55 protein-coding genes and 1 tRNA gene (1 of these 56 only partly in view) are annotated in these 56592 nt (G+C 71.9%); 28 read left to right on the forward strand and 28 right to left on the reverse strand.

The features are described 5' to 3' along the window. Positions 1–201: 201 nt before the first annotated feature. The 3 genes from ABZ193_RS08200 to metG form a co-directional block, all read right to left on the reverse strand. The gene (locus ABZ193_RS08200) at positions 202–1602 is read right to left on the reverse strand and encodes a resuscitation-promoting factor (protein ID WP_020419443.1); all 1401 of its coding nucleotides are present in this window, start codon (positions 1600–1602) and stop codon (positions 202–204) included. Between the two features lie 273 nt (positions 1603–1875). Next, the gene (locus ABZ193_RS08205) at positions 1876–2706 is read right to left on the reverse strand and encodes a TatD family hydrolase (RefSeq protein ID WP_237339168.1); all 831 of its coding nucleotides are present in this window, start codon (positions 2704–2706) and stop codon (positions 1876–1878) included. Next, a complete protein-coding gene (gene metG / locus ABZ193_RS08210; RefSeq protein WP_237339169.1) occupies positions 2703–4496 on the reverse strand; it encodes a methionine--tRNA ligase in 1794 nt (597 codons plus the stop codon). Before metG ends, ABZ193_RS08205 begins: the two co-directional genes overlap by 4 nt. Before the next feature lie 62 nt (positions 4497–4558). Here metG and ABZ193_RS08215 point away from each other — a divergent pair, with 62 nt between their 5' ends. The 5 genes from ABZ193_RS08215 (at position 4559) to ABZ193_RS08235 (ending at position 9572) form a co-directional block, all read left to right on the forward strand. Continuing rightward, complete coding sequence (locus ABZ193_RS08215) at positions 4559–5164, forward strand: PadR family transcriptional regulator (RefSeq protein ID WP_020419446.1); 606 nt, start codon at positions 4559–4561, stop codon at positions 5162–5164. An 85-nt stretch (positions 5165–5249) separates the two neighbouring features. After that, positions 5250–6236, forward strand: a complete 987-nt coding sequence (locus tag ABZ193_RS08220; RefSeq protein WP_237339170.1) for an ATP-binding cassette domain-containing protein — start codon at positions 5250–5252, stop codon at positions 6234–6236. Continuing rightward, positions 6226–6993, forward strand: coding sequence for an ABC transporter permease (locus ABZ193_RS08225; protein WP_020419448.1), 768 nt, complete (start codon positions 6226–6228; stop codon positions 6991–6993). Before ABZ193_RS08220 ends, ABZ193_RS08225 begins: the two co-directional genes overlap by 11 nt. Positions 6994–7248: 255 nt before the next feature. Next, a complete protein-coding gene (locus ABZ193_RS08230; RefSeq protein ID WP_237339171.1) occupies positions 7249–8727 on the forward strand; it encodes an alpha/beta hydrolase domain-containing protein in 1479 nt (492 codons plus the stop codon). A gap of 230 nt (positions 8728–8957) precedes the next feature. Then, complete coding sequence (locus ABZ193_RS08235; protein WP_020419450.1) at positions 8958–9572, forward strand: GH25 family lysozyme; 615 nt, start codon at positions 8958–8960, stop codon at positions 9570–9572. On the opposite strand, the gene ABZ193_RS08240 is transcribed toward ABZ193_RS08235, so the two are convergent. Further along, the gene (locus tag ABZ193_RS08240) at positions 9561–10544 is read right to left on the reverse strand and encodes a DUF4185 domain-containing protein (protein WP_237339172.1); all 984 of its coding nucleotides are present in this window, start codon (positions 10542–10544) and stop codon (positions 9561–9563) included. The genes ABZ193_RS08235 and ABZ193_RS08240 overlap by 12 nt on opposite strands. 76 nt (positions 10545–10620) lie before the next feature. Here ABZ193_RS08240 and ABZ193_RS08245 point away from each other — a divergent pair, with 76 nt between their 5' ends. Together ABZ193_RS08245 and ABZ193_RS08250 are read left to right on the forward strand one after the other, a co-directional pair. Beyond that, positions 10621–11814, forward strand: a complete 1194-nt coding sequence (locus tag ABZ193_RS08245; protein ID WP_237339173.1) for an aminodeoxychorismate synthase component I — start codon at positions 10621–10623, stop codon at positions 11812–11814. Next, positions 11772–12386, forward strand: coding sequence for a GNAT family N-acetyltransferase (locus tag ABZ193_RS08250; protein WP_237339174.1), 615 nt, complete (start codon positions 11772–11774; stop codon positions 12384–12386). Before ABZ193_RS08245 ends, ABZ193_RS08250 begins: the two co-directional genes overlap by 43 nt. A 3-nt stretch (positions 12387–12389) precedes the next feature. Here ABZ193_RS08250 and rsmI read toward each other — a convergent pair whose 3' ends face one another. Next, positions 12390–13217, reverse strand: a complete 828-nt coding sequence (gene rsmI / locus ABZ193_RS08255; RefSeq protein WP_237339175.1) for a 16S rRNA (cytidine(1402)-2'-O)-methyltransferase — start codon at positions 13215–13217, stop codon at positions 12390–12392. A 64-nt stretch (positions 13218–13281) separates the two neighbouring features. Here rsmI and ABZ193_RS08260 point away from each other — a divergent pair, with 64 nt between their 5' ends. Both ABZ193_RS08260 and ABZ193_RS08265 read left to right on the forward strand, forming a co-directional pair. Beyond that, positions 13282–14829: a phospholipid carrier-dependent glycosyltransferase gene (locus tag ABZ193_RS08260; protein ID WP_354709363.1), complete on the forward strand. Its 1548-nt coding sequence runs from the start codon at positions 13282–13284 to the stop codon at positions 14827–14829. Then, on the forward strand, positions 14826–15473 hold the full coding sequence (locus ABZ193_RS08265; protein WP_237339177.1) for a class I SAM-dependent methyltransferase: 648 nt from the start codon (positions 14826–14828) through the stop codon (positions 15471–15473). Before ABZ193_RS08260 ends, ABZ193_RS08265 begins: the two co-directional genes overlap by 4 nt. Positions 15474–15673: 200 nt before the next feature. On the opposite strand, the gene ABZ193_RS08270 is transcribed toward ABZ193_RS08265, so the two are convergent. After that, complete coding sequence (locus ABZ193_RS08270; RefSeq protein WP_237339178.1) at positions 15674–17398, reverse strand: serine/threonine-protein kinase; 1725 nt, start codon at positions 17396–17398, stop codon at positions 15674–15676. 109 nt (positions 17399–17507) lie between these two features. Further along, a complete protein-coding gene (locus ABZ193_RS08275) occupies positions 17508–18014 on the reverse strand; it encodes a hypothetical protein (protein WP_354709364.1) in 507 nt (168 codons plus the stop codon). Between the two features lie 90 nt (positions 18015–18104). Here ABZ193_RS08275 and ABZ193_RS08280 point away from each other — a divergent pair, with 90 nt between their 5' ends. From ABZ193_RS08280 to ABZ193_RS08300, 5 genes are all read left to right on the forward strand, one after another. Then, on the forward strand, positions 18105–18773 hold the full coding sequence (locus tag ABZ193_RS08280; protein WP_354709365.1) for a hypothetical protein: 669 nt from the start codon (positions 18105–18107) through the stop codon (positions 18771–18773). Further along, positions 18770–20479 carry a hypothetical protein gene (locus ABZ193_RS08285; RefSeq protein ID WP_354709366.1) on the forward strand — a complete coding sequence of 570 codons (1710 nt, stop codon included), beginning with the start codon at positions 18770–18772 and terminating at the stop codon, positions 20477–20479. The genes ABZ193_RS08280 and ABZ193_RS08285 overlap by 4 nt, the downstream gene beginning before the upstream one ends. 4 nt (positions 20480–20483) lie before the next feature. Continuing rightward, positions 20484–20846, forward strand: a complete 363-nt coding sequence (locus ABZ193_RS08290; protein WP_237339182.1) for a hypothetical protein — start codon at positions 20484–20486, stop codon at positions 20844–20846. Between the two features lie 1147 nt (positions 20847–21993). Next, the gene (locus tag ABZ193_RS08295) at positions 21994–23871 is read left to right on the forward strand and encodes a propionyl-CoA synthetase (protein ID WP_237339202.1); all 1878 of its coding nucleotides are present in this window, start codon (positions 21994–21996) and stop codon (positions 23869–23871) included. A gap of 242 nt (positions 23872–24113) precedes the next feature. Then, positions 24114–25682, forward strand: a complete 1569-nt coding sequence (locus ABZ193_RS08300; RefSeq protein ID WP_237339183.1) for a beta-N-acetylhexosaminidase — start codon at positions 24114–24116, stop codon at positions 25680–25682. A 43-nt stretch (positions 25683–25725) separates the two neighbouring features. On the opposite strand, the gene ABZ193_RS08305 is transcribed toward ABZ193_RS08300, so the two are convergent. Beyond that, positions 25726–26649 carry an RNA polymerase sigma-70 factor gene (locus tag ABZ193_RS08305; protein WP_354709367.1) on the reverse strand — a complete coding sequence of 308 codons (924 nt, stop codon included), beginning with the start codon at positions 26647–26649 and terminating at the stop codon, positions 25726–25728. Beyond that, complete coding sequence (locus tag ABZ193_RS08310; protein ID WP_354709442.1) at positions 26643–27386, reverse strand: SDR family NAD(P)-dependent oxidoreductase; 744 nt, start codon at positions 27384–27386, stop codon at positions 26643–26645. Before ABZ193_RS08310 ends, ABZ193_RS08305 begins: the two co-directional genes overlap by 7 nt. Before the next feature lie 141 nt (positions 27387–27527). On the opposite strand from ABZ193_RS08310, the gene ABZ193_RS08315 reads away from it, so the two are divergent. Both ABZ193_RS08315 and ABZ193_RS08320 read left to right on the forward strand, forming a co-directional pair. After that, complete coding sequence (locus tag ABZ193_RS08315) at positions 27528–28337, forward strand: SGNH/GDSL hydrolase family protein (protein WP_237339186.1); 810 nt, start codon at positions 27528–27530, stop codon at positions 28335–28337. Continuing rightward, entirely contained in the window at positions 28310–28876 is a 567-nt protein-coding gene (locus ABZ193_RS08320) for a TetR/AcrR family transcriptional regulator (protein ID WP_237339187.1), read from the forward strand. The genes ABZ193_RS08315 and ABZ193_RS08320 overlap by 28 nt, the downstream gene beginning before the upstream one ends. Here the strand turns inward: ABZ193_RS08320 and ABZ193_RS08325 are convergent. Next, on the reverse strand, positions 28861–30297 hold the full coding sequence (locus ABZ193_RS08325) for an aminotransferase class V-fold PLP-dependent enzyme (RefSeq protein WP_354709443.1): 1437 nt from the start codon (positions 30295–30297) through the stop codon (positions 28861–28863). The genes ABZ193_RS08320 and ABZ193_RS08325 overlap by 16 nt on opposite strands. A 21-nt stretch (positions 30298–30318) precedes the next feature. Then, on the reverse strand, positions 30319–32118 hold the full coding sequence (locus tag ABZ193_RS08330; RefSeq protein ID WP_354709444.1) for a heavy metal translocating P-type ATPase: 1800 nt from the start codon (positions 32116–32118) through the stop codon (positions 30319–30321). Between the two features lie 71 nt (positions 32119–32189). On the opposite strand from ABZ193_RS08330, the gene ABZ193_RS08335 reads away from it, so the two are divergent. From ABZ193_RS08335 to ABZ193_RS08350, 4 genes are all read left to right on the forward strand, one after another. Next, on the forward strand, positions 32190–32546 hold the full coding sequence (locus tag ABZ193_RS08335; protein ID WP_020421587.1) for a metalloregulator ArsR/SmtB family transcription factor: 357 nt from the start codon (positions 32190–32192) through the stop codon (positions 32544–32546). Positions 32547–32562: 16 nt separating this feature from the next. Beyond that, on the forward strand, positions 32563–33054 hold the full coding sequence (locus ABZ193_RS08340; RefSeq protein WP_235716256.1) for a PH domain-containing protein: 492 nt from the start codon (positions 32563–32565) through the stop codon (positions 33052–33054). Continuing rightward, complete coding sequence (locus ABZ193_RS08345) at positions 33051–34496, forward strand: PH domain-containing protein (RefSeq protein WP_354709368.1); 1446 nt, start codon at positions 33051–33053, stop codon at positions 34494–34496. Before ABZ193_RS08340 ends, ABZ193_RS08345 begins: the two co-directional genes overlap by 4 nt. A gap of 70 nt (positions 34497–34566) precedes the next feature. Next, positions 34567–35247: a DUF2306 domain-containing protein gene (locus ABZ193_RS08350; RefSeq protein WP_354709369.1), complete on the forward strand. Its 681-nt coding sequence runs from the start codon at positions 34567–34569 to the stop codon at positions 35245–35247. Here ABZ193_RS08350 and ABZ193_RS08355 read toward each other — a convergent pair. Genes ABZ193_RS08355 through ABZ193_RS08370 form a run of 4 tightly spaced genes read right to left on the reverse strand, consistent with a single transcriptional unit; the run spans position 35219 to position 38442 of the window. Next, positions 35219–36406 (reverse strand): alpha/beta fold hydrolase, encoded by a 1188-nt coding sequence (locus ABZ193_RS08355; RefSeq protein ID WP_354709371.1) that lies wholly within the window; start codon positions 36404–36406, stop codon positions 35219–35221. The two genes, ABZ193_RS08350 and ABZ193_RS08355, sit on opposite strands and share 29 nt — an antisense overlap. After that, complete coding sequence (locus tag ABZ193_RS08360) at positions 36403–36828, reverse strand: MarR family transcriptional regulator (protein ID WP_354709373.1); 426 nt, start codon at positions 36826–36828, stop codon at positions 36403–36405. The genes ABZ193_RS08355 and ABZ193_RS08360 overlap by 4 nt, the downstream gene beginning before the upstream one ends. Before the next feature lie 12 nt (positions 36829–36840). Then, the gene (locus ABZ193_RS08365; RefSeq protein WP_354709374.1) at positions 36841–37713 is read right to left on the reverse strand and encodes a sterol desaturase family protein; all 873 of its coding nucleotides are present in this window, start codon (positions 37711–37713) and stop codon (positions 36841–36843) included. Positions 37714–37761: 48 nt separating this feature from the next. Next, positions 37762–38442 (reverse strand): helix-turn-helix transcriptional regulator, encoded by a 681-nt coding sequence (locus ABZ193_RS08370; RefSeq protein WP_237339193.1) that lies wholly within the window; start codon positions 38440–38442, stop codon positions 37762–37764. Between the two features lie 69 nt (positions 38443–38511). On the opposite strand from ABZ193_RS08370, the gene ABZ193_RS08375 reads away from it, so the two are divergent. Continuing rightward, positions 38512–41643 carry a BTAD domain-containing putative transcriptional regulator gene (locus ABZ193_RS08375; protein WP_354709375.1) on the forward strand — a complete coding sequence of 1044 codons (3132 nt, stop codon included), beginning with the start codon at positions 38512–38514 and terminating at the stop codon, positions 41641–41643. Here ABZ193_RS08375 and ABZ193_RS08380 read toward each other — a convergent pair. Further along, entirely contained in the window at positions 41627–42370 is a 744-nt protein-coding gene (locus ABZ193_RS08380; RefSeq protein WP_237339195.1) for an ABC transporter permease, read from the reverse strand. The two genes, ABZ193_RS08375 and ABZ193_RS08380, sit on opposite strands and share 17 nt — an antisense overlap. After that, a complete protein-coding gene (locus ABZ193_RS08385) occupies positions 42367–43305 on the reverse strand; it encodes an ATP-binding cassette domain-containing protein (RefSeq protein ID WP_354709376.1) in 939 nt (312 codons plus the stop codon). Before ABZ193_RS08385 ends, ABZ193_RS08380 begins: the two co-directional genes overlap by 4 nt. 113 nt (positions 43306–43418) lie before the next feature. On the opposite strand from ABZ193_RS08385, the gene ABZ193_RS08390 reads away from it, so the two are divergent. Genes ABZ193_RS08390 through ABZ193_RS08400 form a run of 3 tightly spaced genes read left to right on the forward strand, consistent with a single transcriptional unit; the run spans position 43419 to position 44771 of the window. Then, a complete protein-coding gene (locus ABZ193_RS08390) occupies positions 43419–44039 on the forward strand; it encodes a TetR/AcrR family transcriptional regulator (RefSeq protein ID WP_237339197.1) in 621 nt (206 codons plus the stop codon). After that, a complete protein-coding gene (locus ABZ193_RS08395) occupies positions 44036–44374 on the forward strand; it encodes a DUF6204 family protein (protein WP_237339198.1) in 339 nt (112 codons plus the stop codon). Before ABZ193_RS08390 ends, ABZ193_RS08395 begins: the two co-directional genes overlap by 4 nt. Before the next feature lie 22 nt (positions 44375–44396). After that, positions 44397–44771, forward strand: coding sequence for a YciI family protein (locus ABZ193_RS08400; protein ID WP_354709378.1), 375 nt, complete (start codon positions 44397–44399; stop codon positions 44769–44771). 291 nt (positions 44772–45062) lie between these two features. Here the strand turns inward: ABZ193_RS08400 and ABZ193_RS08405 are convergent. The 5 genes from ABZ193_RS08405 to ABZ193_RS08425 all read right to left on the reverse strand — a co-directional run bounded on the left by ABZ193_RS08405 (position 45063) and on the right by ABZ193_RS08425 (position 48939). Further along, a tRNA-Ala gene (locus tag ABZ193_RS08405) sits at positions 45063–45135 on the reverse strand. A gap of 66 nt (positions 45136–45201) precedes the next feature. Next, positions 45202–45960, reverse strand: a complete 759-nt coding sequence (glpR, locus tag ABZ193_RS08410; RefSeq protein WP_020421601.1) for a gephyrin-like molybdotransferase receptor GlpR — start codon at positions 45958–45960, stop codon at positions 45202–45204. A 142-nt stretch (positions 45961–46102) separates the two neighbouring features. Further along, on the reverse strand, positions 46103–46762 hold the full coding sequence (locus tag ABZ193_RS08415) for a GNAT family protein (RefSeq protein WP_027936383.1): 660 nt from the start codon (positions 46760–46762) through the stop codon (positions 46103–46105). Between the two features lie 9 nt (positions 46763–46771). Further along, on the reverse strand, positions 46772–48037 hold the full coding sequence (gene glp / locus ABZ193_RS08420) for a gephyrin-like molybdotransferase Glp (RefSeq protein WP_017984982.1): 1266 nt from the start codon (positions 48035–48037) through the stop codon (positions 46772–46774). Then, on the reverse strand, positions 48037–48939 hold the full coding sequence (locus tag ABZ193_RS08425) for a UTP--glucose-1-phosphate uridylyltransferase (RefSeq protein ID WP_237339579.1): 903 nt from the start codon (positions 48937–48939) through the stop codon (positions 48037–48039). The genes glp and ABZ193_RS08425 overlap by 1 nt, the downstream gene beginning before the upstream one ends. A gap of 24 nt (positions 48940–48963) precedes the next feature. On the opposite strand from ABZ193_RS08425, the gene ABZ193_RS08430 reads away from it, so the two are divergent. The 4 genes from ABZ193_RS08430 (at position 48964) to mscL (ending at position 51037) form a co-directional block, all read left to right on the forward strand. Continuing rightward, positions 48964–49557 carry a 5-formyltetrahydrofolate cyclo-ligase gene (locus ABZ193_RS08430; RefSeq protein WP_027936384.1) on the forward strand — a complete coding sequence of 198 codons (594 nt, stop codon included), beginning with the start codon at positions 48964–48966 and terminating at the stop codon, positions 49555–49557. Positions 49558–49646: 89 nt separating this feature from the next. Continuing rightward, a complete protein-coding gene (locus ABZ193_RS08435) occupies positions 49647–49964 on the forward strand; it encodes an FmdB family zinc ribbon protein (RefSeq protein ID WP_237339580.1) in 318 nt (105 codons plus the stop codon). A 136-nt stretch (positions 49965–50100) separates the two neighbouring features. Further along, positions 50101–50577 (forward strand): hypothetical protein, encoded by a 477-nt coding sequence (locus tag ABZ193_RS08440; RefSeq protein ID WP_020421606.1) that lies wholly within the window; start codon positions 50101–50103, stop codon positions 50575–50577. 25 nt (positions 50578–50602) lie between these two features. Beyond that, positions 50603–51037: a large-conductance mechanosensitive channel protein MscL gene (gene mscL, locus ABZ193_RS08445; RefSeq protein WP_020421607.1), complete on the forward strand. Its 435-nt coding sequence runs from the start codon at positions 50603–50605 to the stop codon at positions 51035–51037. 380 nt (positions 51038–51417) lie between these two features. Here mscL and ABZ193_RS08450 read toward each other — a convergent pair whose 3' ends face one another. From ABZ193_RS08450 to ABZ193_RS08475, 6 genes are all read right to left on the reverse strand, one after another. Further along, positions 51418–51588 carry a hypothetical protein gene (locus ABZ193_RS08450; RefSeq protein WP_020421608.1) on the reverse strand — a complete coding sequence of 57 codons (171 nt, stop codon included), beginning with the start codon at positions 51586–51588 and terminating at the stop codon, positions 51418–51420. Continuing rightward, positions 51588–52088: a molybdenum cofactor biosynthesis protein B gene (locus ABZ193_RS08455; protein WP_017984989.1), complete on the reverse strand. Its 501-nt coding sequence runs from the start codon at positions 52086–52088 to the stop codon at positions 51588–51590. Before ABZ193_RS08455 ends, ABZ193_RS08450 begins: the two co-directional genes overlap by 1 nt. 613 nt (positions 52089–52701) lie before the next feature. Beyond that, the gene (locus ABZ193_RS08460; RefSeq protein ID WP_237339581.1) at positions 52702–54153 is read right to left on the reverse strand and encodes a trypsin-like peptidase domain-containing protein; all 1452 of its coding nucleotides are present in this window, start codon (positions 54151–54153) and stop codon (positions 52702–52704) included. A gap of 75 nt (positions 54154–54228) precedes the next feature. After that, the gene (gene galT / locus ABZ193_RS08465; protein WP_237339582.1) at positions 54229–55314 is read right to left on the reverse strand and encodes a galactose-1-phosphate uridylyltransferase; all 1086 of its coding nucleotides are present in this window, start codon (positions 55312–55314) and stop codon (positions 54229–54231) included. After that, complete coding sequence (locus ABZ193_RS08470; protein ID WP_020421611.1) at positions 55311–56108, reverse strand: DeoR/GlpR family DNA-binding transcription regulator; 798 nt, start codon at positions 56106–56108, stop codon at positions 55311–55313. The genes galT and ABZ193_RS08470 overlap by 4 nt, the downstream gene beginning before the upstream one ends. 64 nt (positions 56109–56172) lie before the next feature. Then, a protein-coding gene (locus ABZ193_RS08475; protein ID WP_162146059.1) for a HAMP domain-containing sensor histidine kinase crosses the window boundary here: on the reverse strand, positions 56173–56592 show its 3' end. The gene runs 987 nt beyond the window's last position; the window shows 420 of its 1407 coding nt (coding positions 988–1407); the start codon falls outside the window, past its right edge — the gene reads right to left on this strand; it ends in the stop codon at positions 56173–56175.

Here is a 56592-nt window from a genome sequence, read left to right on the forward strand (position 1 = left end):
CCCCAGTACAAGGCGATCGTCGCCATCGGCGGCCTGCAGCCGCGCGGCCTGCTCCGCTCGGCAACCGATTTGGCTGGGGATCGGGTTGCGGGAGAGGGGTGGTTCGGGGGGTTTCGGGCTTTCGTTGCCGGGTGCCGGTACGCGGGAAAAAAAGATGACCCCGGCCACCGGCCGGGGTCATCATGTGTGTGCTGTCGGGGATCAGCTGGTGGCCTTGGCGCCGCAGACGGGCCAGGCGCCGTAGCCGCCGCGGTCGTCGCGCACCTTGGTCGCCACCGCGATCTGCTGCTCGCGCGTGGCCTGGTGCGGGTAGGCCGCGTACTGGTCGCCGCCGTAGGCGTCCCACGTGCTCTTGTTGAACTGCAGGCCGCCGTAGTAGCCGTTGCCGGTGTTGATCGACCAGTTGCCGCCGGACTCGCACTTCGCGATGGCGTCCCAGATGGCGCTGTCGCTGATCACCGGCTGCTTGGTGCCGACCCGGACGATCTTCGGCTTGGCCTCGACGATCACCTTCGTCGAGAGCTCCTCGCGGGCGGTCTCCTTGCCGTTGCGCTTGGTGATCCGGTAGGTCACCAGCTTCTTGCCCGCCGTGCCCGGGTCCTGGACGACCTCGTCGCCCGCGTCGAGGGTCGCGTCCTTGATCTCCTGGACCGGAGGATCGATGTCCTCTTCCTGGTTGATCACGGTGACCCCGGTGCGCGAGATGTGCACCTCGGCGCCGTTGGTCAGCTTGAGGGCCAGGCCGCCCTCGATCTCGTCGTCCGGGCCGAGCGACATGCCCTGCTCCGCCAGGAACTCCTCCGCGGTGATCGCGGTGGTGCTGATCTGCCGGGGGGCGGCGTCGCCGTCGTAGACGGTGATGTTCTTGAGGGTCTTGACCTCGACGGTCGCGCCGTCGAGGGGCAGCTCCGCGTCCAGCGGCATCGAGTACGCGGTGCCCGGGCCGAACTGGCCGCTCAGGCCCAGCTGCGTGATGGCTTCCTGCAGGCTCGTCGCGCGGACCCAGGACTCGCGGGCGACCCCGTCGACGACCAGGTTCAGCTTGCGGCCGCGCTCCAGCTTGATGACGCCGCCGTCACCGACCGGCGCCTGCGGCGAGGGGGACAGCGCGTCGTGCTCACCGACGGTGAGACCGGCGTCCTCGAGGACCTCGCCGACCGTCTTGCCGAAGCTGTGCACGGTCTGCGTGTGGCCGTCGACGTCGACGGTCACGCTCTTGTTCATGGCCAGCGCGGCGGCGCCGCCACCGGTGAGGCTGATCAGGAGGGCCAGGACCGAGCCGCGGAGGAACCGCCGCTTCCAGGTCTTGACCGCGGAGACGAGGGCCTTCTCCGGCTCCTCCTCGGCCTCCACGGCGGCCGTGCGGTCCTGTGCGGCCGCGTCCGGGATGGCGAGGGCCGGGAGCATCGTGGTCTCGGCGTTGATCAGCCGGATCAGCTCGTCGACGTCGATCTCGGCCTCGGCCATGAGATCGTCCGCGTCGTTGCCCAGCACCGTGCGGATGTCGTGCTCGGTGACAGCCAGGTCGTCCGAGAACGCGTCGGCGTCGGGCCAGTCGAGGGTGCCCACCGCGCCACCACGGCTGGACTCGAACCAGTCCATCGCCTCAGTCGGACGCGCGTCGGCCCATCTACTACCAGTCACAGCAGGTCGATCCCTTTCGCACTACGGCTCCCGAAGTCTTCGCCATCCCCGATCCCGACCTGCACTGGCTTGACTCCGGGTGTCCCGCTCTTCGCCCGGTTGGAGCGATCATGCGGCACGGTCACGGGACAGTAACGGACCCCGCGAGGTTGCGCAAACACCGGGCGGAATGTCGTGGCGTTCGTCACTCCTCCAGGTGGATGGTTGATTTCCACGGATGTCGCAGTCCGTTCAACCCGCTGTGACGGACGGCAGCCGGAACACGCGTTCGGCCGTCTCCGACACCGCCGAACAGACCTGTTCCAGCCCCTCCGAACGGAGGTCGGCGAGGAACGCGACCGTATAAGCGGTGCAGTACGGCTCGTTCGGCCGTCCGCGGAACGGGTGCGGCGTCAGGAACGGCGCGTCGGTCTCGACGAGGAACTGCCCGGAGGGCACGAGCCGCGCCGCGGCCTGCAGCGCCCGGGCGTTGCGGAACGTGACCGTGCCGGCGAACGACAGCACGTACCCGGCGTCCACGCACCGGCGTGCGATGTCCTCGTCACCGGAGAAGCAGTGGAACACCACGGTCTCCGGCGCGCCCTCCTCGTCCAGGATCCGCAACACGTCGGAGTGCGCGTCCCGGTCGTGGATCATCAGCGGCTTGCCGACCCGCTTGGCGAGGTCGATGTGCCAGCGGAACGCCTCCTGCTGGGCGTCCGGCGGCGAGTAGTCCCAGTAGTAGTCCAGACCGGTCTCGCCGACCGCGACCACCCGGTCCTGGCGCGCCAGATGCTCTATTTCGGACTGTTCCGCCTCGCCGAAGTCCTTGGTGCGCGTGGGGTGGATGGCCACCGCGGCCCACACCCGCTCGTCCCAAGTGGACGCTTCCGCGGCCCAGCGGGCGGCGTCCAGGTCGTCGGCGACGGTCACCATCCGGGTCACCCCGGCCGCCGCGGCACGGTCGGCCAGCTCGGCCACGTCGGCCGCCGTGACCGCACCGCAGGCGTCCAGGTGCGTGTGCGAGTCGACCACCGGCGCCGGCAGGCGCTCCGGCACCGGTGGCCGTTCCTTCTTGCTCACTGCGCGATCGGGGCCCACTCCGGACCGGTCTCGCCGAGCTTCGGGTCGAGCTTGGCGAACAGCGGCGTCGGCTTGGCCAGCGGACGGCCGACCTCGATCGGGATGGACTCCCAGCGCGCCTGCTCGGCCGCGTAGTCGCCGGTCAGGATCGGGTTGATCCGGCCGGGGATGTCCAGGTCCTCGACGTCCTGCAGCTCCGGCTGCGCGGCCCACACGCCGGTGCCGCCCAGCGCCTCGTGCACCTTCTGCGCAGAGTGCGGCAGGAACGGGGTGAGCAGCGTGTTCGCGTCCGACACCACCTGCAGCGCGGTGTGCAGCACCGCGTCGCGGCGATCCGGGTCGTCCTTGAGCTTCCACGGCTCCTGGTCCGACAAGTAGCGGTTGGCCGCGGACACGACCCGCATCGCCTCGGTGGCCGCCAGCTTGAACCGCGACCGCTGCAGGTGCCCGCCAACCGTCTCGAACGCCTTGCGGGACAGCGCCTTCAGCTCCTCGTCCGCGGGCGCCGGCTTGACCGGGGCCGGAATCGCGCCGTTGTTCTTGTGCGCCATCGAGATCGAGCGGTTGACCAGGTTGCCCCACTCGTTGGCCAGCTCGAAGTTGGTCCGGCGGACGAACTCGTCCCAGGTGAAGTCGGTGTCCTGGGTCTCCGGGCCGGCCACCGCGATGAAGTAGCGCAGGGTGTCCGGGCCGAACTCGCGCAGGAAGTCGTTGACGTAGATGACCGTGCCGCGCGAAGTGGAGAACTTCGACCCGCTCATGGTCAGGAACTCCGACGACACGATCTCGTCCGGCAGGTTGAGCTTGCCGTACGGGCCGACCTGGCCGCCCTTGTCACCCGCGCCGTTGTGGCCGAGCAGCAGCGCGGGCCAGATCTGGGCGTGGAAGGTGATGTTGTCCTTGCCCATGAAGTAGTAGCCGCGCGCGTCCGGGTTGGTCCAGAACTCCTGCCACGCGTCCGGGTTCCCGCTGCGGCGGGCCCACTCGACGCTGGCCGAGAAGTAGCCGATCACCGCGTCGAACCACACGTAGAACCGCTTCAGCGGCTGGTCGCGCCAGCCGTCCAGCGGGATCTTCACGCCCCAGTCCAGGTCGCGGGTGATCGGGCGGGGCCGCATGTCGTCGAGCAGGTTCTTGGTGAAGTTGACGACGTTGGGCCGCCAGTCGGTCTTCGTCGACAGCCACTTGCCGAGGCTCTCGGTGAACGCGGGCAGGTCGAGGAACAGGTGCTCGGTCTCGACGAACTTCGGCGTCTCACCGTTGATCCGCGACTTCGGGTTGATCAGCTCCGCGGCGTCCAGCTGGTTGCCGCAGTTGTCGCACTGGTCGCCGCGCGCGCCGTCGTAACCGCAGATCGGGCAGGTGCCCTCGATGTAGCGGTCCGGCAACGTGCGGCCGGTGGACGGGCTGATCGCGCCGGTCGTGGTCTTGGGCACGACGTAGCCGTTGCGGTGCAGCGCGAGGAAGATCTGCTGCGTGACCTCGGCGTGGTTGCCGGTGCTGGTGCGGGTGAACAGGTCGTAGGTCAGCCCGAGGCCCTGCAGGTCCTGGCCGATCTGGCGGGTGTACTTGTCGGCGGTCTGCTGGGAGGTGAGGCCCTCCTTGTCCGCCTGGACCGTGATCGGCGTGCCGTGCTCGTCGGTCCCGGACACCATGAGCACCCGGTTGCCGGCCATTCGCTGGTAGCGCGAGAACACGTCCGACGGGACGCCGAAGCCGGAGACGTGGCCGATGTGACGGGGCCCGTTGGCATAAGGCCAGGCCACCGCCGTCAACACAGGGATGCTCATGCCTGTTTAGCGTACGGATGCCGTCTCGTGCATTGTTACCTGGGAAGGCTTAAGGAGGTCGGGTGTCGCCGACGCGGCTGCTGGTGCTGGGCGTCGTACGGATGTACGGCCGGGCGCACGGCTATCAGGTGCGGCGTGAGCTGCTGGCCTGGTCGGCCGACCGCTGGGCGAACGTCCAGCCCGGGTCGATCTACCACGCGCTCAAGAAGATGGCGGCCGAAGGCCTGCTGGAGGCGGTGCCGGACGAACCGGAGGGACGCGGCCCGGACCGGATCGCCTACCGGCTGACCGACGACGGCGAGACCGAGTTCCAGGTCCGGCTGGCCCAGATGATCGCGGAGACCGAGGGCGACGGGGCCCAGGACGCGTTCGCCTTCGCCGCCGCGCTGACCTTCCTGCCCTCCCTGCCCCGCGACCGGGCCCTGTCGCTGCTGCGGCACCGCCTGACGTGGCTGGAGGGCCAGCTCGCGACCACCCGCAGCGTGCTGGACGGCGGAGTCAACTGGGGCCACCCGGAGCACGTCGGCGAGCTGTACCGGCTGTGGGGCACGAACGTCGAGGCGACCATCGAGTGGCTGCGGGGCCTGATCAAGCGCCTGCAGGACGGCGAGTACGTCATGGCCGACGACCCGGGGCGCCACTTCGGCGCACCCCCGGAGATCAAGTAATCAAATTTGACTACGGCGCGATAGTTGGGGCAGAGTGGCCGCCATCACTAGTCAAATTTGACTACTGAATCAAGGGGGATTTCTCATGATCAAGGCACGCGGCCTCGCGCGGACGTTCACCGCGCGCGGCCGCAGCGTCGAGGCCGTGAAGGGCGTCGACATCGACGTCGCCGAGGGTGAACTGGTGGGGTTCCTCGGCCCGAACGGCGCCGGCAAGACCACGACGCTGCGGATGCTGACCACGCTGCTGCGCCCGACCGCGGGCGAAGCGCAGGTCGCGGGTCGCGACCTGCTGGCCGACCCGGTCGGCGTGCGCAGGCAGATCGGGTACGTCGCCCAGGGCGGCGGCGTCACCCCGGAGATGAAGGTGCTCGAGGAGATCGAGCTGCAGGGCCGGCTCTACGGCATGTCGAAGGAGGACTCGCTGCGGCGGGGCCGGGAGCTGATCGACCAGCTCGACCTCGTGGGGCTGGACGACCGGCTGACGAAGACGCTGTCCGGCGGCCAGCGGCGGCGGCTGGACATCGCGCTGAGCCTGATCCACGACCCGAAGCTGATCTTCTTCGACGAGCCGACCACCGGGCTGGACCCGCAGAGCCGCGCCAACCTGTGGGACCACATCCGGCGGCTGCGCGCGGACCACGGCGTGACGTTGTTCCTCACCACGCACTACCTGGACGAGGCCGACTCGCTGTGCGACCGGATCCTGGTGATCGACAACGGGGAGATCGTGGCCGAGGGGTCGCCGGACTCGCTCAAGGCGCGAGTGTCCGGCGACGGCGTGACGATCGGGGTGGCCCCGGAGTTCGTGGACGCCGCGGCCGAGGTCGCCGGGCGCCTGGACGGCGCGCACGAGGTGACCACCGGTGAAGCCGAGGTGCGGTTCCGCGTGCCGCGCGGGGACACCGCGCTGCCGGAACTGTTGCGGCGCCTGGACGGCGACGGCATCGCGATGACCTCGATGCAGGTGAACCGGCCGACGCTGGACGACGTGTTCCTCACGCTCACCGGCCGGTCACTGCGCGACGCCGAGCAGTCCCAGCAGCACGAGGAGGCCGCCCATGTTGCGTGACACGTGGCTGATCTTCAAGCGGGACTGGACGTTGTCCATGCGCAACCCCGCGTGGATCATGATCGGCATCATGCAGCCGGTGCTGTACCTGGTGCTGTTCGGGCCGCTGATGGAAAAGGTCGTCAGCAGCACGCCCGGCTTCCCGCCGGGCACCAGCTGGACCATCCTGACCCCGGCGCTGATCATCCAGCTGGCGCTGTTCAGCTCGTCGTTCGCCGGGTTCGCGCTGCTGATGGACTACCGCAGCGGCGTGCTGGAACGGCTGCGGGTGACGCCGGCCAGCCGGGTCGGGCTGCTGCTGGGCAAGGTGGCCAACAACGTGATCCAGGCGGTCATCCAGGCCGTGCTGATCACGGTGCTCGCGTATGTCGCGTTCGGACTGGACGCGCCGGTCGGCGGGGTGCTGCTGAGCCTGGTGATCGTCGGACTGGTCGCGGCGACGCTGGCTTCGGCGTCGTACGCGGTGGCGCTGACGCTCAAGAGCGAGCAGGCCTTCCCGGCGCTGCTGAACGCCGTGCTGATGCCGGTGCTGCTGCTGTCCGGCATCCTGCTGCCGATCACCAGCGTCCTCGCGCCGGACTGGCTCTACGCCATCTCGCGGATCAACCCGTTCACCCACGTCGTCGACGCCGAGCGAGCCACCTTCCGCGGCGACCTCACGATGGACGCCCTGATGACCGGCTCGATCATCCTCGTGGTGATGACGGTGCTGGCCGTGTTCTGGGGCACGAGGACGTTCCAGAAGGAGAACGCCTAACGGCACGGCACCAGCACGTCCGCGCGCAGGTTGCCGGGCGCGCTGTCGCTGAAGTCCGCCGTGTCGAAGTACGGGTCCGTCTCGTGGGTCAGGTTCGCGCCACCCTGCGCCTGGGCCGCGAGACGGCCACCCGCGCTGCCCGGCTGCCGGCGGTGCTCCGGTCGAGCGAGGCGTCGAACGCACCGGTGATTTCGCCGATGCCGCCGCGACCGCGGCCGCCCCACACTGGCCCTCCCCAGATCACGGAGGTGACCAGTGCGCACAGCCGTCCTCGCAACGTTACTGGCGGTGTTCGCCGCGGTGCTGCCCGCCACGGCGGCGGCCGCGAACCCGACGATCACCACACCACCCGCGGGCAGCCGCGGGTTCCCGTTCCTCGCCGCGGCCGAGGACCTCGGCTCGTTCGGCTACACCGAGAGCGAGTTCTTCATCTCGGGCACCGCGACCGCGTACGCCAAGTCGGGGCTGTGGACCTCGTCCGGCCGCTGGGACGTCCGGCCCACCACCCAGGCCGCGTACCGGACCCGGCTGCTGGTCCGGCGGCCGAGCGACCCGGCGCGCTTCAACGGCACGGTCGTCGTGGAGTGGCTCAACGTCAGCGCTCAGCTCGAACTGTCGCCGGACTACTGGTTCATGCGGGACGAGCTGCTGCGCCAGGGCTACGCGTGGGTCGGCGTGTCGGCGCAGTCCGTCGGTGTCAACGGCGGGCTCGGCGACATCGCGGGCCTGCGTGGCTGGGACCCGGCCCGCTACGGCAGCCTCGTGCACCCCGGTGACGCCTATTCCTACGACATCTTCTCCCAGGCGGGACAGGCGTTGCGCACGCCGAACGGGCCGGACCCGTTGGGCGGCCTGGAGATCCGGACGCTGCTCGCCGACGGGGAATCGCAGTCGGCCGGGTTCATGACCACCTACGCCAACGCCGTCCAGCCGGTCGCGCGCGTCTACGACGGCCTGATGATCCACAGCAACAGCGCGGTCGCGGCCCCGATCAGCGGCAGGCTCGTCGACGTGCTGACGATGCCGGACCCGAGCCGCATCCGGACCGACACCGCGGTTCCGGTGTTCGTGGTGCTCACCGAGACCGACGTGCCGGGCGCGGCGGCGGCACGGCAGGCGGACACCGACCGCATCGTGCACTGGGAGCTGGCCGGCACCGCGCACGGCGACCAGTGGGCCGTCGACCTCGGCGGCCCGACGGTGCAAAAGTCCGCCGGGTCGGCCGCGCCGCAACCGAGCTGCGCCGCGGGGTCCGCGCCCTACAACGACGGGCCCGGCCACTACTCGATGAACGCCGCGCTGCGGGCGCTGACCACGTGGGCGCAGGGCGGACCGCGCCCGGCGAGCGGCGCGCTGCTCGACGCCGACCGCCGCGACCCGGCCACCGGCCTGGCCACCGGCGGCATCCGGCTGCCCGACGTCGCGGTGCCGACGCGCACGCTGAGCGGCGAGCGGAACACCACCGACAGCGGCGTCTTCTGCGGCCTCTACGGCGCGCGGGACCCGTGGAACGGCGACGCGGACCCGTGGGACCGGCACGACGACGGCGACCCGTCCGACCCGTCGTTCCCGCCCACCGCGGAGCCGGTGCTGAGCCGCCTGTACCCGACCAACGCCGACTACGTGGCCAAGGTGCAGGCCGCCGCGCAGTCCTCGGTCGCCGCGGGCCACCTGCTGCCCGAGGACGCCGCCACGATCGTCGAAGCCGCCCGGAATTCGGGCATCGGGGGTTAGCAGACCCGGCCGCCGGTCCGCGGGCCGGCGGCCGGGTTCCGCCCGCCGCCACCTCCACTGTGGACTCCCCGACGGTGACCGTGCCGTCACCCCGCGCCGCCACGCCCGGTACTTGCCGTGAGTCACACCCTTTTCGGGGGGTGCGTCGATACGGCAACCGGGGCTTTTCGCGCTTATGGTGACTACGCAGTGTCCTGGCGAGCGCATTTGCGTGGAATGAAGGCGGCGGTTTGACGGAGGGCAGCACGGAGCGCGGGATCAACCTCGCGCTGCACGCGACCGTGGCGGACTGGGACGCGGTCCGGTCCGGTGCGGTCTCGTTCGCCTCCATCACCGTCACCGAGAACACCAACTGGCTCGACCGCGGCGCCGGGAAACAAATCGAAGCGGCGCAGCGGGCCGGCATCCGCACCGGCATCCGCCATTACGCGCGCCCCGGCGCACCCCACGACCAGGCCGAGCTGTGCGTGCGCGCGGGCCGGGGGCTCGGCGTGTTCGGGCCCGGTTCGCTCGCACCGACGCTCGAAGTCGAGGCGGAGGGCGTCGACGACCGGTTCGTGAAGGCGTGGATCAAGACCGTGCGGCAGTCCGCGGGCATCCAGCGGGTCGTGATCTACGCCGATTACGGGCTCTGGTTGCGCCGGTTGCACCCGCAGAAGTGGGCCGACCGCGAGGTCGTGCTGTGGGTGGCGCGGCACAACGACATCCCCGGCCGCCCCGGCTGGTTCCACCCGCGCCTGGCGCTGCACGAGCACAGCTCGGTGCCGCCGATGCCCGGTGTGTCCGGTCCCATCGGCATGGACGCCCTGGTCTACCCGTTCACGCTGGCCGACCTACTGCTCTAGCGTGCTCCGCATCAGGAACACGTTGTACGGGCCCCACTGCGACATCAGGTAGTAGACGTCCGGGCCGTCCAGCGCCCACGGGTGCAGGTAACCGCCGTAGAGGCCGGGGTACCGGTGCCCGGGCACGGCGACCTGGCCGGGCGACCACGGCCCGGTGAGCCGGTCGGCGGAGCGCAGCAGGATCGCGCCGCCCGGGTCGTCCAGGTGCATCGCCAGCCACTGTCCGAGGTGGACGTCGTAGGCCACGGACAGCTCACCGACCGGGCCCGGGATGACCGGCGCGGCGGCGAACTCGTCCCGGGTCCAGCCGCGGCCGTCGAAGTACTCGTAGGACGACGCGTCCAGCAGGTGCGGGATCGCCGTGCGGGCCAGGTAGGCGTCGCCGTGCCGCCCGTTGGTGGTGCCGAAGAGGTAGACGTGGTCGCCCTCGCGGGCCAGCGCGCACATCTGGAACGGGTCGTCCCGCTCGGCGCGGTTGATCCAGCGCGCGCTCCACGGCTTGGCCCAGGTGACCCCGCCGTCGTCGGACACGGCGAGGCCGGAGTAGTTGGTGGTCCACTTGCCCGGCGGGCCCCACTGCCGCACGGACATGTAGTGCACGACCTGGAGCCCGTCGACCGCCAGGCCCGAGTTCGGGATGACGGTCACCTCGTCCCGGCGGCCATCGCGCGGGATGACCTGGGCGGCGGTGCCGTCCGGCCGCGTGACGACGCCGTCGAAGGTGAGACCGGCGGCCAGGTCCGTGCTGGTCGAGAAGGCGAGGACGTTGTTGCGCCAGTCGGCGCTGTTCGGGCCGCCGCCGTCGCCGCCCCAGCCCTCGCCGAAGGTGTCGCCGAACAACACGAAGACCCGCCCGTCACCGCCGTCCCACAGGATGCCGAGATCCGTGCCGTGGATGGCGAACCGGTCGGTCCGGTTGATCGAATCTGCGCCCGTCACCTTGCAGATCTGCTCCGTCTCGACCACACGCATGCGTCCGACGGTAGGTCACAATGTTCCCGTGCGGGTGACGCGAACGAGGCTTGGCCGGGGAAGAACACCGGATGAGGTGCTGCTTCTCCTCGACGAGCGCGCCCGCTCCCGGGGGATCGGCACGGCGGCCGGCCTGTGCGGCGAGTGGTTCGGCTCCCAGGCCGTGCTGGTGCCCGAGGTGCAGCTCCGCCCGGTCACCGACCCGTTCGAGGTGCCGGACCGGCAACCGCGGGTCGAAGCTCCGGAGGGGGTCGTCGGCGGCGGCTGGTTCGGCTACCTGTCCTACGACCTCACCGACCCGTCCGGCCGGCGCACCGCGCTGCCCGCGGCGGTGTGGGGCTGGGCCGACCACGTCCTGCGGCTGGACGCGGACGGCTGGTGGTGGTTCGAATCGCTCGGCGGCCCGGACCTGGCGGCGGAGTTCGCGGAGCTGCTGACCCGGCCGGCGCCGTCCCCGGCCTGGCAGGCGGGGCCGTTGCACCGGCCGATGCCCGCGGAACACGGCGACGCGGTGAAGGCCTGCGTGCACGCGATCGAGGCCGGGGAGGTGTTCCAGGCCAACATCTGCACCCGTTTCGAGGGCACGTTCGAGGGCTCGCCCGCCGCGTTGTTCGCGCAGGGGGTGCGGGGGCTGCGGCCGCGCCGCGCCGCGTTCCTCACCGGCGAGTGGGGCAGCGTCGTGTCGTTGTCGCCCGAGCTGTTCCTCGCCCGCCACGGCGACCGGGTCCGCTCGACGCCGATCAAGGGCACGCTGCCCCGCCGCGGCCCGGCGGACGACGTGCTGGCACAACGGCTGCGTGAGTCGGTCAAGGACGTGGCCGAGAACGTGATGATCACCGACCTGGTGCGCAACGACCTCGGCCGGGTGTGCGCGGTGGGCAGCGTGCGGGTGCCCGAGCTGCTGCGGGTGCGCCCGGCGCCCGGCGTGTGGCACCTGGAGTCGACCGTGGAGGGGCGGCTGGTCACCTCGGACGCGGAGTTGCTGGCCGCGACCTTCCCGCCCGGCTCGGTGACGGGCGCGCCGAAGATCCGGGCGCTGGAGCTGATCGCGGAGCTGGAGCCGCGGCCGCGCGGGGTCTACACGGGCGCCGTCGGGCTGGCGTCGCCGGTGGCCGGGCTGGAGCTGAACGTCGCGATCCGCACGTTCGAGGTGCACGGCGGTTCGATCGCGCTCGGGGTCGGCGGCGGCATCACCGCGGATTCGGACGCCGAGGCAGAATGGCAGGAATGTCTGCACAAAGCCGCCCCGCTGGAAGCACTGCTCACCTGATCCGCCTCGGCACAGCAGCCGACCTCGACGGCGCGGCGGCAACTCTGGGCGCGGCCTTCGCGGACTACCCGTTCACGCGGCACACCGTCGCCGCGGCGGACCACTTCGCGCGGGTGACCGGCCTGCAACGGCTGTTCCTGGAACACGTCGGGCTGCCCTGCGGGCGGGTCTGGGTGAGCGACGACCTGGCAGCGGTGGCGGTGTGGACGACGCCCACCTCCGGCGAGCCCGACTTGGACGCGCTGGGCCCGCGGCTGCGCGAGCTGGCCGGTGACCGGGCGGCCGCCGCGGCGGCCGCGGAGGAGGCGATGGCCCCGCACCGGCCGACCGGGCCCGCGTGGTTCCTCGCCACGGTCGGCGTGGCGCCCGGCCGCCAGGGCGAGGGCCTCGGCCGGGCTGTCCTCGCACCCGGGCTGCGTGCCGCCGCCGAGGAGGGCCACCCGGCCTACCTGGAGACCTCGCTGGAGTCGAACGTGGGCTTCTACCAGGGGCTGGGCTTCGAGGTGACCGCGCAGGTCCCCCTCCCCGACGATGGCCCGGTCACCTGGGCGATGCGGAAGGACCCCGCCTGACGCTCAGGCGCGCCGCGCCGCCAGCACCGCGTCGTACAGCTCCTTCTTCGACACCCCGGTCGCCTCGGCGACCTCGGCCGCCGCGGACTTGAGCCGCTCACCGGCCGCCACGCGTGCCGACACCTCCGCCACCAGGTCCGTCACCGACACCGCCCGCGGCCGGGCGCCCTCCAGCACCACCGTGATCTCGCCGCGCACGCCGTCCGCCGCCCAGGCCGCCAGCTCGGGCAGCGTGCCGCGCCGGACCTCCTCGTACGTCTTCGTCAGCTCCCGGCACACCGCCGCCCGCCGCTCGTCACCCAGCGCGGCGGCCGCTTCGGTCAGCGTCGCGGCCAGCCGGTGCGGCGACTCGAAGAACACGACCGTCCGCGGCTCGGTCGCCAGCTCCCGGAACCAGCGGCCCTTCTCACCCGGCTTGCGCGGCGCGAAGCCCTCGAAGCAGAACCGGTCGCTGGGCAGCCCGGACAGCGCCAGCGCGGTCGTCACCGCCGAGGGCCCGGGCAGGCAGGTGACCGGCAGGTCCTCCTCGACGCACGCCGCGACCAGGCGGTACCCCGGATCGGACACGCTGGGCATGCCGGCGTCGGTGACCAGAACGACGGTCTCCCCGGCCCGCAGCGCCTCCAGCAGCTTCGGCAGCCGGGACGTCTCGACGTCCTCGTAGAAGCTGACCACCCGCCCACGCGGCGTCACGTCCAGCGCGGTGGCCAGCGACCGCAGCCGACGGGTGTCCTCGGCGGCGATCACGTTCGCCTCGGCCAGTGCGGCGACCAGGCGCGGCGAAGCGTCGCGGGAGTCACCGAGGGGGGTCGCGGCGAGGACGAGTGGCATGGCCTTCACCCTATTAGCCGCGCGGGAACTCCGAGTTCACCCGTGGGTCCCTAGGATCACCCCCGTGACCGCTGTGCTGACGCGACCGGACCAGGTGGACCACCTCCGCCCGCCGACGGACCGTGCCGCCACCCTCCTCGGACGGCCGATGCCGGCTGACCGGCTGCGCGGCTGGGTGGTCACGATCGTCCTGACGCTGGTCGCGGCGGTCACCCGCTTCCAGAACCTCGGCTCCCCCACCGACAAGGGCACCCCGGTCTTCGACGAGAAGCACTACGTGCCACAGGCGTGGCAGATGCTGCGCAACGGCGGGTTCGAGGACAACGCGGGCTACGAGCTGGTGGTGCACCCGCCGCTGGCCAAGCAGCTCATCGCGCTCGGCGAGTGGATGTTCGGGTACAACGGCTGGGGCTGGCGCTTCAGCGCGGCCGTGGCGGGCACGATCATCGTGCTGCTCACCATCCGCATCGCGCGGCGGCTGACCCGCTCGACGCTGCTCGGCGGCATCGCCGGGATACTCGTGATCTGCGACGGGGTGCTGTTCCTGCAGGCCAGGATGGGGATGCTGGACATCTTCATCGCCCTGTTCGCGCTGTCCGCGTTCGCGTGCCTGCTGTGCGACCGCGACCAGGTGCGGCAGCGGCTGGCGGTGGCGGTCGCCGAGGGCTGGGCGGACGAGTCGCCGTGGGGGCCGCGGCTGGGCTTCCGCTGGTGGCGGTTCGCGGCCGGGGTGTGCCTCGGCCTGACCTTCGCGGTGAAGTGGTCGGGCCTGTACTACATGGCGTTCTTCGGGCTGCTGTGCGTCGGGTTCGACCTGGCCGCGCGCCGGGCGGCGGGGGTGCCGCGGCCGTGGGTCGGGACGCTGCGCCGGGACGTGCTGCCCGCGTTGTGGGCCATCGTCGCCATCCCCGCGCTGATGTACCTGGCGAGCTGGTGGGCGTGGTTCGCGAGCGAGTCCGGCACCGACCGGCACTACACCGAGCTGCAGGGCATCGACCCCGGGTTCTGGAGCTGGGTGCCGCCCGCGTTGCGGTCGCTGGGCGACTACTCGATGAACGTGCTGCACTTCCACGAAAGCCTGGTCACGCCGAAGGACGACCCACACCCGTGGGAGTCGAAGCCGTGGACGTGGCCGATGGGCCTGCGCCCGATGCTCTACTACTACGAGTCGGGCAACGGCACGTGCGGCGCGTCGGACTGCATCCGGGCGACGATGCTGATCGGCACGCCCGCGATGTGGTGGCTCGCGATCCCGATGCTCGGGTGGGGCCTGTGGCGGTGGCTGTTCCGGTTCGACTGGCGCTACGCCGCCGTGCTGGTCGGCTACCTCGCCGGGTTCCTGCCGTGGTTCACGAACATCGACCGGCAGATGTACTTCTTCTACGCGACGCCGATGGCGCCGTTCCTGGTGCTCGGGCTGACGCTCGCGCTCGGGCAGATCCTGGGCAGCGCGCGGCGCGGGTTCGAACGCCGCGGGACGGGGCTGCTGGTGGTGGCGCTGTACGTCGGCCTGGTGGTCGCGAACTTCGCGTGGCTGTGGCCGATCCTGAACGGCGACCCGATCAGCAACGCCCGGTGGCAGGCGGAGCTCTGGCTGCCGTCCTGGCGATGACCGGGTACCTGGACCGCGCCCGGGAGTCGTACGACCGGGTCGCGGAGGACTACGCCGAGTTCGTGCGCCCGCGGTTCGCGGCGGACGCGGTGGGCCGCGGGATGCTGAGCGCCTTCGCCGAGCTGGTCACCGGACCGGTCGCCGACGTCGGCTGCGGACCCGGCCACGTGACGGCGCACCTGGCGGGACTCGGCACGCAAGCGTTTGGCGTCGACTTGTCCCCCGGGATGGTCGAGATCGCCCGCCGGTCGTACCCGCGGCTGCGGTTCGAGGTGGGCTCGATGACGGCGCTCGACGTGCCGGACGGGTCGCTCGGCGGGATCGTCGCGTGGTGGTCGATCTTCCACGTCCCGCCGGCCGTGCTGCCGACGGTGTTCGCCGGCTTCGCCCGCGCGCTGGAGCCCGAAGGCCACGTGCTGATCGGCTTCCACGCCGGGAACGCCCAGCTGCAGCCGGAGACGGCCTACGGCCACCCGGTGGACTACGACGCGTACCTGCTGCCACCCGACCACGTCGCGAAACTCCTGAAACGCGCCGGCTTCGACATCGCGGCCCGAGTCGAACTGGAAGGCGCGAAGCACCCGCAGGCGATCCTGCTGGGCCGGAAGCGAACCGCCCGGCGTTCCGCGCTGCCCCACCGGTAGCGCCTGCGCCCCGGCTCGGCACGATTGCCTTCGAGCAGGAGCACCCGCAGACCATCCCGTCGGGCCGCAGGCGCACCTCGCGCGTCCCACGCCCCGTCCGGAGCGTCCGGTGCCGCGCACCCTCGGCGCCAGCGCGGCGGCATCGCCCGCGGCGCACCACCGCGCACGCGCCACGCCGCATCCAGCGCCACAAACCCCAGTCAGCGCGGCGGCATCGCCCGCGTGGTACCGCCGTGACGCGGCACGATCCGCGTCACCGGCCCGTCCATCGACTTGCCCGCCCGCGACAGGAAGCCCTCCACCTCACGCACCACCGTGTGCAGCGTCGGGCGGCGGCGGGGTTCGTTGTCGAGCGAGGCGATCAGCAGCCGGGCGTGCGCGGAGCGCTGCGGCAGCTTCGAGACGGGCTCGGCGCGCGCCGCCGCCATCAGGGCCGCCATCGGCGTCTCGCGGGTGCCCCGCGGCGGGTAGCCGGACAGCGCGTAGCTCACCGTCGCCGCCAGCTGCCACGCGTCCGAGGCCGGGGACGCCGCCGCGCCCGCGGCCTGCTCCGGGGCGACGAAGTCGGGGGTGCCGATCATCATCCCGGTCGCTGTCATCGTCGAATCGCCGCGACTGCGGGCGATGCCGAAGTCGATCAGGTGCGGCATGCCCTGCGGGTCCAGGATCACGTTCGACGGCTTCACATCGCGGTGCAGCACACCCTTCTCGTGCGCCGCCGCCAGCGCGCCTGCCATCGTCGCCCAGAGGCGGCCCGCCGCGACGTCGTCCAGCGGTCCCATCGTGTCCACCGCGGTGGCCAGCGACTGGCCCTCCAGGTACTCCATGACCAGCGCGAGCCCGTCCGGCTCCTCGACCAGGTCGTAGACCCGCACGCAGTTCGGGTGGTCGACCATCGCGAGCGCCCTGGCCTCGCGGCGCATGCGCTCCTCGGTGTCCCGGTCCGGCGCGTGGGCGATCTTCAGCGCGACTGTGCGGCCCAGCTGGTTGTCCACGGCCTGCCACACCGTGCCGAACCCACCGTGGCCGAGGCGCTTGATCCGCCGGTACCGGCCGCCGCCGTTGGCCGTCGACCCCGGCGGCAGCGGGACCGGGCCAGGCGCCGCGGCGAGCTCCTGCGCGGCGGGCGCGACGGCCGTCGGCGCGTACTGCTTCGGCGGCTGCTGCTGCGGCGGTGGCGGAGGCGGCGGCACCTGCGGCGGGGGCTCGCGCCGCGGCTCCGGGCGCGGCCGCTCCGGCTTGTTGATGACCGACCACGGCGGCGGCCCGACCAGGGCGATCGGGATGATCCCGAGCATCGCGATCGGGATGAACCCGAGCCACAGGAACACGCCCGCGTTGGCCGAGACGCCCACCGAGAACACCACGAACATCACGAACCCGACCCACAGCAGGCGGCCCGGCCACTTCGGTCCGCGGCGCATCGCGGTGCGCGCCTGCAGGATCATGAACAGCAGCGCGAGCAGCGGCAACCCGACGAGCGCGCCCAGGTAGTAGCCGTAGGCGAGCACGTTGCCGGAGGGGTAGAAGATCGTCTCGAAGATGTTCTGCCCACCGCCGAGGTACTTGCTCTGCGTGCCGATGAACGAGCAGTACTCGCGGTTCAGGGTCGCCAGGTCGGCCTTCGACAGCGAAGAGGTGCCCTCGGCGGCGGCCCGGTAGATGCCCGAGATGCCGTTGAACGCCATCCACGGCAGCCCGAACGAGAATACGAACGCGATCACGCCGATGGCCGCGATCGTGCCGGTGTCGTACCGGTTGCCGGTGAACTTCCGCATGAGCGCGACGAGGACCGCGCCGGCCACCGGGAACAAGGCGGTCAGCGCCCCCGCGGCCACCGTGGCCCACACCCAGTCACCGGGGCAGAACCCCGGGTTGAACAGGGCATGCGCGAGGGACAGCAGCCAGTCCGCGAACGCGTTCACCGCCCGGGTCCCTTCGTGTTCGGGGTCTTCTTCCGGTCTCCCACCCTATTCGCACCTTGGACGCGGCAGGGGACGGGCGGGTTGCGGTCGCCCTGCGGAGTGAGACTTCTCAGATGCCCGGCCGCCAGATGACCGGCGCCAGCCGCTCCGCCTCGACGCGCCACCGCTCCCGCCGGAAGCGCAGGACCAGCACCGACAGCAGGACGCTGCTGAGCACCGCGCCGGCGACGACGACCGCGACGACGCCGGCCAGCCCGCCCAGCACGACCGCGACCAGGCCCAGCACCACCACCGCGGCGATGGCGACCTGTCCCTGGCCGTGCCACACCCACCGCCGTCCCGCGTCGAGCTCGGCCAGCAGGGCCTGCGCGCCGGTGGTGAGCCGGGGGTCGGGCACGTTCAGTTCGAGAATGCGGCGGGCCGCCCACGCGCACAGCTCGCGCTGGCGCGCCGATGTCACCACGGGCAGCCCCTCTCTGGTCACGCTGCGTGCGGACACGGTCAGCGCTTCGAGCGCGTGCGCGAGCCGCAGACGCAGGTCCAGGTCCGCCGGAGCCGCGGCGAGCTGCTGTTCGAGCGCTTGAACAGCGGTCATCGGGTCGGTCTGTTCGGTCACGTGAATCTCCCAAATGGAGTAACCCGGGCGGGACGCTCGATGCTACCCTCAGTGCTCACTTCTGCACGAGCGGTTGACGAGGGGACAGTGATGCCGCCTCCTGGGGGCCAGCCGAGCTCGGCGCGTCTGGCGCTGCTCGCGGGTGTGGCGAACCTCGTCGTGCTCGGCGCGGTCGGTACCGCGCTGCTGCTCGTCCGCGACAGCGGCGACGGCGGGACCACCCAGCTGGCCACGGCCACGTCGAGCTCGGCCGTGACGACCACGAGCGCGTCGAGCAGCCGCCGCACGTCGACGACCACCACCACGACCACGACGAGCAGTTCGGCGCCGCCGGGGAGCGAGGTGACCGGCCCGGCCGGGATCCGCACGGTCATCCCGGAGGGCTGGACCGTCGCGCCGACCCAGTCCGCGGGCAGCGTGCAGGCCACCGACCCCGCCGACAGCTCCCGCTTCGTCCGCTACGGCGGCTCGGCCGTGCCGAACGCTTCGATCATGGAGTCCCACCTCGAGGCCGAAAGCGACTTCGCCGCCGCCCGGCCCGGCTACTCCCGGGTGGAGCTCGCCCAGACGACCCTCCGCGGGTACGAGGCGATCGTGTGGGAGTTCGAGTGGACCGCGCCGGAGGGCAGGCGGCACGTGAAGGCCGAGTACTGGCGCGCCTCCGGCACCGAGTACTTCGTGTACGCCTCGTCGAAGGCCGCCGACTGGCCCGAGATGGTCCCGATCCTCACCGCCATGACGGAGAACGCGATCCCGTGACCGGAACGATGACCGCCTGGACCGTCCCGCACCAGGTGCGGCCCCAGGACGACACGACGCGGTACCTGTGCGCCGCCGCGCACCTCGACTCCGGATACGCCGACCGCGCGATCCGCGAGTTCCTCACCGAGCCGACCCGCCCGCTGCCGCACTCGCCAGGGTTCGACCCGGCGCGGGTGCTGGTGGAGGCGATCGCCTCACGGGGCCGCCGCAAGCTGCGCGACGGCATCCTGGCGGTGTTGTTCGGCTTGTTCGTCTGGGCCTCGGGCCCGAGCCTGTTGCTGTTCACGTGGCTCGCGCTCGCGGTGGCGCTGGTGATCCCGTCGATCTGGCGCAGGGCGATCAACGTGGCGCTCAAGGCGGCGATCGTCGTCGTGCTCGGCACGTTCGCGCTGGCCGGTCTGCTGATCTACTTGCTCGGCGCGATCGATCCGGAGGCCACCGAGGACTTCACCGGCGGCTACTACGGGGACTACTACAGTCCGCCCTCCGGCGACGATGAGGTCTGGTTCTACGTCTCGATCGCGCTGGTCGTGCTGATGTTCGCGATCCTGGTGACCGACCGGCTGGTGGTGCGGTCGCTGCTCGTCGACCGGTTCGGCTACCGCGCCCGCAACCGGTCGCCCGCCGACCCGTTCACCACCGAGCGCCCGCTGCTCGGCCTGTGCCCGCCGCGGTTCGTGCGGCAGCTGCACCGCTACCGGGACGCCGAAGAGAGCCCGCAGGGCGCGGTGCCGTTGTTCGTGCACCGCGGCTACAACCCGTTCGTCGGCGCCGGGTCGCACCGGGAGTCCTGGTCGATGGCGTTGCCGCTGGACCGCCTGCCGGAGGACCACAAGCCGGACGGCACGCCGTTCGACGAGCTGACCACGCCGTTGCTGTACGAGCGGGTCCGCGCGGCGATGGCTGTGCTGCAGGAGAGCGAGTCGCTGTCGCCGGACCGGCGGTTGCGTGAGCTGTCGATCCGGGAGGCCGTGTTCGCGTCGTCGGCGGAGCTGATCGACCACGTTTACCAGCCGGAGTCGGTGGTGTACCTGCGGGGCCTGGACCGGGCGCCGGAGCGGTACCTGCCGCCGGGCGAGGTGGCGGCGCTGCGCCGGCAGCCGCGTGAGTGGGCGCGCTACTACCTGTGCTTCCAGGTCGAGACGTGGGACCGGGACCTGGTGATGTCCAGCTACCTGCACGCGGCCGTCGACGCCAGCACCCTGTACCTGGAGTGGACGCCGTGCGTGCTGCCGCCGGTGCGGGACCGGTACCGCGCGGTGGACAAGCTGCCCGCCGGGGTGGCCGCGCCGATCGGGCAGGCGCTGCTGCGGTTGTTGCGGTTGCCGGTGACGATCTGGGGTCGCGCCAAGCACACGCTGGAGTGGATCCAGCCGCTGCGGCAGGACCGCGGCCTGATCAACCCGGACGCGTACGGCTCGCTGCGAACGTTGCGCGAGATGGCGGCCGCCGAGGACGTGGACAGCTATTTTCAGCTGGTCGACGTGGAGCGCTACGAGAAGATCCTGCACAGCAGGCTGATGCCCGCGATAAGCCGCATCCTGCGCGACTGCGGCTATTCGCCCGCGAGTTTCGAGCGCCAGGCCGCGACCGTGATCCACAAGGAGATCACCATCCACGGCGACAACTACGCCCCCATCAACACCGGCGCCAACACCGGTTCGATGGACGGCGCGAACGTGCAGACGGCCAAGGGGGACTGAGCACATGACCGGGATCAACATCAGCGGCGGGAACTTCGGCCCGATCAACACGGGAACGAACAGCGGCTCCATGAGCGGCGCGAACATCAACCAGCAGCAGGCGCCGCTGGTCACGTTGCTGGAGCAGCTGCGTGCCGAGACGGCCGCGCTGGAGGTCGCCGACCGGAAGGCGCTGGACCGGAACTTGGCCGGTCTGCTGGAAGACGCGCGGAAGGCCCAGGACCCGGACACGGCCGAGGACGTGGAGCCCGAGGTGGTCCGCACCCGGTGGGAGAAGGTGAAGGCTCTGCTGTCCCAGGCATCCGAGGTGAGCGGGACGGTGGCGCAGATCGGTGGACATGTTTCGGAGCTCATCGGGGCTTTCTGACTCGTCAGGGTTCTTGGGTTTCTCGTGCCTGGCCTGCCTACGGGGGTTCGGGGTGCCGGGGGCGGGTGTGCCGCAGCTTCACAAGTGCGTGGTGGTTGCGAGCTGCGCGCGAAAACTTGACTCGGCGCGGCGAGACGGCGATCAGACACGCGGCGGACCGCTGGCCCAAGGGTTCAGCGGTAGCGAACCGAGGGCGGCGGCGGCCGGCGCGGCAAAGTGGCGATCAACCGCGGCAGGCCGTCGCTGCACAGGGGCGCGGCCGTAACGAGCCGCGGCGGGCAGTGGTGACGCGCGGCGGGCGACGGTCGGGCGCGGCCGTAACGAGCCGCGGCGGGCAGTGGCGACCTGCGGCGGGCGACGGTCGGGCGCGGCAAGGCGGCGACTGCAAGGCGACGGGCAGCAGTGGTGGTAGCGCACGACCCGCAGTGACTGCGCGCTGCGGCACGCTGGGTGCGTGGTGTGGTTGGCCCGGCAAAGGCGGCAGTCGATGCGCGGCGGGCCGCAGCTGCACAAGGGCGCAGTCGTAACGAGCCGCGGCGAGCGATGGTTGGGCCCGGCAAGTGACTGTGGGACGGCAGGGCGTGAGCGGGTGCAGCGCACGGCAGGTGGCGGCTGCGTGCTGGGCGGTGGCTGAGCGCCGGGCGGTGGCTGAGCGCGGTCGGTGGCTGAGCGCGGTCGGTGGCTGAGCGCGGCGGGTGGTGATTCAGGGCGCCGGTGGCGGCTGTGCGCGGCACTGGGGCCGCGCGGCGGTGGCGCGGCGCTGGGGCAGCGCGGCGGTGCGCGCGGGCGCACCAGGGGCCGCGGTGGGCACGTGGGGGTTTGGAGGGCGGCGCGAGGCGGTCAGACCGCGTGGAACGGCCGGGTGGCGCGGAGAGGCGAGGTGGCCGGGCGGCGCGAGGCGGTCGGACCGCGGGGAGCGGCGCGGCGCAGGGCGGCGAGGCGGCCGAGTGGCGTGGGGGCGGTCGGACCGCGTGGAACGGCCGGGCGGCGGAGCGGCGAGGCGGCCGGGCGACGCAGAGCGGCCGGACCGCGTGGGGCGGCCGGGCGGCGGAGCGGCGTGGGGCGGCCGAGTGGCGCGGGGGCGGTCAGGGGGCGGGGATTGCGTCATGATGTGGGGCACGAGCTCGACGACGAGGAGGTCTGCCCCATGGGCCGTCACGTGGAGGAACACCAGCGCAGCCTTACTGATCCGGAAGGGTTCTGGCTCGCGGCGGCGAAGGCCATCGATTGGACTCGTGAGCCGTCGCGGGCGTTGGACTCTTCGCGGGCTCCCTTGTTCCGCTGGTTCCCGGACGGGGAGCTCAACACCGCCTACAACGCCCTCGACCGGCACGTCGAACGCGGGCGCGGGGAGCAGCCCGCCCTGATCTGGGACTCGCCGGTCACCGGGGGCAAGCGGACCTTCACCTACGCCCAGCTGCGGGACGAAGTCGCCCTGTTCGCGGGGGCCCTGCGGTCCCTCGGCGTCGGCAAGGGCGACCGCGTCATCGTCTACCTGCCGATGGTTCCCGAGGCCGCCGTGGCGATGCTCGCCTGCGCCCGGATCGGCGCCGTGCACTCCGTGGTGTTCGGCGGCTTCGCGCCCAAGGAACTCGCCGCGCGCATCGAGGACGCCAAGCCGAAGGTGATCGTCGCCGCGTCCTGTGGCATCGAGCCGAACCGCGTGGTCGAGTACAAGCCGATCATCGACGAGGCCCTCGCCGCCACCACCCATCAGCCGGACAAGGTCGTGGTGCTGCAACGCGACGCGGCGCAGGCGACGCTCGGCGAACGGGACGTCGACTGGCGGGAACTGGTCGCCGGGGCGAGCCCGGTCGACCCGGTCCCGGTCGCGGCTACCGACCCGCTCTACATCCTCTACACCTCCGGCACCACCGGGAAACCGAAGGGCGTCGTGCGCGACGCGGGCGGCCACGCGGTCGCGCTGGCCTACTCGATGCACGCGGTCTACGACATCCAGCCCGGCGACATCTGGTGGACCGCCTCCGACGTCGGCTGGGTGGTCGGCCACTCCTACATCGTCTACGCGCCACTGCTGATCGGCGCCACGACCGTGATGTACGAGGGCAAGCCGGTCGGCACCCCGGACGCCGGCGCCTTCTGGCGCGTCATCAGCGAACACAAGGTGAAGGCCCTGTTCACCGCTCCGACCGCGCTGCGGGCGATCAAACGGGTCGACCCGGACGCCACCGAACTCGCGAAGTACGACCTGTCGTCGTTCCGCACCCTGTTCATGGCCGGTGAGAGGCTCGACCCGGAGACCCTGAACTGGGCCGCCGACAAGCTGGGCGTGCCGGTGATCGACCACTGGTGGCAGACCGAGACCGGGTGGCCGATCGCGGCGAACCCGCGCGGGCTGGAACCGATGCCGGTGAAACCGGGCTCGGCGACCGTCCCGGTGCCCGGCTACGACGTGCGGATCCTGGACCAGGCCGGCGACCCCCTGCCTGCCGGGCAGGAAGGCGCCATCTGCATCAAACTCCCGATGCCGCCGGGCACCCTGCCGACGCTGTGGGGCGACGACGAGCGCTACGTGGAGGCGTACCTGTCGCGCTACGAGGGCTACTACCTCACCGGCGACTCGGGCTACTTCGACGAGGACGGGTACCTGTTCGTCATGGGCCGCACCGACGACGTCATCAACGTGGCCGGGCACCGGTTGTCGACCGGGTCGATGGAGGCCGTGCTGGCGGCGCACCCGGCCGTCGCCGAGTGCGCGGTGATCGGCGTGCACGACTCGCTCAAGGGCCAGCTGCCGCGCGGGCTGGTGGTGCTCAAGTCCGGTGTGGACGTCGACGAGGAAACGCTGAAGGCGGAGCTGATCGCGGCCGTCCGGCGGGACATCGGCCCGGTGGCGGCGTTCCGGCAAGTGTCCGTTGTGGACGCGCTGCCGAAGACGCGATCGGGCAAGATCCTCCGCAAGACCATGCGCGGACTCGCCGAAGGCCGGGACGAACCGGTGCCGTCGACCATCGAAGATCCTTCGGTGCTCGACAAGCTGCGCGCGGTGCTGCGGGACGACTGACCGCGAAAGAGTCCACTTGAGACGGATGAGGCCGTTCGGCAGGGCGTTGATGTTCACACCGACAAGCTAGACCCGAGCACCGACAGAAAGCACTGTCCGGCCGGGGAATCGCCACCCGAACGAGTCGAACGCGGCGGTTCACCCGGCCGGAGCAGTGCGACGGCAACCGGGGCATTGCGCGCGCCGGAACACTGGTCTATACCTTTAGGGGACCCGCTCCCGATCCCCGCGGAGAGTGACCCATGCGCAGATCCCTGGCCGGCCTGCTCGGCGCCACCGCGCTCGCGCTGACCGCCCTCACCCAGCCCGCACTCGCCAGCGAACCCGCCACCGCGCCGAGCACCCGCGCGCTGGCGGACGTGATCCCCGTTCCGGTGTCGGCGATCGCCGACCCCAAGGCCGACTTTCGGCTGACCCCGGCCACCGCGATCGAGGCCGACCGCGGCGCCCGTCAGGTCGCCGACTACCTCGCCGGCCTGCTCCGCCCGTCGACCGGGTACCGCCTCCCGGTCGTCGAGCGCACCTCGGCGCCGTCCATCGCGCTGGAGCTCGGCCCGACCGCGCGGGTCGGCGACCAGGGCTACCAGATCACGGTGACGAAGAAGGGCGTCACGCTGCGCGCGAACAGCGGCGACGGCCTGTTCGCCGGCGTGCAGACGTTGCGCCAGCTGCTGCCCGCGCAGGTCGAGTCGCGGCAGGTGGCGCGCGGCCCGTGGATCGTCCCGGGCGGGAAGATCGTGGACTACCCGCGCTTCGCCTACCGCGGCGCGATGCTCGACGTCGCACGGCACTTCTTCACCGTCGACGAGGTCAAGCGCTACATCGACCAGATCGCGCAGTACAAGGTCAACCGGCTGCACCTGCACCTGTCGGACGACCAGGGCTGGCGGATCGAGATCAAGAGCTGGCCACGCCTGGCGACGTACGGCGGCAGCACCGAGGTCGGCGGCGGCCCGGGCGGCTACTACACGCAGGAGCAGTACAAGGACCTGGTGGCCTACGCCGCGTCCCGGCACATCACGGTGATCCCGGAGATCGACATGCCGGGCCACACCAACGCCGCGCTGGCCTCGTACGCGGAGCTGAACTGCGACGGCGTCGCGCCGCCGCTGTACACCGGCATCGAGGTCGGGTTCAGCTCGCTGTGCGTGGACAAGGACATCACCTACAAGTTCCTCGACGACGTGATCGGCGAGCTCGCCGCACTGACCCCGGGCCGCTACCTGCACATCGGCGGGGACGAGGCCCACGCCACGACCCCCGAGGACTACCAGAAGTTCATGGGCCAGGTGCTCCCGATCGTCGCCAAGCACGGCAAGCTGGCGCAGGGCTGGCACGAGATCGCGAAGGCCGATCCGCCGGTGTCCGCGGTGCCGCAGTTCTGGGACACCGACGGCGTCGACGCGGACACGGCGGCGGCCGCCGCGGCGGGCAACAAGATCGTGGTTTCGCCGGCCAACAAGGCCTACCTCGACATGCAGTACAACGAGAACAGCCCGCTCGGCCTGCACTGGGCCGGGTACGTCGAGGTCGCCGACGCCTACGACTGGGACCCGTCGACGGCGGTGCAGGGCGTCGGCGAGGCGTCCGTAGCGGGTGTCGAGGCGCCGTTGTGGTCGGAGACCCTGACCGACAGCGACGACATCGAGTTCATGGCCTTCCCGCGGCTGCCCGGCATCGCGGAGATCGGGTGGTCGCCGAAGTCGACCCACGACTGGAACGGCTACCGCGAGCGGCTGGCGCAGCAGGCGCCGCGGTGGGAGATCCAGGGGATCGACTTCTACCGCTCCCCGCAGGTCGACTGGCCGTGAGCAGGGCCGTGGGCCCGGCGCGTCCCCCGCGCCGGGCCCGCGGTCAGTTCCCGGCTTCCCGGAGGGCAGCCCACGCGTCCGCCACGGGCGCCAGGTGCCCGAGCTTGTCCGGGTTGTTGACGGTGCGGATCGTCTGGACCACTCCGTCGGCGATGTCGAACGCCCAGCTGGTGATCAGCCCGCCGTCGCGGTCCCGGAAGATCGCGCCGGGCTGGCCGTTGACCGGGTGGACGGCCACCTGGGCGCCGATCCGCGCGAACATCGGCATGAGCGTCGCCAGCACGCCGGCCACCGCGCCCGCCCCGGTGAACCGCTCCGCCCACTGCGGCGCCTTGCCGCCGGCGTCGCCGATCATCTGCACGTCGGCGGCCAGCAGCGAGGTCAGCGCGCCGACGTCCCCGTTCCGGAACGCGTCGAGGAACCGCCCGGCGAGCTCGTCCCGCTTGGCCCGGTCGGCCTCGAACCGGGGGCGGCCGGCGTCGACGTGGCGGCGGGCCCGCACCGCGAGCTGACGGCACGCCGCCTCCGAACGCCTCACGGCGGAGGCGATCTCGGGGAAGCCGAACCCGAACACCTCGCGCAGCACGAAGACCGCGCGCTCCAGCGGGCTGAGCCGCTCCAGCAGGAGCAGCGCCGCCATCGACAACGAGTCGGCCAGCTCCGCCGCGCGCTGCGGGTCCTCGTACGGATCGGCCAGCAGCGGCTCCGGGAACCACGGCCCGACGTACTCCTCCCGCCGGACCCGGGCCGAGCGCAACACGTCGATCGCGATCCGGCTCACCGTCGCGGACAGGAACGCCTTGATCGACTCAGGCCGGGTCGGCGACGTCGCGAAGCGCAGCCAGGTCTCCTGCACCGCGTCCTCGGCTTCGCTCACGCTGCCCAGCAGCCGGTAGGCGATGGAGAACAGCAGCGGCCGCAGCTCCTGGAACTCCTCGGCGCGGTCCATCACGCCCCGGTCTACCACGGCACCGGCCCGTCCTCGGCGAAGAACCCGGCCGTCGGTCCGTCCGGGCCGAGCGTCGCCAGCCGCACCACGACCGCGGCACCCTGCGCGACGGTCAGGAACCCGGTGTGGTTGTTGCTGTCCGTGTCGACGAACCCAGGAGCGACCGCGTTGACCAGGACACCGTCCTTGCGCAGCTCGTTGGCGTACTGGACGGTCAGCGCACACAGGGCGGTCTTGGACGGGCTGTACGCCGCGGACGGCAGCAGCGCCGCGAAGGGGCCGTCCGGGTCGCTGGTCAGGGTCAGCGAGGCGGCGTGGCTGCTGACGTTGACGATGCGCGGCGCCGGTGACCGCCGCAGCAGCGGCAGCACCGCGTTGGTCACCGCGATCACGCCGAACACGTTGGTCTCGAACACCGCACGGACCATGTCCAGGTCGACCGTGCTCGGGATCTGGTCGCGCGCATCCGCCGGGTCGACCTGCCCGGATCCGGTGATCCCGGCGTTGTTGACCAGCACGTCGAGCCGCCCGAAGCGGTCTTCGATCTGCCGCGCGGCCCGCCGCACCCCGGCCGCGTCGGTGACGTCCAAGGTGATCGCGTGGGCGCCGACCGCCGCGGCGGCCTCCTCGGCGCGCCGCGGGTCGCGGCCACCGACCAGGACGGTCATGCCGAGCGCGGCCAGTTGTTCGGCCACGCCACGCCCGATCCCCTTGTTCGCTCCGGTGACCAGCGCGACCTTCTGCTGTTCGCCCATCATCAGCTCCTCGTTCCGGGTGGGGTTCGGCACCCGAGACGAGACAGCCGCTCCCCCTGTGACATCCGGTCGAGTAGACAGCGTCTACAGATCTTGGTACACAGGTGTCTACCAGGTGAACACCGGATGTCGGAGAGCTGAATGGGCTATCAGAGGTTCGTCGCCCTCGGCGACAGTTGCGCGGAAGGCCTGCACGACCCGTACCCGGGCACCGACATCTACCGGGGCTGGGCCGATCTGGCCGCGGCCACGCTGGCCCAGTACGACCCCGCCTTCCGGTACGCCAACCTGGCCGTCCGCGGCCGCCGCCTCGACCAGATCATCGTCGAGCAGATCCCCGCGGCACTGGACCTCAAGCCCGACCTCGTCACGCTCTTCGGCGGCGCGAACGACGTCATGACCCGCACCTACCGCGCCGAGGTCGTCGCGAAGCGGGTGGACGCGGCCATCCGCATGCTCACCCGCGCCGCGCCCACCGTCGTCGTCTTCACGCTCAGCGACGTCTCCGGCCGCGTGCCCGGCCTGCTGCGCATCCGCCACCGCCTGGAAGCCCTCAACGACGCGATCCACGCGTCCGCGGCGAAACACGGCGCCGAGGTGGTCGACCTGTGGGGCGAGGAAGCCGTGCACGACCTGCGCTACTTCGGCCCGGACCGGCTGCACCTGTCCGAGTACGGCCACCGCCGCCTGGCCGCGCACCTGCTCACGACCCTCGGCGTCGACTACGACCCGGCCTGGCTGGAGCCGCTGCCCGGCGACCCGGTGCGCCCCGGCCTGCGCGCGCACGCCGGGTGGGTGTGGCGCGAGGTCCTGCCGGTGATGGTCACCCGCACCCGCAACTGGTTCACCGGCCGGTCGCCCGGCGACGGTTTCGCGCCGAAGCGCCCCGATCTGCTCCCCGTCATCGCCGACGAGCTGGCGTCGTGGAAAACGATCCCCGGCAGCGCCTGATCGACAGCGCCGTCGCCGTCCTGACCAGCGAGGGTGTCGAGGCCGTCACCCTGCGGCGGATCGCACGTGAGGCGGGCGTTTCGCACGGCGCGCCGCTGCGGCACTTCGCCGGGCGGGCCGAACTGCTCGCCGCGGTCGCCGCGTCCGGGTTCGCGGAGCTGCACGACCGCGCGGCCGCCCTGCCGGAGGGCAACCCGCAGCAACGGCTGCTGACGGCGTGCCGCCGCTACCTCGACTTCGCGCTGGCGAACCCGGCCATGTTCGAGCTGATGTTCCGGCCGGACCTGATCGACGTGCGCGAACCCGCGCTGGCCCGGCTGTCCAGCGCGGTGTTCGAGCAGTTCCTGGACCTGGTGACTCAAGCGCAGGCGGTCGGCTGGCGGCGGGGCACCGCTTCGCGTCCGCTCGCCGCGTCGCTGTGGGCGTCGCTGCACGGGCTCGCCGCGCTGTGGCTGCGCGGCGGGTTGCCGTCGGCCGCCGAGTCCTCCGACGTCGAGCAGACGCTGGCTGTCACGCTCAACACCTACCTCCGCTCCTGACACGCGGCGGCGATCCGCCGGTACGCCGCCTCCACGTGCTCGGCGCGGGTGGCCGGTGAGCCGACCGCGAGCCGCAGCAGCACGTGCCCGTTCACCTTGGTGTGGCTCAGGAACAGCTCGCCCGACGCGTTGAGCCGTTCCATCGCGGCGAGGGTTTCCGCGTCGGGGTCGGGAACGGACGACGGCCACCGGGGCCGGAAGCACACCAGCCCGAACGGGTGCCCCGGGTGCAGCTCGAACCCGTCGTCGGCGTCGATCAGCCGGGCGAACCGCGCGGCCAGTTCGACGCAGTTCCGGATGTGCGCGCGCAGCCCCTCCGCGCCGTACCAGCGGATCACCGACCACAGCTTCAGCGCGCGGAACCGCCGCCCGAGCGGGACCTGCCAGTCCCGGTAGTCGATCACCTCGCCCGACTCCGTCGCCGTGTTGCGCAGGTACTCCGGCAGGATCGACAACGCGTCGATCATCGGCCGCCGGTCCCGCACCCACAGCACACCGCAGTCGAAGTTGGTGAGCAGCCACTTGTGCGGGTTGGTCGCGTACGAGTCCGCGTACTCGGCCACGCCGTCGTTGATCCACCGCAGCTCCGGGCACACCGCGGCCGATCCGGCGTAGGCCGCGTCCACGTGCAGCCACACCCCGGCCTCGCGGCACACCGCCCCGATCTCCGCGACCGGGTCGATCGCCGTGGTGGACGTCGTCCCGATCGTCGCGCAGACCAGCGCCGGCACCACGCCCCCGGCCACGTCCTCGGCGATCATGCGCCGCAGCTCGGCGACGTCCATCGCGAGCGTCACCGGATCCACCGGCACCATCCGGACGTTCTCCCCACCGAGACCGGCGATGCGCCCGGCCCGCTGCAGTGACGAGTGCGTCTCGGTGGAGACGTAGATCCGGTAGGTGCCCGTCACGCCGTGGTCGCGGATCTTCCCGCCGCTCGCCCGGTGCAGCGCGGCGAGCAACGCCACCAGCGCCGCGCTCGACGCCGAGTCCTGGATGACCCCGCCACCCGCGCCGTCGGTGCGGAACTCGGCGGGCAGCCCGAGCAGCTCGGCGAGCCAGTCGACCACGACGGTCTCCAGCTCGGTGCACGCCGGGCTCGTCGCCCACACCATCCCCTGCACGCCGAGACCGCTGGACAGCAGGTCACCGAGGATCGCCGGGCCGGACGCGTTGGCCGGGAAGTAGGCGAAGAAGTCCGGGTGCTGCCAGTGGGTGATGCCCGGCAGGATCACGCGGTCCAGGTCGCCGAGGAGGTCCTCGAACGGCTCACCCCGCTCCGGCGGGTGCGCCGGCAGCCGGTCGCGCACCTCCCCCGGCGCGAGCGGCGAGCGCACCGGCCGGTCCTCGATCGTGCTCAGGTAGTCGGCCACCCAGTCGACGACCTGCTTGCCGTAGCGCCGGAACTCCTCCGGTGTCATGTGCCCCGTCATGTCCCCGAGTCAACCGCGCCACGCCTTTTCGCGCAGCAACCGCAGGCCGTTGAGCGCGACCAGCACCGTCGAGCCCTCGTGACCGGCGACGCCGAGCGGCAGCGGCAGCTCGCCGAACAGGTCCCAGAGCACCAGCCCGACGATGAACCCGCCCGCGATCGCAAGGTTGGCGAGCACCAGCCGCCGCGCGCGACGGGCCAGTGCGACGACCGCGGGGATCGCCGTCAGCTCGTCCCGCACGACGACCGCGTCGGCGGTCTCCAGCGCCAGGTCCGATCCGGCCCGTCCCATCGCGATGCCGGTGTTCGCCGCGGCCAGGGCGGGCGCGTCGTTGACGCCGTCGCCGACCAGCAGGACCCGCTCGCCGAGCTCCCGGACGGCGGCGACCTTGTCCTGCGGCAGCAGGCCGGCCCGCACGTCGGTGATGCCGACCTCGTCCGCCACCCGCGCCGCCGCCCGCGGGTTGTCCCCGGTCAGCAGCACGGGGGAAGCCCAGCTCAGCGCGGTCACCGCGGCGCGCGCGTCCGGGCGCACGCGGTCGGCGAGCCCGAGCACGCCCGCCGGTTCGCCGTCCACCCGGACCAGCACCGCGGTCCGCCCGTCCGCCTCGGCCTCGCGCACCGCCTCGCCGTCGTCCCGGCCGACGAACACCTGCCGCCCGTCGACCACCGCGTGCACGCCCCGGCCGGGCTCGGCGCGGAAGTCCCGCGCCGGAGGCACCCGGTCCGCGGCCGCGACGATCGCCCGCCCCAGCGGGTGTTCACTGGCCTGCTCCGCACCCGCCGCGAGGCGCAAAACCTCCTTTTCGAGCATCCCGAGTGGACGGACCTCGACCACGCGCGGCGACCCCTCGGTCAGGGTGCCGGTCTTGTCGAACGCGACGCGCTCCGTCGTGCCGAGCCGTTCGAGCACCACAGCCGACTTGACCAGCACACCGTGCCGCCCGGCGTTGGCGATGGCGGACAGCAGCGGCGGCATGGTCGCGAGCACCACTGCGCACGGCGAGGCGACGATCATGAACGTCATGGCGCGCAGCAGCGTTTCCTGCAGGCCGGCGCCGAAAACCAGCGGCACCAGGAACAACGCCAGCGTCGCCACCACCACGCCGACCGAGTACCGCTGCTCGATCTTCTCGATGAACAGCTGGGTCTTCGCCTTGGTCGCCGACGCCTCCTCGACCATCGCGACGATCCGCGCCAGCACCGTGTCCGAGGAGTCGCGCGTGACCCGCACCCGCAGCACGCCGGTGCCGTTCAGGGTGCCCGCGAACACCTCGTCGCCGACGGCCTTCGGCACCGGCATCGACTCGCCGGTGATCGACGACTGGTCCACCTCGCTCGCGCCGTCCAGCACGACGCCGTCCCCGCCGATGCGCTCTCCCGGCCGGACCACGAACTCGTCGCCCACTTCGTAGCTGTCCGCCTCGCCGGTCAGGTCGAGGAGGCTGCGCACCGAATCCGCGGTGCGTTGCGTGGCGACCGCCTCCAGCGCGCCGGAGGTCGCGAAGATGACGATCAGCAGGCCGCCGTCGAGGACCTGCCCGATCGCCGCGGCGCCGACGGCGGCCACGACCATCAGCAGGTCGACGTCCAGCGTCCGCTCGCGCAGCGCCCGCAGCCCCGCCAGCAGCGGCTCCCACCCGCCCGCGGCGTAACAGCCCAGGTAGAGGGCCCAGTACAGCCAGGCGGGGCCGCCACCGAGGTCGGCCGCGAGCCCGGCCAGGAACAACACCAGCGCGGCCATCGCCCACCGGACCTCGGGCAGCAGCAGCCGGCGCGCGGGACGGACCGCGGCCGCTCTGTCGATCATTTGCACCACGTGCCGAAGCATACCCGAACACATGAAGACGTCTACATGTGTTCTTCGACTAGAATCGTCTCGTGGGTCACGGAGTCGACAGCAAGGACAGGCGGGCAGCGTCGCTGGACGCGCAGAGCGCGGCGACCGTCGCCGCCACCCTGCAGGCTCTGGCCACCCCCAGCCGCCTGCTGATGCTCTCCCGGCTGCGGCAGGGGCCGTGCGCGGTCGGCGAGCTGGCCGAGGCGGTCGGCATGGAGCAGTCCGCGGTCAGCCACCAGCTCCGCCTGCTGCGCAACCTCGGCCTGGTCACCGGGCAGCGCTCTGGTCGCAGCATCGTCTACAGCCTCTACGACAACCACGTCGCCCAGCTGCTCGACGAGGCCGTCTACCACATCGAGCACCTCCGGCTCGGAGTTCCGGACAGCACCACCGCCTGACTGGCAAAGTGGTGGCGTGACGAATCCCGTGGTGGATCTGCGGCCACCCGCGAACCTGGTCAGCCGAAAGGCCGTGCTGTTCTGGGCCACGCGCGCGGCGATCGGCTGGGTCGTCGTGCTCGCCGGCGAGGGCGTGTGGCTGGGGCTGACCGGCTGGTTCCCGCTGGTCGTCGCGCTCGCCGTGACCGCGGTGGTGGCGATCGCGCACCTCGCCGTCATGCCGCAGTGGCGCTTCCGCGTGCACCGCTGGGAGACCACGCCCCAGGTCGTCTACACGCAGTCCGGCTGGATCAACCAGGAGCGCCGCATCGCGCCGGTGTCCCGGATCCAGACCGTCGACACCGAACGCGGCCCGCTGGAGCGGTTGTTCGGGCTGGCCAACCTGACCGTGACGACGGCCTCGGCGCGCGGACCGGTCCAGATCCACGGCCTCGACATCGAGGTCGCGCAGCGGCTGACCCAGGAGCTCGCCACGCAGACGCAGGCCACGCCGGGGGACGCGACGTGAGCGACGACTGGCAGCGGCTCAGCGCGCGCATGCTCGCGGTCCACCCGGTGCAGGAGGTCGTGCGCCTGCTGCCGGTGCTGATCGGCGTGCTGTTCATCGGCCGCGGCGGCCAGGGCCAGATCTGGAGCCTCGTCGGCCTCGGGCTGGCGATCGCGGCCGGGCTGCTGCGCTGGTTCACCACGACCTACCAGATCACCGCCGAGCACGTACGCGTGCGGCGCGGCCTGCTCAGCCGCAAGGAACTGTCCGTGCCACGCGACCGGGTCCGCACGGTCGACCTCACTTCCCGTCCACTGCAACGGATCCTCGGGCTGAGCCGGGTCGTGATCGGCACCGGCCGCGGCGACTGGCAGGGCGCGATGGGCGTCACGCTGGACTCGCTGGCGACCGCGGATGCCGCGCGGTTGCGCGAGGAGCTGCTGCACCGCCGCACCGAGCAGACCGAGGGCCTGGTGGACGTGCTGGCCGAACTGCGGCCGGCCTGGGTGCGGTTCGGGCCGTTCACGCTGTCCGGCATCGCCGCGATCGGTGTGGTCGTCGGCTCGCTGGCCAACCTGTTCAACGAGGTGCGCATCGACGAGGACGACTTCGGGATGCTGCAGTCGCTCGTCGGCCGGGTCGCGTCGACTCCGGTGTGGCTCATCGTGATCGTGCTGCTGGTGCTGACCGTCGTGCTGGTGTCCGTACTGTCGGTGATCGCGTACGTGCTGGCGTTCTGGAACTTCCGGCTGGCCCGCGGCGAAGGCACGCTGCGCGTGACGCGCGGCCTGCTGACCACCCGCCAGACCACGATCGAGCTGCGCCGCCTGCGCGGGGCCGAGATCAGCGAACCGCTGCTGCTGCGCGCCGCCCGCGGGGCACGCTGCTCGGCGATCACCACCGGGTTGCGTGGCGAGCACAGCGGTTCCGTGCTGCTGCCGCCCGCCCCGCGCGCGGTGGCGCACCGCGTGGCCGGCGATGTCCTCGAAGATCCGGCGGCCGCCACTGCCGAACTGGTCCAGCACGGTCCGCGCGCCCACCTGCGCCGGCACACGCGGGCGTTCCTGTTCGCGGCGGCCGTGACCGGGCTGTGCGCGCTGCTGTGGTGGTTCGCGGACTGGCCCGCCTGGCTGTGGCAGGTCGCGCTGGCGCTGTTCCCGATCGGCGCGTTGCTGGCCGAGGACCGCTACCGCAACCTGGGGCACGCCCTGATCGGCGGCAAACTGGTGTTCCGGCAGGGCAGCCTGGTGCGGCGGCGGCAGGTGCTCGCGACCGAGGGTGTGATCGGCTGGGTGTTCCACCGGTCGTTCTTCCAGCGGCGGGCCGGGCTGATCTCGCTGACCGCGACCACGGCCGCCGGGCGTCAGCACTACACCGGCGTCGACGTCCCGGCCGCGGAAGCCATCGCGCTCGCCGACGCCGCGGAACCCGGTCTGCTGGAGCCGTTCCTGGTCCGGCGGTAGGGACAACCCGACCGGCGATCGACCGGTGCACCGCAGTGATCTCGTTTCCGCGCGGGCGAAAACTCGTGGCATGACTGCTTCGACGCGGATCCGCCCGCCGCTCGTCGGACTCGGGCTCGTCACTGTCGCCTTCCTCGCCTACGCGCTGCCGCCCTACCTCGGGCTGGACCCGGCCCAGTCCCGCGTGCCGGCCCGGTCCGGCACGTGGTTCCACTACCCGCTGCTGGCGACGCACATCTTCCTGGGCACGGCGGTGCTGGTGACCGCCGTGCTGCAACTGTGGCCGTGGCTGCGGCAGAAGCACCCCGAGGTGCACCGATGGAGCGGCCGGATCTACGTGTTCGCGGCCATCCCGGCCGGGCTCGCGGCGCTCGCCGTGGCGCCGCTGGGGGCGGCCGGGCTGAACCAGCGCGCGGCGAACACGATGCTGGCGCTGCTGTGGCTCGGCACGACGGTGACGGGTTACGTGATGGCCCGGCGGCGCCGGTACGCGCAGCACCGCGAGTGGATGGTGCGCAGCTTCGCGCTGTGCTTCTCCATCGTGGTCAACCGCCTGTGGACGACGGTGTGCGTGGCCGCGTTCGTGCCCGACCCGTCCGACGCGGTGGCCCTCCAGCAGGCGATCGGCGTCGGCACGTGGATGAGCTGGCTGGTGAACCTGCTGATCGCGGAATGGTGGCTGCAGCACACGCGGCACCGCCGCAAGACCCGCCGCGCGACGCTCAGCTCTCCCGTGCCAGCCGGAACGTGAGGCGCAGGTCCGCCACCCACTCCGCCGGGATCTCCCACGGGATGAAGTGCCCGCCACGCTCGTGCGCGCGCACGTTGACCAGGTTGTACCAGCCACCCCGCTCGCTCGCCACGAAGTTCCGCACCCGCTCGCCGGGCGTCGACACGCCCGGCGGGTTTTCGTGGTTCACCAGGGTGAGCCCGGTCGGCGCCTCGACCACCGGCTGCCGGTCGTGCGACGGCGTCCACGGGTAGCGGTTGTTGTTGGCATACGTGCGGATCGAGGTGCCGATCGTGTTCGTCACCCAGTAGATCGTCGCGTGGGTGAGCAGATCGTCCTTGCGGTACACCGTCTCCGGGGAACTCCACTTGACCCACCGCTGCAGGATCCACGCGAGCATCCCGGCAGGCGAGTCCGTCAGCCCGAACGACAGCGTGCTCGGCTCCAGCACGTGCGCGGTCAGGTGCACCGCGAACCGCCGCTCCAGCTCCAGCACCCGCGCGTGCGCGTCGGCGGGCAGCCCCGGCGGGATCGGCTGCCCGCCGGTGATGTCCCACGCGCGCTCGCCGTTGAACATGCTCAGCTTCTGCCCGGATCCGATGTGGATGCCGTGCAGTGAACCCGCGTGCTTGTGCCCGAGCTGCCCGGCGATCAGGGCGCCGACGTCGCAACCCCCGACGGCGTACTTGCCGAACCCCAGCACCCCGGTCATCAGCTCGTGGAAGATGTCGGCGATCTTCCAGTAGTTCAGGTCCGCGCGCGGCAGCGGCGACGAGAACCCGAAGCCGGGAAGCGACGGCACGATCACGTCGAACGCCTCCCCGTCGCCGTCGGGTTCGGCGAGCGAGTCGACCACTTTCGACCAGTGCCAGAACGTCCACGGCCACCCGTGGAGCAGGATCAGCGGCGTCGGGGACGGCCCGGCGCCGGGTTTGCGCATGAAGTGCACGGGCACGCCGCCGACCTCGACGCGGTACTGGTCATAGGCGTTCATCGCCGCCTCGGCCGCACGCCAGTCGTAACCGGACCGCCAGTGCTCGACGAGTTCCTGGAGCAGCGCGCGGTTCACACCGTAGGCGGAGTCCTCGTTGCCGAGGTCGTCCGGCCAGCGGGTCAGCTCCAGCCGCCGCCGGAGGTCGTCGAGCACCTCGCCGGGCACGTGGATGGGCGTCGGTTTCACTGTTCCCCCAGTTCTACGAGGTGCAGGAGGGCGGGCAGGGCGGCGGCGATCGCGGTCCGTTCCGCACGCGGCAACTGAGCGGCGAGCCGCTCCAGGTGCTTGATCCGCTCGGCGCGCCGCCCCTCGACGATCGCCGCGCCGTCGGGCGTGATCCGCACGATCACGGCCCGCCCGTCGGAGGGGTCCGGCAGCCGCTCGACGAGTCCCTCGCGCTCCAGTTTGGTCACCATCTGCGTGATCGCGGACTGCGTGACCTGCTCGTCGGCGGTCAGCTCGCCCAGCCGCTTCGGCCCGCGGGTGGCGAGCGTGTGCAGCACGGACAACGTGGTGAAGCTCAGCCGCTGCACCGCGGGCAGGCGGATGTTCATGCGCGTGAAGCGCTCCATCACGACCGTCAGCTCGGTGATGTCCAGCTCGCACACCACCCAGTTATATCAGTTACTAATATTTTTCGTCGTGCACGCTCCGCTCGGCCGGAACGGCTCGGCGAGCTGCGCCAGGTACCCGTCCGGGTAGTGCGGCTTCGCCGCCATGCCGAGGTCGTCGCTGCGGAACCGCCGCTCCGGGTCGTAGGAGTAGGTGCCGAGGCAGTGGTCCCACAGCAGCGTGAACAGCCCGAAGTTGACGTCGCCGGCCCCGGCCCACTTGAGGTGGTGGAACCGGTGCGCCTGGTTCAGCGCGAGCACCGCGCGCAGCGGCCCCACCCGGTAGTCCACATTGGAGTGCTGCAGGAGCAGCTGGACCGCGACGCACAGCGCGAGCACGCTCGCGACGGCGGACGGCATGCCGAGCAGGACCAGCGGCGCGACACCGGCGGCGGTTTCCAGGGTCTGGTGCAGCGGGTGCTTCATCAGCCCGTTGAACCCGTACGCGCGTTTGACGCTGTGGTGCACGGCGTGCAGCCGCCACAGCGCCGGGACCTTGTGGCTGGCCAGGTGCACCAGCGTGATCCCGAGGTCGGCGACGAGGACGGCGATCAGCACCTGCACCGCGAACGGCAGCGAGCCGGGCCAGATTCCGTCGATCGACGCGACCGCGGTGAGCGCCGGGAGCACGGCCAGACCGGCCAGCGTCAGCGTTTCGTTCACCACGGCGTGGGCGACATCGCGCCGGTCGTCGCCGTGCGGGACGTTCCAGTCGTCGCGGTAGGGCAGAACGCGTTCGGCGGCGAAGGACGCGCCCACCGCGACGAACAGCAGGCCGAGCAGCCAGAGCTTCGAATGACCGCCGGCCGCCAGGGCGATGGCCGCGCCGTCGACGACGAGGAGCATGAACGGCACGTAGCCGTACCGGACGAGGGTTCGCATGCCGCCGACCCTGCCCCCAGGCGGACCGATCCGGCTTGAACGAACCGGCTACTCCCACCGCACGCCGCGGGTCAGGGCGGACGGGGCGAGCCCGAACATGTCGTGGCAGACGCGCGTCAGGTGCGCGCTGTCCGCGAACCCCGCCGCGTGGGCCGAGTCGGTCAGCGTCGCGCCGGTGCGGGCGTGCTCGATCGCGCGCTGCAGGCGGGCCCACCGCACGTACGCGCGGAACGGCAGGCCGATCTCGTCGCGGAACAGGTGCCCGAGGCGCGACGCGGAGATCCCGGCCACGCCGGCCACTTCCGTCAGCGGGACGGTGGCGTCGAGCATCGCGGGCACGGCCTCGACCGCCCTGCGCAACGCGGGGTGCAGGCTGGTGGGCTCGTCCGCCCAGCCTTCGGCCAGGGATTCGCCTGCCGCCCGCCACGCCGCGGGTGATCCGGCGGGCAGGCCAGTGCCGCGGACCCGGGCGAGGAGCGACCGGCCGAGCACGCCGGTGGCGTCGACCCAGATCAGCTGCCCGGCCGCGCCACCGTGCATCTCGTGTTCGGCGCCAGCCGGGATCACGGCCGAGCGGCACCACTCGTCGCCGTCCGCGCCACGCAGGCGCACCGGCTCGTCGGCGAGCACCACCTGCACGGCGGCGTGCCGGTGCCGGTGCGCGTCCCCCACCGTCCCGCGGTAGCCGAGCCGGCCAGGGCGCAGCGTCGCGGTTCCCCGCCAAGTCACGGCTCCCACCCAACACGAAAAACCGCCGATCGCCGAGCCCGGCGCCGGCCGACTGGCAGAATCGGCCGGGTGCAGGTCGGAATGCTCGGTCCATTCGAAGTTCGCACGGACGACGGCGGCTTCGCCGACGTGCCGGGCGCCCGGTTGCGCGGGCTGCTGGTCGCCCTCGCGCTGCAGCCGGGCCGCGTCGTCCCGAAGGCGGCGCTCATCGACTGGATCTGGGGTGAGCAGCCGCCGTCGGACGCGGTGAACGCCCTGCAGCGCCTCGTTTCCCGGCTGCGGAAGGCGCTGCCCGCCGGGTCGGTCGAGGGGCAGACGGACGGCTACCGGCTCCGGATCGAGCCCGACGCGGTGGACGCCGTCAAGTTCGAACGCCTCGTCGGCAAGGCGCGCGAGGACGAAGATCCGCAGCGGCTGCGCGAGGCCCTCGCGTTGTGGCGCGGTCCGGCCATGCAGGACGTCGGCCTGACCGACAGCGGCGCCTTCGACGCCGCGGTCACCCGGCTCGAGGGGCTGCGCCTGACCGCGCTGGAAGACCGGTTCGACGCGGAGATCCGCCTCGGCAACGGCGCCGATCTGGTCACCGAGCTGACCGATCTGGTGGCCGCGCACCCGGTGCGGGAACGGCTGGTCGCCGCGCTGATGCGCGCACTGGTCGCGACCGGCCGCGACACCGACGCGCTGCTCGTCTACGAGCGCACCCGGGAAACCCTGGCCGACGAGCTGGGCGTCGACCCCTCGCCGGAGCTGTCCGCGTTGCACGTCGCGCTGCTGCGGGGCGAGGTGGAGCGGCCCGCGGAGAAGCAGAAGACCAACCTGCGCGCCGAGCTGACCAGCTTCGTCGGCAAGGACGCCGAGGTCACCGCGGTCCGCGACCTGATCGGCGAACACCGGCTCACCACGCTGATCGGCCCCGGCGGCGCGGGGAAGACCCGGCTGGCCACGGAAACCGCGCGCACGCTGCTCGGCGATTTCCCCGACGGGACCTGGCTGGTCGAACTCGCCCCGCTCGGCGCGGACGGGGACGTCGCGCAGGCGGCGCTGGCCGCGCTGAAACTACGCGACGCGCTGCTCGGCGACGCGCCGGACGCGGACCCGGCCGACCGCGTCATCGCCGCCCTCCGCGAGCGGACGGTGCTGCTGGTCCTGGACAACTGCGAGCACGTGGTCGGGTCCGCCGCGGAGTTCGCCCACCGGGTGCTCGGCGAGTGCCGCCGGCTGCGGATCCTCGCCACGAGCCGGGAACCCCTCGGCATCACCGGTGAGGCGCTGTGGCCGGTCGCGCCGCTGGCGCTGCCCGCGGACGACGCTGACCCGGGCAAGATCGAAGCCGCCCCGGCCGTCCAGCTGCTGCGCGACCGGGCCGCCGCGGTGCGCAAGGACCTCGGCACCGACGCGCAGACGTTGTCGGCCATGGCACGCATCTGCCGGGCGGTGGACGGGATCCCGCTGGCCATCGAACTCGCCGCGGCCCGCCTGCGCACCATGTCGCTCGACCAGCTCGCCAACCGGCTCGACGACCGGTTCCGCCTGCTCACCGGCGGCAGCCGCACCGCGCTGCCCCGGCAGCGGACGCTGCGCGCGCTGATCGACTGGAGCTGGGAGCTGCTCAGCGACGCCGAACGGACGGTGCTGTGCCGGCTCTCGGTGTTCTCCGGCGGCGCGAGCCTGGAAGCGGCCGAGCGCGTCTGCGCCACCGACGAGATCGAATCGTGGGAGGTGCTGGAGCTGCTGACCGCGCTGACCGAGAAGTCGCTGGTGGTCACCGATGACGACGGCGCCCCGCGCTACCGGATGCTCGGCACCATCAAGGAGTACGCCGACGAACGGCTCGCCGAAGCCGGCGAATCCGAGGCGGCGCGCCGCGCGCATCTGGCGTACTTCACCGAACTCGCGGAAACCGCGGAGCCGCACCTCCTGCGCGCCGAACAACTGGAATGGCTCGGCGTGCTCAAGGCCGAGCACGACAACATCGCCGCGGCGATGCGCGGCGCGATCGCGGCCGGCGAAGCGGCGGGCGCGATGCGGCTCGCCGCGGCCGCGGGCTGGTACTGGTGGCTCGCCGGGCACAAGGCGGAGGGCAACGAGCTGATCCTGGCGGCCGCCACGATGCCCGGCGAGGTGGAGGACGAGATCCGCGGCGTGGTGTACGCGTTCGTGTCGGGGTTCATGACCTCCGGGCGCGGCAGCGACCAGTTCGACGCGGTGGAGTGGATTCACAAGGCGTACGAGATCAGCCGGCGCGTGCCCAACCCGCCGCCGTCGCTGCGGTTCGCCGGCGCGATGGAGCGCCTGCTGGAGGGGCCGGACGCGATGCTGACCGCGTTCGAGCCCCAGATCACCGACGACGACCCGTGGGTGCGCGCGCTGGCCCGGCTGCAACTCGGGAAGATGCGGGTGCAGCTCGGCCACGGCGGCCGGGAGGCGGACACCTACCTGGAGGCGGCGCTCACCGAGTTCCGCGCGATCGGCGAACGCTGGGGCATTTCGTTCGCCCAGACCGAGCTGGCGGAGCGGATCGCCACGCGCGGTGAGTTCACCCGCGCCTGCGAGCACTACGAACAGGCGATCGCGGTCGTCAAGGAGGTCGGCGCCGTCGAGGACATCGTGCGGATGCGGTCGCGGCAGGCCCAGCTGTACTGGGTGCTCGGCGACGCGGAGCGCAGCGCGTCCGCCATGGCCGAGGCGCAGCGGTACGCGGACCGGATCGCCTGGCCGGAAGCGCTGGCCGAGCTGGCGCTGGCGAAGGCGGAGCTCGCGCGCTGGCGCGGCGACACCGAGCAGGCGCGCCGGGAACTCGGCATCGTGACGGAGATGCTGAGCGACAACGCGGAACGGGCGGCCGTCCGCGTGATGACGCACGATCTGCTGGGCTACCTCGCCGAGGACCTCGACGAGGCCAGGGAGCACCGCGCGGCGGCCGTCGAAGCGGCGGCCGAGGCGGGGCACCCGCTCATGATCGCCCAGACGCTGGTCGGGGCCGCGGATCTGGCGCTGCGCGGCGGACAACCCGAGCAGGCCGTCCGGTTGCTCGCGGCGAGCGACGCGCTGCGCGGTCTGCCGGACCGCTCGCAGCCGGACGTGGCGCGGATCGAGCAGGAAACGCGGAACCGCCTCGGTGACACGCGGTTCACCGAGGCGGTTCAGGAGGGGCGGGAGACGAGCTGGCGCGAGCTGATCGCGGTCACGCTCGCTTCTTGAACGTGGCGGACGCCCACAGGTAGCCGACGAGCGCAATGCCGGCGCACCAGGCGAGGGCGGCGATCAGGTCACCGGTGGCGGGCGAGCCGTTGAGCAGGCCGCGCAGGGTTTCGATGACTGGCGTGAACGGCTGGTACTCCGCGAACTCGCGCAGGCCCGGCCCCATCTTGTCGGCGGGGACGATCGCGCTGCTGAAGAACGGCAGCATGACCAGCGGCACCGACGCCATCCCCGCGGATTCCACCGACTTGGCCGCCAGTCCCAGCGCAACGGTCAGCCAGCCGGTCGCGAGACCGAGCAGCACGACCACGCCGAGCACGCCCAGCCAGTCGAGGAAGTCCGCCGACGGGCTGAACCCGAGCAGGAACGCCACGCCGACGAGCGCCGCGATGGCGAGCAGGTTGGTCAGCACGCTGGCGATGACGTGCCCGTTCAGCACCGCGCCACGGGAGACGTCCATGACCTTGAACCGGTTGATGATGCCCTTGGTCATGTCGGAGCTCACCGCGGTCGCGACACCGCCGAGTCCATAACAGACAGCCAGGAGCATCAGGCCCGGTGTGGCGTAGTCGACGTAGTCGACGCCGACGCTGAACGCGTCGCCGAGCATGTACACGAACATCACCATGACCACGATCGGCATCAGGACCGCGTTGAAGACGGTGACCGGGTTCCGCGCGATGTGCTTGAAGTTGCGGCGCAGCATCACGAGCGACTGGTTGTTCATTTCGCGACCACCTCCGTGGTGTGGCCCGTGAGGGCGAGGAAGACGTCATCGAGGTCGGGTGTGTGGACGGTGAAGGTTTCGGCGCTGAGCGAGTGCTCGTCGAGCCGGTCGAGCAAGGCGCGCAACGACTTCGTGCCGCCGTCGCTGGGCACGCGGAGGGTCAGCGCGTCGTCGTCGCGGGTGGCGTCGGGCAGGATCCGGGCAGCCGAGTCGAGCTCGGTGGCCGTGGCGAACCGGAGCCGCACGTGGGTGCCGGGGATCTGGTGCTTGAGTTCGTCGGGGGTGCCCTGCGCGACCAGGCGGCCCTTGTCCAGCACCGCGACGCGGTCGGCCAGCTGGTCGGCTTCCTCGAGGTACTGGGTGGTGAGGAAGATGGTCACGCCGTCGGCCACCAGGTCGCGGATGATGTCCCACATCGTGCGGCGGCTGCGCGGGTCCAGACCGGTCGTCGGCTCGTCGAGGAAGATGACCCGCGGGTTGCCGACGAGCGTCATGGCCAGGTCGAGCTTCCGGCGCATGCCACCCGAGTAGGTCGACGCGGGTTTCTGGGCGGCGCCGGCCAGGTCGAACCGGTCGAGCAACTCGGCGACGACGCGCTTGCCGTCCTTGGCCGGGACCCGGTTCAGGTCCACCATCAGCTGCAGGTTCTCCTGGCCGGTGAGCAGCTCGTCGACAGCCGCGAACTGGCCGGTCACGCCGATCGCCGAGCGCACCGCCTTGGCCTCGGTGGCGATGTCGTGCCCGGCGACGCGGACGGTGCCGCCGTCGGCCTTGATCAGCGTGGTCAGGACGTTGACGGTGGTGGTCTTGCCGGCCCCGTTGGGCCCGAGCAGGGAGAAGATCGTGCCCGCCGGAACGCTGAGATCGATCCCGTCGAGCACGACTTTGTCTTGGTAGGACTTCCGGAGCCCGGAAGCCGTGATCGCCTCTGTCATGACGACCACTTTCGACGGCCGCCCTGACACGGCCCGGTCACCGCACTGACACGACTCCTGACACCGATTCGGATACAGGTCGACATTCAGATACAGGCCTGTATCCTGAATTCGTGGAGACGGCAGACGCGCCCGCGGTCCGGATGACGCGCAAGGAGCGCCAGGAGGAGACCCGCCGACGGCTGATCGCGTCGGCGATCAGGCTGTTCGCGCGGTCCGGGGTGTCCGCGACCTCGCTCAACGCGGTCGCCGAGCACGCCGGGTTCAGCAGGGGAGCCGTGCACGGCAACTACTCCGGCAAGGACGAGCTGGTCGCGGCGGTCGCCGAGACGGTCGCGGGAGAGCTCGCCCCGCAGCTCGGGCAGATCCTGATGGGGCCCGGGTCGAGCCGCGAACGGCTGGCCGCGTACATCCGCGCCTTCCTGGAGTACTGCGCCCAGCACCCGGACTCGGCCGGCGCCTTGATCGCCGTGGTCGAGTACCTGAGCCGAGAGGATCGGCGGCACTACGGCGATCGGGTGGCCGCGTCGCTGGGTGATCTGATCGCGCTGTTCGAGGACGGTCAGCGCCGCGGCGAGATGCGCGCCTTCGACACCACCACGATGGCGTTCGCGCTGCGCACCGTGCTGGACAACACGGCCGCCCACCTCCTCGGGGGCGACGCGGACATCGAGGCGCTGACGGCGGAGATCGTGGCGCTGTTCGACGCTGCGACCCGGAAGGAGCGGGGATGAGCCGCACGTATCGGGTCACGGTCCGGGGCCGGTTCGAGAACCTCACCGCCCCGCAACGGGAGCGGCTGCTCGAGGAGCAGGAGGCCCACGACGTCTTCGCTTCCCGCTTCACCCCGGAAGGGACGTTCCTCTACACGCCGCAGCTCATCGGCTACCAGTTCCGCTACCTGCTCCACGTCGAGGAGGACAGCCCCGAGGACGCCGACCTCGCCGCCCAGCTGGAAGCCCAGGAGCTGGCCGAGGCCGGGATGCGCGCACGGGGCCTGCAGGGCCGGATCGTCGAAATCAGCCTGACCTGCCTCGACGACGTGAAGATCCGCAAGAGCCGACGATGACGAACAGAAAGCGAGTTGCCCGATGCCGCAGTACTTCCTCACCATTCCGCACGAGTCGGCCGAGGAGCCGACGATGGAGTCGATGCAGGAGTTCGATCCGGCCGAGCTGGAGGCCGTGAAGGCCGCCGTCGACAAGTTCAACAGCGACTTGAAGGAGGCCGGCGCGTTCGTCACCGCGGGCGGCCTGCAGCCACCGTCGACCGCGATCACGGTCGACGCCAGCGGCGAGGAGCCCAAGCGCACACGCGGGCCGTTCGTGGAGGCCGCCGAGTACGTCGGCGGGTTCTGGATCATCGACGCCCCGGACGAGGAGAAAGCGCTGACGTGGGCCGAGCAGGTCTCCGCCGCCCTGAGCTCACGAATCGAGGTCCGCGCCCTACAGGAGGCCGCGGAGTAAACCCCTCCCCGGGCATCCAAAGTGGAGAGAGTCACACAACTCTCGCCACACAACCAAAAGGGCCACCCGCGTCGCGGGTGGCCCTTTTTACTGTTGACCAGACCAACTGCCCGGTCGCCCGACCAACGCAACCACGTCGGGGGTTAGTGGCCTTACTCGAACACGGAACGACAGCGATGGGGGTCCGGGGATCGCCCCGGGCGGGGTCTGGGGGCTGCGCCCCCAGAAGAAATACGAGGATCGAAAACAGCGAAGGCGCATCCCGCCGAGCAGGATGCGCCTTCGATCGAGTGGAGCTGAGGGGAATCGAACCCCTGACCTTCTCGATGCGAACGAGACGCGCTACCAACTGCGCTACAGCCCCTTACTGGACTTCCCGAAGGAAGCTCCAGAAGCATAGCAAGTGCCCGGAGGCGGTCGGCGAGGGGGTCTACTCTCCGACCGCGCGCCGGAACGGGAGCTGGTCCGGGTCGTCCAGGTCGTGGAACGCGGGGTCTTCGTCCTCGAGGTCGACGACCACCGCGCGGCCGCGGAGGCGCGACGCGGGCGAGGGGCGGCGCTCGACGCCGGGCACCTCGCGCGGCGGCTCGACGACGTCGAACTCCTCGGCGGGGCGCTCGCGGCGGGCGGGGCGCGCCGCGGGGCGGGAGCCGAGCCGGGCCATGCGGCGCTGGCGGATCTCGGCCTCGATGCGCACCTGTCGGCGCAGGTAGGCGAGGTAGCCCACCAGGACGAGGTCGACCGCGCCGTGCAGCCACCACAGCGACGAGGTCAGGAACCCGGCTCCGGCGGCCGTGACGACCGCGAGCAGGAACAGGCAGAGGACGACCCGCTGGCGGAACGCGTACTTGGCGCGCGCGGCGATCTCCGCGGCCTCCGGGTCGAACCCGCCGCGACCGGGGCGGTAGCGGCGGTCGGACACCGGCTCGTACCGGCGCGCCGGCTCCTCTTCGTACTCTTCGACGTCGTCGTAGTCGACGCGGTCGTCGGCCTCAGCGACCTGCTGGGTGGTTTCGGACATCGCGAACTCCTCCTCCACGTCGTCTGCGCCGCCGCCACTGCGGACCACGCGGGCGGCCAGTTCGGCGTCGGCCGTCTGCGTGACCGCCTGGCGCTTGCGGGCGACCATGGGCACGAGCACGACGAGCCAGGCCGCGGCCAAGGCGACGATGATCAGCGAGCTGGGCAATCCCCTCTCACCTCCCCCGTTCACTGCTACATGTCGTCACGCTAGTCACAGGAGTAACAGATGGGACGGAGCCACGCCGCTCGGAAGCAGAAAAAGGGTCACGCCATCCGGTGAAAAACTCGCCGTTAGGTAACGGACCCGGTCACAGGTATTCGGCGCGTCCGGCGGCGACCAGGCGCGCCACCAGCCCCGGTCCGCTCTCCTCGACCGTCATCGCGTAGCAGTAGTGGTCCCGCCAGTCGCCCGCCACGTCCAGGTACCGCTTGAACAGGCCTTCCTGCCGGAACCCCGCCTTGGTCAGCACCTTGATGCTCGCGGTGTTCTCCGGCCGCACGGTCGCCTCGATGCGGTGCAGGCCGGCGGAGCTGAACGCGTGGTCCACGACGAGCGCGACGGCCGCCGTGGCGACCCCGCCCTTCACCACGGAGGAGGACACCCAGTAGCCGACCCACGCCGAGCGCAGTGAGGCCCGGATCACGTTACCGACAGTGATCTGACCGGCGAACTCACCGTCCAGGGTGATCGTGTACGGCAGGCATTGACCACGCCGGGCGAGCGACCGCAGCGCCGTCCACTGCGCGGGCCACGACCAGTAGCTGTTCCGGTCGCGCCACGGCCCCGGCCCGGTCGGCTCCCACGGCTCGAGGTGCTCCTGGTCGCGCAGCCGAATCCGGCTCCAGTCGCCCGCGTCGCGCAGGCGGATCGGCCGCACCGCGACGTCACCGGCCGCCACCCGGATCGGGCCCAGCCGGGCCGGCCACCCTGGGTGGCGGGACTCCAGGTCATACGCTGCTGGCTGCACCGGACAGTTCTAACCCCGCTGCGCCAGGAAGGTCACCTTGACCTGCTCGCCCGCGGGCACCTCGGTGAGGTCCTCGTCCACATTGACCAGGCAGTTCGCCTCGGCCAGCGACGCGAGCAGGTGCGCGCCGGACGTGCCCAGCGGCTGCACCAGGTACTCGCCGGTGCTCTCATCGCGCAGCAGCTGCCCGCGCAGGTAACCGCGCCGGCCCTTGGTCGAGGACACCGGCGACAGCAGCCGCGCGCTCACCGTGCGGCGGTGCGGGTTGCGGGTGCCGCGGGCGGCGCGGATCAGCGGCCGGATCAGCACCTCGAACACGACCAGCGCGCTCATCGGGTTCGCCGGGATCAGGAAGGTCGGCACGGAGTCCGGGCCGAGCCGCCCGAAGCCCTGCGCGGACCCCGGGTGCATGCCGACGCGGGTCATGTCGATCTCACCGAGGTCGGACAGGGCCGCCTGCACCTCGTCGCCGGCGGTGCCGCCCGCTCCGCCCGCGACCACGACGACCTCGGACATCAGCAGCCTGCCCTCGACGACCTCACGCAACCGTTTCGGGTCGCTCGGCACGATCCCGACGCGGCTGACCTCGGCGCCCGCGTCGCGCGCGGCGGCCGCGAGCGCGTAGGAGTTGACGTCGTAGACCTGGCCGGTCGTCGGGGTGCGGTCGATGTCGACCAGCTCGTCGCCCACCGACACGATCGACACCCGCGGCCGCGGGTAGACCAGCACTTTCGAGCGGCCGACCGCCGCGAGCAGGCCCACCTGCGCCGCGCCGATCGTGTCGCCCTGGCGAACGGCCACGTCGCCGATCTGCACGTCCTCGCCGGTCCGCCGCACGTAGGCCGCGGACGGCACCGAGCGGTGGATCGTCACCTTGGCCGGGTGGCCGTCGGTGAAGGCGGTCGGCACGACGGCGTCGGCGAGGGTCGGCAGCGGCGCCCCGGTGGCGACCCGGACGGCCTGCCCGGGCTGCAGCCGCCGGGGCTGCCGTGAGCCGGCCGGGATCTCCCCCACCACCGGGAGCTGGACGGGCTCCTCGCCGTCGGCGCGCACGTCCACGCTGCGCACCGCGTAACCGTCGACGGCGGCCTGGTCGAAGCCGGGCAGCGCGTGCTCGGCCACGACCTCCTCGGCGCAGAGCAGGCCCTGCGCTTCGGAGATCGCGACGCGGACGGGGCGCGGGCGCACCGCGGCCTGCAGGACGCGGGCGATCTGCTCGTCGACCGAGCGGAGGTCCTGCTCGGCCTGGTCGGGCTCCGGGGTGGGGTCGGTCATCAGCGATCGGTCCCGAGTCGTTCGGTCAGCCAGTTGCGCAGCTCGGGCCCGTAGTCCGGGTCGTCGAGGGCGAAGTCGACGGCGGCCTTGAGGAAGCCGCCCGGGTTGCCGAGGTCGTGCCGCCCGCCCCGGTGGACCACGATGTGCACGGGGTGGCCCTCCTCGATCAGCAGCGCGACGGCATCGGTGAGCTGCAGTTCACCACCCGCGCCCGGCTCGATGCGACGCAGGGCGTCGAAGATCGCCCGGTCGAGGAGGTAGCGGCCGGCCGCGGCGTAGGTGGACGGCGCTTCCTCCGGCGAGGGCTTCTCGACCATGCCGTGCACCCGCTTGACGTCGGCGTCGCCGGTGTCCGTGACGTCGAACACGCCGTAGGGCGAGATCTGCTCCTTCGGGATGTCGAACGCGCACAGCACGCTGCCGCCGTGCTTGGCGCGCACCTCGGACATCTTCGAGAGCACGCCGGCCGGCAGCACCAGGTCGTCGGGCAGCAGCACCGCGACGGCCTCGTCCTCGTCGGTCAGGTTCGGCTCGGCCTGGGCCACCGCGTGCCCGAGGCCGAGGGCCTCCTCCTGGATCGCGACCTCGACGTCGATCAGCTCCGGCCCGCGGCGGACCTTCTCCAGCAGCGCGGACTTGCCCTTGCGCTCGAGGTTGGCCTCCAGCTCGGGCGACGGCCGGAAGTAGCTGACCACGGACTCCTTGCCCGGCGAGGTGACGATCACCAGGCGTTTCGCCCCGGCCTGTGCGGCTTCGCTCGCGACGATCTCGATCCCCGGGGTGTCCACCACCGGGAGCAGCTCCTTGGGTATCGCTTTCGTCGTCGGCAGGAACCGGGTGCCCAGGCCCGCGGCCGGGACGATTGCGGTTCGGAACGAGTGGTTGTCGAAGGCGCCCGTCATAGGCGCCAAGCCTAACCTGCGTACATGGGTGCGCAGCGCAATGACGAGGTGACGAAGGCCGAGTGGCGCGCGAAGCTGTCGGCCGCCCGCGCGGCCGTCTCCGTGCAGCAACGGGTCGCCGAGGCCGCCGCGCTGGTCCGCGCGGTGTCCGCGATGTCACTCCCGGACACCGTGTGCTGCTACGTCCCGTTCGGCTCCGAGCCGGGCTCGATCGGCCTGCTCGACGTGCTGCGCGAGCGCGGCGCGCGGGTGCTGCTCCCGGCGATTCCCGCCGAGCCCGGGCCGCTGGACTGGGCCGAGTACACGGGCACCGGGAGCCTGCGCGCGGGACGGCTGCGGCGCATCCTCGAGCCGACCGGTCGGCTCCTCGGCCCGGACGCGCTGGCCGGCGCCGGGCTGGTCCTGCTGCCCGCTCTGGCCGTCGACCACCGCGGCGTGCGGCTCGGGCGGGGCGCCGGGTTCTACGACCGGTCCCTCGCGCACGCCGCGCCCGGCGCCGACCTGGTGGCCGTCGTCCGGGACGCTGAGCTGGTCGAACAGCTGCCCGCGGAGGACCACGACGTGCTCATGACCGGGGCGCTCACCCCCGGCCGCGGGCACGTCCGGCTGCCACTGTGACCAACCCTTGTTTGCGCTGGGGGAATGGTCTCCAGCACAATTGCGTTAGCACTCTTGCGGATCGAGTGCCAATGCGCGAAGGAGCACCTGTGCCCACGTACCAGTACGCCTGCAAGGAGTGCGGCCACCGTTTCGAGGCCGTGCAGTCGTTCTCCGAAGCCAGCCTGACCGAGTGCCCGGAGTGCACCGGCCCGCTGCGCAAGCTCTACGGAGCGGTCGGCGTGATCTTCAAGGGCTCCGGCTTCTACCGGACCGACTCGCGCTCGTCGTCTTCGTCCTCGTCGTCGAAGTCGTCCACCTCCTCCTCGTCCAGCTCGTCGAGCTCCTCCGGCGAGAGCAAGAGCAGCTCCGTCTCTTCGTCATCCTCGTCGAGCGGTACGACGACAACCGCGGCCGCGGCTTCCTGACGGCCGAGTTATCCACAAGTACCCAGTTATCCACAGCTGCCAGATCCGCGTCTTTTCCGCCGGGTGTCAGCACCCCTAGCGTCGATCTCGTCGACGGCACTCCGCCGTCGCGCTCGACGACTGGGGGTGCTTCGCCATGCGCTTCGATCCGCGTGCCCGTTGGAACCGGCTCCGGCCCCGCTTCGGCGGCCGCCGATGGCACCGGCTGCGCAAGCTGGTCGCCGCCGGCCTGCTGATCACCGCGGCCGTGCTGGCCGCACGCCCGGACGCGGCCCAGCCGCGGGCCGCGCCGCCGCCACCCTCCGCACCCGTCCCCTTCACGGGTGATCTTGCCCTTGCCGCGGTCCCGGTCCGCCTCGCGGACACCGGTGTGGCCGAGCTGCTGACCCCCGGCATGCGGGTCGACGTGGTCACCTTCGACGAGTCCGTGGCGGGCAGGAAAGTGCTGGCCAGCATGGCAAGTGTGCTGTCGGTGCGGCCGCCGCCCGCCGCGGCCGGACGTCTCGCGAGCGCGCGGGACGGGCCGCTCGTCGTCCTCTCGTTGCCCGAGGAGACGGCCAGGGAGGTGGCCGCGATGTCACTCCGGAACCCGGTAGCCGTTACCCTCCGTTAGCCGTTTCCGGACGAGAGGAGTGCACATGCTGAAGGGCTTCAAAGACTTCCTGATGCGCGGCAACGTCATCGAGCTGGCGGTCGCGGTCGTCATCGGGACGGCGTTCACCGCGATCGTCACGGCCTTCACCAACGGGCTGATCAAGCCGCTGATCAACGCGATCGGCGGTTCGGACGCCGCGAAGGGCCTGGGGTTCAACGTCCTGCGCGACAACGACTCCACGTTCCTCGACTTCGGAGGCGTGATCAACGCGGCGATCAACTTCGTGATCGTGGCCGCGGTGGTCTACTTCCTGCTGGTCCTGCCGATGAAGAAGATCCAGGAGCGCCGCAAGCGCGGCCAGGAGGAGGGCCCGTCCGAGCCGACGGACGTCGAGCTGCTGACGGAGATCCGCGACCTGCTGCGCCAGCAGAGCGGCTCCAACGGCCAGGTCAGCAGCCGCGCTGAAAGCCGCGACTGAGGCTCGCTCGTGCTCCGGGGCTCCGGTCCCGGAGCAGGCAGTGAGCCGAAGCCCGCCGAGCCGGCTTAGGACACGTACGAAGGTCGGCGCGCCCGACGCACCGCCCGAGGCGCCAGGCTCAACCCGATGCCCCACCCCCGACGCCAGCCGCAGCCAACAGCGGACACCCAGCCAGCGCACCCCGACATCAGCTCGGCAGCAGCCCTGAGCGGGGGCCAACAGCACACACCGCGCCCACACGGCACCCTGTCGGTGCCTCAATACGGAACCGCGGGCAGCCTGGTTTTGTCCGGTAGCCGGTCAAGGCCGGACATCGTCGGCAACCAGCTGCCGCGGCCTGCTGGGCTGACCACCGCCCCTTGGAGAACCCTCTCCCCGGCCTAACCGCCGTGGTGGGGCGGCCGGTTCTCGCGGTACCAGGCGTCCTCGTCGCGGGCCGGGCGTTCCGGCTCGCGCTCGTCGGACGTTGTTTCCGGGAGGACCTCCCCGAAGATCTCGTCCAGCTTGCGCCGGTCGCGGGGAGGCTTGCGCTCCCGGTCCTCCCCGGGCATCAGGACTCGTCGAGCCCGGAGAGCTGGTCGATCACGTACGGCACGAGCGAGGACAACGTCGCCATGCCGTCGCGCACCGCGGCGCGGGAGCCGGCGAGGTTGACCACCAGCGTGCTGCCGGAGACGCCGACCAGGCCACGCGAGATGCCCGCGTCGACCGCGCCTGCGGCGAGCCCGGAGGAGCGCAGGGCCTCGCCGATGCCGGGGATGGGCCGGTCGAGCACGCCGATCGTGGCGTCGGGGGTGACGTCGCGCGGCGACACCCCCGTGCCGCCGACGGTGATGACGAGGTCCACACCACCGATGACGGCGGTGTTGAGCGCGTTGCGGATCGCCACGGTGTCGGCGTGCACCAGCACCACGCCGTCCACGATGAAGCCGGCTTCCTCCAGCAGCTCCTGAACCAGGGGGCCCGAGGTGTCCTCATGCTCGCCGTGCGCCGCGCGGTCGTCCACGATCACCACGAGCGCGCGGCCCAGCCGCTGTGCACTGCGTTCCATGAGCACACGGTATCCGGTGGTTACCGACCTTCGACGAGCACGTCGCCACTACTGAGAGGTAGGCCGGGCACGCACGACCGCGCCGTCCCGCCCGAACGCCTCCGACGCAGCCGCGACGCTCCCCGACCCGGCCCGCGGCCGGTTGCCTTCCGCACCAAGCCGCCGTCCGAAGTGGACAACTTCCCACGGCTGGTCGCCGCAGCCCCCAGGGCGACCCCGGCTTGGCCAGGTTCTGCGCCCCATCCCGCGACAAGCGCAAAGAGAAACCGCGCGCGACCGGAAAACATCCAGTCGCACGCGGCTTGGATACCGGCTCAACCCCGTGAGAGCCGGTCAAGTGGTCTCGGCCGCCCCGAGCGGCCGAGCGCCTGTTCATTCCCTCCGACCGCCCCGAGCGGCCGAAACCCACCAACCCCGGCCGCCCGAGCAGCCGATCCCAAAAGCCCCACCACGCGCACCGTCCGAGCCGGCCACCTCGGGTTGGCCACCACCCCGGCCCGCCCAACCTCCGGCCACCTGGCCGGCCGAGCCCTCGTCCGCCCGCTCGCGCGGGAGCGGCCAACTCCTCAGCCCAGCCACCCGAGTCGCCGAGCGCCCCTCACGCAGCCGGCACTCAGTTCGTCGGCACCGGTTGGCCGCCCAGGGTGACCTGCACCGTGCGGCCATCGCTCAGCGTGAAGGTCACCTTGTCGCCCGGGGCGCGGGTTCGCACGGCCGCGATGAGGCCGTCCGCGTCGTTGATGACCAGGTCTTCGACCTTCGTCACGACGTCGCCCTGCTTCAGGCCCGCCTGCTCGGCCGGGCTGCCGGACTGCACGCCGGCGATCTGCGCGCCACCCTGCTGCGCGTCGCTGACGTTCGCCCCGATGAACGTCTGCGTCGCCTTGCCGGTGTCGATGATCTCCTGCGCCGTGCGCCGCGCCTGGTTGATCGGGATCGCGAAACCGATGCCGGCGTTCGTGGCCTCCGTCTGGCCCATTCCGCTCGACTGCGGGCTGTAGATGGCCGAGTTGATGCCGATCACCTGGCCGGACAGGTTCGCCAGCGGGCCACCCGAATTGCCCGGGTTGATCGCCGCGTCGGTCTGGATCGCGCTCATCACCGTCGTCTGGTCGCCCTCGCTGCCACCGGCCCGCACCGGGCGGTGCAGCGCGCTCACGATGCCCGACGTGACCGTCCCGGCCAGCTCGAACGGCGACCCGATCGCCACCACCGACTGGCCCACGTTCAGGTCGTCCGAGTTGCCGAGCGCCACCGGCGTCAGGTTCTTCACGCCGTCGACCTTCACGACCGCGATGTCGGTCGTCGGGTCGCGGCCGACGATCGACGCGGCCGCCTTGGTGCCGTCCTGGAACACCGCCTGGATCGACCCGCCCTCCGCGGCGACCTCGACGACGTGGTTGTTGGTCAGGATGTAGCCGTCCGTGGACAACACGAACCCGGAGCCCTCACCCTGCCCGCTCCGGCCGGACACCTGCAGCTCCACCACGCTCGGCGACAGCTTCTGCGCCACCGCCTCGACCGAACCCTCCGGCGCGGTCGCCGTCTGCTGCGCCGGCACCGGCTGGTCGAGCGCGTTGTACGACGCGCCGCTCCCGCTGTTCTGCGCGGTCAGGTACCCCCCGGCGGCACCCGCTCCGCCACCGACGATCAACGCCAGCACGGCGACCCCGGCCACGAGCTTGCCCGGGCCACGACGCTGCTGCGGCACGGCCGGCGCGGGCATCGTCGCGGTCGCGTACGGCGACTGCTGCTGCGCGCCCGGCGGCGTCCACGGGTACCCGCCGGACTGCCCTGCCTGCTGCGGCCCGGTCCCCTGCCCGGCCGGCTGCTGCCCCGTCTGCGCATACGCGCTCTGCTCGTGCCCCCCGGCCTGCCCCGGCTGGGCGGCGTGCGACTGCTGCTGCGCGGCTCCCTGCGCCGACCACGGACTCGGCTGCTGCTGCGGCCCCGAGCCGAGCGGCGTTCCGCGCGGTGGCGTCTTCGCGTCCTCCGGCGACTGCTGCGCGCCGGGCTCCCGCTGGGCACCGCCGTCGTGCGGTGCGCTGGGGTCGTTCTCGGTCATGTCCCTACCATGCGTGTCGGTCCTGAGAGCGGGCTGAGCCCAGCCTGAGGGTCACGCATGAGTATGCCGCCGGACTCAGCCCACCGCGCGGAGACGTTCCGCGATCTGCTCCGGCGTCGCGTCGTTGATCCACACCGCCTCGCCCGATTCAGACCCGGCCAGGTACTTCAGCTTGTCCGGCGCGCGCAGGATCGAGAACAGTTCGAGGTGCAGCCAGCCCAGCTCGCGGTCGATCCGGACGGGCGCCTGGTGCCAGCCGGCGATGTAGGGCAGCGGCCGGTTGTACAGCCCGTCGCAGCGGCGCAGCACGTCGAGGTAGACCTCGGCGAAGTCGTCCCGCTCGGCGTCGGTCAGCGCCGGGATGTCGGGCACCTGGCGGTGCGGCACGACCTGCACGTGCACCGGCCACCGCGCCGCGGGCGGGACGAACGCGGTCCAGTACTGCCCCTCCGCGATCACACGCGTCCCGGCCTTGCGCTCGGCGGCCAGCACGTCGCCGAGCACCGGGCGGCCGCGCTCCTCCTGGTAGGCGCGGGCCACGTCGAGCATGCGGCGCGTCTTCGGCGTGACGAACGGGTAGCCGTAGATCTGGCCGTGCGGGTGGTGCAGCGTCACGCCGATCTCCTCGCCCCGGTTCTCGAACGGGAAGACCTGCTCCAGCCCGTCGATCTCGGACAGCGCGGCCGTCCGGTCCGCCCAGGCGTCGACGACCGTGCGCACGCGGGACGGGCTCAGCCCCGCGAAGGATCCGTTGTGGTCACTGGTGAAGCAGACGACCTCGCAGCGTCCCTTGCCCGGCGCGGTCCGCACGAGACCCAGACCGTCCAGTGTGGACGACTCGCCGGTGGCGCCCTCCTCGAAGGAGGGGAAGCGGTTCTCGAACACGACGACGTCGTAGTCGGGCTCGGGGATCTCACTCGGCTTGCCCGGCTTGGTCGGGCACAGCGGGCACAGGTCGGCGGGCGGCTTGTAGGTGCGGGTCTGCCGGTGCGCGGCCATCGCGACCCACTCGCCGGTCAGCGGGTCGAGGCGGATCTCCGAGCTGGCGGCCACCGCGGGCAGGTCGCGCGTGTCCTCCGCCGTGCGGGGCGGCGTGTTCTCGCCCTCGTCGAAGTAGATGATCTCCCTGCCGTCGGCAAGGTGGCGAAGGGTCCGCCTCACTCTTCCTCCGTGTCGTCGTTGACGGGTGCGACCTCGAGGTCACCCACATGCTCTGCCAAGACGGTGCGCGCCGCCTCGCCAAGGCCGTCGTCGGTCACCACGACGTGCGCCTCGTCCAGTTCGGCGATGGTCGAGATGCCGACGACGCCCCACTTGGACGAGTCGGCGAGCACGACCAGCCGCCGCCCGGACTCGACCAGCGCGCGGTCGGTCTCGCTCTCGGTCAGGTTCGGCGTGGTGAAGCCCGCCCCCTCGGCCATCCCGTGCACGCCGAGGAACACCTGGTCGAGGTGCAGGCGGCGCAGGCTGTGCACGGCGACGGGGCCGACCAGCGCGTCGGACGGCGTGCGGACGCCGCCGGTGAGCACGACCGTGCGGTCCGGCGCGGACGACGCGCGCAGCACATCGGCGACCTGGATCGAGTTGGTGACGATCGTCAGCCCCGGCACGCCGTCCAGCGCGCGGGCGAGCGTCCACGTGGTGGTGCCCGCGGACAGGCCGATCGCGGTGCCCGGCTGGACCAGCTCGGCCGCGCGGCTCGCGATGGCCTCCTTCTGCGCCCGCTGCCGCACCGACTTGGCCTCGAACCCGGGCTCCTCGGTGCTGGGGCCGAGGACAGCGGTCGCGCCGCCGTACACCTTCTCCACCAGACCGCGGCCGGCGAGGACGTCCAGGTCGCGGCGGATGGTCATGTCGGACACGCCGAGCCTGCCGACCAGGTCGCTCACGCGCACCGCGCCGTTCCGCCGCGCCTCTTCGAGGATCATCGCCTGCCGCTGACGCGCCAGCACCATCGCTCCCATCGCCCACTAACTACACAAAATCCTACACGAATCAACACGCGCAGGACGTTGTGGTTCAGCCGGGCATTCCGGGCAGGCGCAGGCTCAGCAGGGCGCCGCCCTCCGGGGCGCGGCCGGCGTACGCGGCGCCGCCGTGGCGTTCGGCAGCCTGTTTGACGATCGCCAGCCCGAGGCCGGATCCGGGCAGGGTGCGCGCCTCGGACGAGCGGTAGAAGCGGTCGAACACGCGCGGCAGGTCCTCGTCGGCGATGCCCGGCCCGGAGTCGGCCACCTCGATGACCGCGGTGCCGTCGCCGAGCGGGTACATCCGCACGCCGACGCGCGAGTGCGGCGGTGAGAACTTGACCGCGTTGTCCAGCAGGTTCAGCACCGCGCGTTCGAGGGCGCCGGCGTCGCCGATGACGTGCCACGGCTGGAGCGCGACGTCGAACTCGATCTCTCCGGCGCGGCGGCGGGCGCGGTCGAGCGCGCGTTC

Origin of the sequence: Amycolatopsis sp. NPDC006125, assembly GCF_040614195.1 — a bacterium.
Taxonomy (GTDB): domain Bacteria; phylum Actinomycetota; class Actinomycetes; order Mycobacteriales; family Pseudonocardiaceae; genus Amycolatopsis_E; species Amycolatopsis_E tucumanensis.

Coding starts and splice junctions, on each gene's coding strand:
- ABZ193_RS08200 (WP_020419443.1), bottom strand. CDS start 1,602: ATGGACTGGTTCGAGTCCAGCCGTGGTGGCGCGGTGGGCACCCTCGAC.
- metG (WP_237339169.1), bottom strand. CDS start 4,496: ATGAGCATCCCTGTGTTGACGGCGGTGGCCTGGCCTTATGCCAACGGG.
- ABZ193_RS08220 (WP_237339170.1), top strand. CDS start 5,250: ATGATCAAGGCACGCGGCCTCGCGCGGACGTTCACCGCGCGCGGCCGC.
- ABZ193_RS08225 (WP_020419448.1), top strand. CDS start 6,226: ATGTTGCGTGACACGTGGCTGATCTTCAAGCGGGACTGGACGTTGTCC.
- ABZ193_RS08240 (WP_237339172.1), bottom strand. CDS start 10,544: ATGCGTGTGGTCGAGACGGAGCAGATCTGCAAGGTGACGGGCGCAGAT.
- ABZ193_RS08250 (WP_237339174.1), top strand. CDS start 11,772: ATGTCTGCACAAAGCCGCCCCGCTGGAAGCACTGCTCACCTGATCCGC.
- rsmI (WP_237339175.1), bottom strand. CDS start 13,217: ATGCCACTCGTCCTCGCCGCGACCCCCCTCGGTGACTCCCGCGACGCT.
- ABZ193_RS08265 (WP_237339177.1), top strand. CDS start 14,826: ATGACCGGGTACCTGGACCGCGCCCGGGAGTCGTACGACCGGGTCGCG.
- ABZ193_RS08280 (WP_354709365.1), top strand. CDS start 18,105: ATGCCGCCTCCTGGGGGCCAGCCGAGCTCGGCGCGTCTGGCGCTGCTC.
- ABZ193_RS08290 (WP_237339182.1), top strand. CDS start 20,484: ATGACCGGGATCAACATCAGCGGCGGGAACTTCGGCCCGATCAACACG.
- ABZ193_RS08295 (WP_237339202.1), top strand. CDS start 21,994: ATGGGCCGTCACGTGGAGGAACACCAGCGCAGCCTTACTGATCCGGAA.
- ABZ193_RS08300 (WP_237339183.1), top strand. CDS start 24,114: ATGCGCAGATCCCTGGCCGGCCTGCTCGGCGCCACCGCGCTCGCGCTG.
- ABZ193_RS08310 (WP_354709442.1), bottom strand. CDS start 27,386: ATGGGCGAACAGCAGAAGGTCGCGCTGGTCACCGGAGCGAACAAGGGG.
- ABZ193_RS08315 (WP_237339186.1), top strand. CDS start 27,528: ATGGGCTATCAGAGGTTCGTCGCCCTCGGCGACAGTTGCGCGGAAGGC.
- ABZ193_RS08325 (WP_354709443.1), bottom strand. CDS start 30,297: ATGACACCGGAGGAGTTCCGGCGCTACGGCAAGCAGGTCGTCGACTGG.
- ABZ193_RS08330 (WP_354709444.1), bottom strand. CDS start 32,118: ATGATCGACAGAGCGGCCGCGGTCCGTCCCGCGCGCCGGCTGCTGCTG.
- ABZ193_RS08350 (WP_354709369.1), top strand. CDS start 34,567: ATGACTGCTTCGACGCGGATCCGCCCGCCGCTCGTCGGACTCGGGCTC.
- ABZ193_RS08365 (WP_354709374.1), bottom strand. CDS start 37,713: ATGCGAACCCTCGTCCGGTACGGCTACGTGCCGTTCATGCTCCTCGTC.
- ABZ193_RS08380 (WP_237339195.1), bottom strand. CDS start 42,370: ATGAACAACCAGTCGCTCGTGATGCTGCGCCGCAACTTCAAGCACATC.
- ABZ193_RS08385 (WP_354709376.1), bottom strand. CDS start 43,305: ATGACAGAGGCGATCACGGCTTCCGGGCTCCGGAAGTCCTACCAAGAC.
- ABZ193_RS08395 (WP_237339198.1), top strand. CDS start 44,036: ATGAGCCGCACGTATCGGGTCACGGTCCGGGGCCGGTTCGAGAACCTC.
- ABZ193_RS08400 (WP_354709378.1), top strand. CDS start 44,397: ATGCCGCAGTACTTCCTCACCATTCCGCACGAGTCGGCCGAGGAGCCG.
- glp (WP_017984982.1), bottom strand. CDS start 48,037: ATGACCGACCCCACCCCGGAGCCCGACCAGGCCGAGCAGGACCTCCGC.
- ABZ193_RS08425 (WP_237339579.1), bottom strand. CDS start 48,939: ATGACGGGCGCCTTCGACAACCACTCGTTCCGAACCGCAATCGTCCCG.
- ABZ193_RS08430 (WP_027936384.1), top strand. CDS start 48,964: ATGGGTGCGCAGCGCAATGACGAGGTGACGAAGGCCGAGTGGCGCGCG.
- ABZ193_RS08440 (WP_020421606.1), top strand. CDS start 50,101: ATGCGCTTCGATCCGCGTGCCCGTTGGAACCGGCTCCGGCCCCGCTTC.
- mscL (WP_020421607.1), top strand. CDS start 50,603: ATGCTGAAGGGCTTCAAAGACTTCCTGATGCGCGGCAACGTCATCGAG.
- ABZ193_RS08450 (WP_020421608.1), bottom strand. CDS start 51,588: ATGCCCGGGGAGGACCGGGAGCGCAAGCCTCCCCGCGACCGGCGCAAG.
- ABZ193_RS08455 (WP_017984989.1), bottom strand. CDS start 52,088: ATGGAACGCAGTGCACAGCGGCTGGGCCGCGCGCTCGTGGTGATCGTG.
- ABZ193_RS08460 (WP_237339581.1), bottom strand. CDS start 54,153: ATGACCGAGAACGACCCCAGCGCACCGCACGACGGCGGTGCCCAGCGG.
- ABZ193_RS08470 (WP_020421611.1), bottom strand. CDS start 56,108: ATGGTGCTGGCGCGTCAGCGGCAGGCGATGATCCTCGAAGAGGCGCGG.